This window comes from Halalkalibacter urbisdiaboli (assembly GCF_002156385.1).
GTDB classification, from domain to species: Bacteria; Bacillota; Bacilli; order Bacillales; family Bacillaceae_D; genus Halalkalibacter_A; species Halalkalibacter_A urbisdiaboli.
Genome location: NZ_MVJM01000001.1, coordinates 983,509 through 1,039,792, shown reverse-complemented (window position 1 = coordinate 1,039,792; position 56,284 = coordinate 983,509). Strand labels below are relative to the sequence as shown.

Below are 56,284 nucleotides of genomic sequence, written 5' to 3'. Positions count from 1 at the left end.
TTTTTCAAAAAGTGTGCGTAATCAATGTTTTTTCCTTTTGGATTTTTACTGGGCAGGCTGCAATGTTTAAAAAAAGACGCGATATTTTGAAAAAAGTTGTCGAAGAAAAACCCCTTTGGATAAATATCAATAGGGGTTTTTATGTCTGGATGTCTAAATTGAAAGAGAACCTCTAAAATTAAAAAGGGAAGAAGGTCCAGGTTCTGTATATGGAAAAAAAGCAATTATTAGATAATTTACGTTATGGTTTTGTTATGAACAACCATAAGATTGTGAATTGTTACACTTAAAGTAACAAAAAGGAAATTAATGTTAAACTAAAGAAGCAGGATAATTCAATAAGAAGGAATGTAGTTTATTAAAGTAATAGTATGAAAAACTGCAAAGTGAGGGGTTATATGGAAAGGGCTACTCCAAGAAGAATACATATTATAGGCTCGATTGGAAGCGGAAAAACAACCTTAGCGAAGACACTTTCTAATCAGTTAAACATCCCCTATTATGAATTAGATAATGTGGTTTGGAAAAGGTTTGATACTGGAGATATAAGACGGACTGAACAAGAAAGAGATGAATATTTAAGTTCTATTATCACCTCTGAATACTGGATTATTGAAGGGGTTCATCATAAATGGGTATCTCCGTGTTTTCAAAATGCTGATTTAATTTTATTTTTAGATACTAATTTTTCTACAAGAAGGATTAGGATAATAAAAAGATATTTTAAGCAAAAAATTGGCATTGAAAAAGCAAACTATAGACCGACATTAAAAATTTTAAAAGATTTATATAAATATAATACTGTATTTGAATATAAAAGTAAGCCAGAAATATTTGATATGTTAACCGCTTATGATAAGAAGTTAATAATATTAAAAAGCAATGATGAAATTACAAACTACATTAACTAAATCAGTTAATAGAAGCTCGTTTCTTATTGTGTTAACTGGGAGCGATTGCTCAATAAAGGGTAATCGCTTCTTCCTGTTGAGGTAACGGGCAGTTTACTTTTAGAAGGGGTCTTATAGACTTATAATTGATGGTGATTCTAAGAACATGGATAAAATATTTGATGGGTGGTATTTCATGAAGGATATATCTATAGTTATAATCATTTTATTTATATTGACAGGCTGTAACAAAGGCTATGAATCGCTGGAAGAAGCAGTCCAAAGTCAATGGAAAACCCCAATAGAAATTCTCAACCATGACCAAGATAATCAATTAGTTTATTATTTAGACCAGAATCAACATATTTTAGGAGTTTACGAATATGAAAATGACGAGTACAGTTATGACAATCAACAAAGTGTTGGAATGACTTTTGAATCAGACCGTGGATTACCTTTTCTGGTTTCAGCTAACCATTTTGAAGGTGTTGGAAATATAATTCATGGTGCAATTAGAACAGATGAACATGAGGTAGAAAAGTTTGTTATCCAATATAAAAATGGAAAAACTCTAGAAATTAAGGCGAATAACAATACATTTATAGCTGAATTCCCATCTTACTTAACAATAAGCGTTGAAGAATTTTTTACGGAAATTGATAATGCAATTGGATACGATGAAAAAGGGGAAATTGTAGAAAGTTGGCAATAAGTATTTTTAGTAAATAGAAGTAACCTTTGTGAAGAAAGGTACTTAAGCTAACGGGAGCAAGAGTGGAACAAGGAGTTGTCGATGAGGTAGTTCTTATTGTGTTAAAGGGGCAGTTTAGTTTAATAATGAAATAGTTGAATCGAAAATGGAATTTAAACGTATAGTTATTATCTTTATTTGTAGGGATATTATGGATAATTCTTATAAGATTGCTATTATCGGTGGGGACGTCATATTGCTTCTAAAGCGTTAGAGAATGGGTATCAAGTTCGTATGCTTGTTAGAAATCCAAAAAAGTTAACTTTCAGTGATGAAAGGGTTGAGAAAGTAGAAGGGGATGTACAAAATTTGGAGGACATTCAAAAACTACTAAAGGATTGTCACATAGTTGTTAATACTTTTGGTCAGCCACTCAAAGAGAAACCTATTTATAATTTCTCTTTGGGGGATTTCCATTAACAAGTATAACTACTCCAATCCCTTCATATGAAATCAAAAGTTTTTTTCTATTTATTTTTGGAAGTGCTATTATCTATTACTTTTTAGTGAATATCTATTCCATAGGACAGATAGGGAGAAAGATTGTTTTTACAATTCTTATTCTTTTAGGGTGTTTTAGTATATATATGGCTTTTTATCTTGCAACAAATTCAATACCACACTAATAACTAAATGAATTATAAATCTTGTTCAAGTAACGGAGCGATTTAATTTAACCAAGGAAGTGATGTAATGCAAGGTTATAATGTGTTAATGGTTTATAACAAAGATATGAACAAGTTATTGATGTGTGAGAGGTTAAAGAACCCGTATAAGAGATTAAGTAATTTAGTAGGTGGGAAAATTGAAAGTGGAGAAATAGGTATTGAAGCTGCTTATAGAGAACTTCTTGAAGAAACCAACATTTCAAAAGAAGATATAATTCTTCATCATTTAATGGATTTTAAATACTATCTTCAAGATTGTTACGTTGAAGTTTATGTTGGTAGATTAAAGCGAGAAGTATCGGTTTCTGGTGATGAAAATATTCTGTATTGGTCTGATTTAGATAACAACTTTTTTGATATGTCCTTATATGCTGGAGAAGGAAATATTGGTCATATGATAGAGCAGGTGAACTATGTTAAAGATAGGTTATTTTCTGATGAAAATTCCTTTGTATAGTACCAATGTCAACAACGGATTAAAATTCCCCATTTTCAGCGGTTGAAAAATCCCCAATATCATCACTTTGCTACTATCGGCTGAATTCCAGCCTTCTGTTTTTCCTTTAATCGATAGGATTCTCCTTTCATGTTAAATGTAGTGGAGTGATGAAGCAGCCGATCTAAAACAGCGGTTGCTAAAACATCATCTCCAAAGATTTTCCCCCATTCTATATATGATTTATTAGAGGTTATAATAATTGACCCCTCTTCATATCTCTTTGAGATGATTTGAAACAGGAGGTTTGCACTTAACTCATCAAACGGGAAGTATCCCATTTCATCCAAAACGAGTACATTAAACTTAGATAACTTATTTACTAAGCGACTTGTTGTGTTGCGTTCATCAGCTTTCTTACACATTGTGATGAAATCATCACAACGTGTATAGTGGGCTGTATAACCTTTATTTAATGCTTCAAGTGCAATCCCAATCGCAAGATGGGTTTTACCTACACCGGGAGGTCCCAAAAGTAAGATATTATCCCCATTATCAATAAATCTACATGTCATTATTTCTTTAATTCTTCTTTCACTAACACTTGTCTGAAATGCGAAATCAAAATCTTCAATTCTCTTTAAATATGGTAATTTTGCTTTATTAATACGTCTTTCCAAATCTTTGTTTTCAAGTAATTCAATTTCTTGTTTTAAAAGAGTGTCTAGGAACTCAGAGTATGGTACATTATGTTTAGAGGCATCTTCGAGAATTGCTTCAATTTGTTGAGCAGTTATCGTAAAGCCAACAGCGTGTAAACGTTCAGTTAAGAGCTCGTTATTCATTTTGTTTCACCTGCTTTTGACTGTTCTTCATACACTTGAAGGGAACGTTGTTCCACTTTAGGTCCAAGGAGAGAATCGTGATGGGTCGCCAAACCTTTTGTTGTCACGTTTTTCTCCTTTTTTTCTTTCTCTCGGTAATGATCCATTTGAGTTAATGATTGTGCCTTCCCAGTAATAAGGGGATGAGAGGCTATACATTCTAAATCATCGTAAATCTCTATATGATGGTCTAATGTTTGTTTTACCTTTACGTTAACACCTTTAAATCTAATTGGAACAGAATATTGTTTCCCTTCGTACTCTATTAAACCTTGAGGACTTACAGTTGATTGGGTCCACTTATTAATAGGGAACATAGGGCGCTCATTCCAGTTAAGTAAATGATCCTGCTCATAATTAAACCTTTCGATTGGCGCTTCTTTAGTTGTTTGATTTGGTTTTTTATTCGCTACATTGTCTAACCATATTTGTAAGCTTTCATTCATTTTTATTAGAGAGGGCTCTAACTTCCGCTGCATAAAGTTCTTCTTTAAGTAACCAACAGCACTTTCCACTTTGCCTTTTGTTTGAGGTCGAGCTGGTTTACAAGCCTTAGGAACAATCCCATAGTAGGCAAGGAACTCTTCAAATTTACGATTAAAACGAATTTCTGTTGGTGAGTGTTTTATTACAACGGTTTTCATATTGTCATATAAGATCTGTTTAGGGACTCCATTAAAATAGGCAAAAGCATTCATGTGACATTTCATTAACTGTTCTAAATTCATAGTAGTAGTAATCTCCATATACTTCATACGTGAAAAGCCTAATACTATTACAAATACATAAAGTTTCTGTAACTTACCATCAACGAAATGTTCCCCTAATTCACCCCAATCCATTTGAGCTTGTAAACCGGGAGGTGTTTCGTACCTGACACTTCCTTGCTTATTTGGCTTTTGTCGATATACCCTCACAAAATCTCGAAGTATTGTCATTTGGCCTTTGTAACCCATTGCTTGAATTTCCTCTAAGAGAACAACACAATTTGTAGTACCTTCTTTCAACCTGGAAAGTATATAATCCTCGTAGTCTTCTAATTTCCTCTTCTTGTCTACCTTCTTCTGCTTACGAGTCTTGTATTGCGGCAGTTCAGACTGATTAATGTATTTTCTTACAGTCTTTCGGTCAAATCCAGTTTCTTCAGCGATAGCGCTGATTGTCCACCCTTTCTGATAAAGTTCTTTAATCATAAAAAATTCCCCTATCTCTATCATGTCTAATGTCTCTCCACTCCAAGAATTTGTGTATCGAGACCATTATCCGCCAAATTTGGGGAATTTTTAACCGTTTATATTGGGGATTTTATCACCGTTGTTAACACCAATTCTTTTTCTGAATTATTCTTCAACAACCGGGTGCTTCCATTGCCCCCTTATTCAGATAAAGAAGCAGAAGAGTTGAATAAGAAAAGTAATATATTAACAGTTAATTTATTATGAGTTATAATAATTTTAATCTTTCAAATGGGGTGAACGGAATGTCTAACCGTATTGTTCGAAGTAATTAGTTTTCGGGCTGGAAAAAACGCGTACCAGCTATAAAGGGAGAAGTCTGCCCTTTTTCCGAAAACAAAAACTTGGGACAGTGTCGGTAGTCATTATACAACTACACCCCTAAGACACTTGCTGTGTGCTGGGGTTTTTTACATTTGAAAGGTGGATAATAATTATGAATGAATTAGATTATAAAAGCTTTTATGACAAAGTTGGGAAAACAAACGGATGGGATTTTAGTAAATTAAAGGTTACATTAGAAGGAGCATTATGGGATTTCAATGAAGAAATAAAGAAAAAGTCAAAAACTTCAGACATACTTCTTGATATTGGAACAGGTGGTGGAGAAAACGTATTAACTATTGCTTCTTCGTTCCTTTTCTTAGTGGGTATAGACTTATCTAAAGGAATGATTGAAACAGCTCAAACTAATTTAAAAAAATCTTGTATGTCAAATGTTCGATTTTCTCAAATGTCATCTGACAAATTGGAATTTCCTGCTGAATTTTTTGATATCGTAACTTGTCGTCACGCACCATTTAGTTCAATTGAGATTGCTAAGGTATTGAAAAAGGGCGGGTACTTCTTAACTCAACAAGTTGGTGAAGAAGATAAACTAAATATAAAAAGAGCATTTAACCGAGGCCAATTGATTGAAAAGAATGGGGGATTATTAGCACGTTATGTCCGAGAGCTAAAAGAATCTGGTTTTTCCGAAATTCAACATTACGAATATGATGCTACCGACTATTATCAAAGACCCGAAGACCTCATATTCTTACTAAAACATACACCTACCATTCCGAATTTTGGTGAGGGAAATCACGATTTTGAAATATTGAATGATTTTATTGAAAACAATCAAACCGAAAAAGGAATTCGAACAAATTCCAAAAGGTTTCTCATAATAGCAAAAAAGTAAGAATAGGCAGCCTTAAGGCTGTCTTTTTTATTTTAAATAGAAGCATTTGGATATACAAAATTAATTAATCGAATAAATAAGCTTGGGGTTTGATGCAAGTATAGTAAGGTGGTGAAAAAATGCATTTAAAGTAACGGGTGCAATATTAGAACAAGGAATTGTCGATACGGCATCTCCTTCTGTGTTAAAGGCAGATTTTGAACGCTAGAGTTATATTAAAAACAGTGGCGAATGCTTAACAAGAGTATTCGCTTCTTTCTTATGGCAAGCATCTAATATTGGACAGGTATACGTTGATTGTTATGGAATAAAGTGTTGATTTACCCACTATGTTGTATTACGATGTACAGTAAGTAGTAATACGATATAGAAAAGGAGGTTGCATCTAATGAGAAAAACAGAATTGTTAAAAGGGAGTACGAGTATTATTCTGTTATCGTTACTTTCAGAAAAAGAAATGTACGGCTATGAAATTACCGAGAAGGTCCACGAGGTTAGTGAAGGGTATTTGCGTTATAAGGAAGGAACGTTATATCCAGCGTTAAAGCGACTGGAGTTAGCTGGTTTAGTAGAGAGCTATTGGCAAAAATCAAGTGATGGACCACGCCGGAAATATTACCGAATTACCACTGCAGGAAAAAAGTCGCTATCTGATCAAAAGCAGGAGTGGGGTCTGTTCCAAAAAGTCATGCATCAGATTGTAGGTGATGTGAATGTCAAAACAAGTATCGATTAAAGAGTTTGATAGCTATATTAAGAAAATCACAAAAGAATTACGCCTAGACGAAATAGAAAAGAAAGAACTAGAGGAAGAATGGAAGCAACATCTCTATGATCATTATGATTCACTTCGCAGGGACAATGTAGATGAAAAAGAAGCAGTTCAAGCTGTCATTGACCAATTTGGTCCAGTTGAATTGTTGCAGGAAGAAGTCAATCAGACTTACCCAAGCTCCATGAAAAATCATTTATTTAAAGATGTACTCATCGGAATGATTTGCATCATTTCAAGTGTTATCGGACCAGGGCTACTAATTGGAGCATACTTTCAACCGTACTTTATAGTTGTACCAATCCAAGCCTTAGTAGTCGCTTATTTTATCCATCGATTTATTGTAAAAAAACAAACCTATTGGCTGTTTTCCATTATCGGATTCATCCCTATTTATGTCATATTCTTGCAGTTTCTAGCTCAAATGTATGGCGCACCATTAACATTAGAGCTTTACCTCAGTGAAATCTTCAGCTTAGAATGGCATCGTTTAGCAGGACTTAATGGACTCTATGAATTCCCTACACTACATATGTTTTGGTACATCATTTTGTTAGCTCAATTGGTCAGCGGTAACAATTATGTATCTGTTTTGAAGCGAATGTGTAATGCTACGTTTCATTACTGGGCGATGCTTTTAATTGCTTTAGTTATTGCTAGATTGCAATCGAGTGCTGAGTGGTCTGTTATATCTATGAATGTTATTCTTTTGTATGCCTTTTTACAGCAAGTTATCTCCAATCAACAATTCATTCAATGGAAAGAAAGGATCAAACGATTGGTTGCAAAGTCAAGGGAGGGGGAAATTTGAATCAAATTAAAAAGAGTGCCTTTCCGTTTATTGTTATCGTGATCGTTGCTTTGTTTTTTATCGATTTTGGCAATAGAGAGATAGCTTATGAGATCGTTAGTTATGACCGTTTACCGGAAGAGTATAAGGAAGATTTTCATCTCATGGGTCCAGGCGGGACGGGAATGTTTTCGCACAAAGGTCATACATACGCCTTTATTTTAACCGAGCCAGATGAACAAGTCGCTGTTGAATTTGTTGGTAAAGATGTACCAATGGGAGGCTATGATGTGAAATATAGTCTGCAGCCAAAAGAGGCTGATGGAGAAGCTATAATAATAGATGGAACACATGGCACATTTACCCCTTGTATTCTTAAATTAGAAAAGGAAGTGTCTCCTCCGTTTGGATTTACCAATACGAATGCAATGAAAAAGTAAATAAACAAATTGTATTTTAGACAATAACAAAAGCTTTTCAAAATCTTGTTCTTAAACAAATGGATGCGTTTCTGGAATAAAAACAGAAACGCTTCTTTCTTTTCAATCCAAATAAAAGGAAATTAATGTTAACATGAAAATAAAGAATTAGGTGTTCTTCAACTAACGAAGCAGTAGAGTTGAAAAGTGTTTTGTTATTGATGATAAAATTATAAAGAGGAGAGATGTTGGAATGGCAATTGCAGTAGCAATTATAATTTTATTAGTAGCATTGGCAATAGCTTATCAACTAAGTGAAAGTAAGTCGAAAAAAAGAAAATATATTGTTTGGGGAATTACAACAATGTTAGCAATAGCTCCTTTATTCTCATGGTTAATCAGTATTACCTATGCAAGTGTCGAGGGTAGTGGATGGGCAGGAGTTGCACTAATATCGATAATGTTCCCAATTATATTCTTGGTTGGTCTTGTAATTCTTCTTGTAGGGATTTTTAGAAAAAAAGATCCAAAAACCATTGAAAAGTAATTCATTTTTTATTAAATTAACGGATGTGTTCCTGCAATAAAACAGGAACGCATTTTTCTTTGTGTTACAAAAAAGAGAATTAATATTAAAATGAAAACAGCGGTTATTTAAGTAAAGGTGCAGTGGCTAACGGGGAAGAGAGTGAAATAAAAAAGTTTATAAATCTTGTAGGAAGATTTTGTAATAATATAGTATAGTTATCTTTAAGAATGAAAGGAGGCGTTGTTTTATGAAAATGACGATAGCTATAAACGGGGTGCAATTAAACTAAGGGAGGCGTATCAAGCCCCTATAAACTACGTGATCCCTACTTAATACAGGAGGGTCATATTTTGGGGAATTTTCAACAGACGAATTTAATAACAAAGACACTTGATAAAGTGGATTTTCAACTACAAGAAGAGCATAATTTCAATTGGTTAAAGCACTTGGGTAATGTTTTTTGTGTGTTTGATCAACAAGATTCAGGAAATATAAGTTTCGGTGTCGAAAAAGATGAACAAAAGTATTTTGTGAAATATGCTGGTGCAAAACCTATTGACTTTACTGGAAACCCAAAGGATGCTATTGAACGATTGAAATACGCTTTACTAGTTTATCAATCGCTAGAACATCCACACTTAATAAAGTTATTAGATTACTTTTCCACTGAAAATGGGTATGCTTTAGTATTTAAATGGTTCGAAGGTGAATGTTTACATTCTCATTGGTCGTTTGGTGGTGTAGCAAAATATACAGACCCTAAGTCACCTTTTTATCGTTTTAAGAATTTAGCAGTGGAAAAACGTTTAAAAGCCTTAGATGCAATTTTTTCTTTCCATACTTATGCAGAATCTCAAAAATATGTTGCAGTAGATTTTTATGATGGAAGTATCTTATACGATTTCACAAATGATGAAACCAAAATATGCGATATTGATTTTTATCGAAAGGCACCTTCTATAAATGATATAGGTGAAGATTTCTGGGGGGCAAATCGTTCAAAATCTCCAGAAGAATATGAACTTGGGTCTCCAATCGATTCTATTACGAATGTCTTTAACCTTGGAGCTATTGCATTTGGACTACTGGGTGGTGAAATGGATCGTTCTTTCTCAAAATGGGATGCTAATCAAGGTCTTTATGAAGTTGCAATAAGAGCTGTGGAAGAAGACCGTAATAAAAGGTATTCAACGGTAAAAGAATTCTATCAGGCTTGGAAATTTGTTGTAAATCGATAAATTACTAAAAGTAAAGGGCGATTCTCTAAAATGAGGTCGTCCTTACGTTTTGTTTTGAAAAGAGATTGTGAAGAAATATACTTAAAGTAACGGGCAGCTCAACAGTTGTAACATTCTGGAAATTGTGATATAAATATTAAAACAGTTAATAATTGGTATGTATAACTAGCGTAACGTGGACAACCACGAGGGGGTACATACTTATAGAGCCGTACTCCTGGGCAAAGCATATGAATTTATTTTCATATGCTTTTTATTTTTAGGAGGGATGTTTGCAATGGCTAGTATTAAAATGCAAGTGGAATCTTTACAAAGGGGTTGAAATTAAATTGACTATTTTATATTTTGTTAGGCACGCACACTCTACATATACACCCGATGAATTAAATAGACCTTTATCGGAAAGAGGTTTTACTGATGCAACCAACGTTACTAAATTATTTAAAACAGAGGAAATTGATATTGTTGTTTCAAGTCCGTATAAACGAGCTGTTCAAACTGTCGAAGGCATAGCAGAACACATAAAGATAGAAGTTGAAATTATAGATGGTTTTAAAGAACGTATTTTAACCACAGTTCCTGCCGAAGATTTTACTCATGCTATAACAAAAGTATGGGAGGATTTCAACTTTTCATGGGAAGGTGGAGAGTCTAACATTGTCGCTCAAAAAAGAGGTGTAGAAACCACTTATAATTTATTAGAGAAGTATAAAGATAAAAATGTCGTTATCGGTACACATGGAAATATAATGGTTTTAATCATGAATTTTTTTGACAAACAATATGATTTTTCTTTTTGGCAAAATCTCGATATGCCAGATATATATAAATTAACTTTTGATGACAAAGTGCTAAGAAACGTAGAAAGGTTATGGGAAAGACTTTAATATCGTTCTTCAACTAAAGGTGAGCTATTCTTCAACAAGGTATGCTGTTTTTTTATTGAAGTAACGAAGCCGAATATTTAAATAACGAAATATTTTAATTTGATCTAAGGGGGTATTTTGTGACAAAGAAACTCAAACTAATAATAGTTTTATTTATCATAACTATTATAAAACTATACTACGTTGAACTTGAATCTTTGAGTAGTTACGAAGGAATAACAACAGAACAAGGGATAGATGAGATAATTGTATAGTACCAATTCTTTTTTCTGAATTATTCTTCAATAAACGGGTGTTTCCTGGAAGAAAGAATTGCGTCCTTGTTCCACTAAAGTTGCAGGTTAATTTAACAATTTAGCAAAATGTTAAACTGGTATAGAGGTGATTATTCTGAAAAAAACACTCTTAATAATCGGGGGCATTTTAGTCTTTTTGTTGTTGGGGAGCTTTATTTATTTAAAGACCAATCCACCATTATCAGCAAACGGTATAAGTTTTTATTTAGATGATGAAACGAAAAGAGTAGTCGAAATAGTAAACTCTGGATTTGCAAATATTAAACTTAAAAATGTATTGGTTAATGGGAATAAAGCTGAAAATGTTGAATTAGGTGCAAGCAGAACAAATCATATGGTAGCAGGTGGAGGTCTTGATGAAGACCCATATATTACTTTTCACAAAATTAACAAATTGGAAATTCAACCTGAGTTACCACTCGACGAACAAAAAGGATTATACGAAATAGATGACAGACAAATTATAAAACACTATGGATTACGTGTTTTTGGGAACGAAGTACCTGAAAAAATAAATATTAAATACACGTATTTATGTATCCCATATTCGTTAGAAGTAGATGTTACAGAGTAAACGTTAATAAGCTAACGGGGTGCATTGATCCAAGAAGGGGTTAACGCTTTTTTGTGGAAGTTATTCGACTACGAAGCAGTTTAGTTTAATAAGTAGGAAATAAAGGGGTGGTTAAAATTAACAATTTAAATGTTGGTTTAACGTTCTTATTGTTAAGTTCAATTATCTATGGTTCTACATTGATTTCAGCATCGGTTTATTCTCAAGTGTTAGCAGGTCCTGATGGTCAAGGATGGGATACAAGGTACGGAGTTTATGGAACTGCTTTAAGAGAGGTAGGAACACTTCCAATAATACTATCTATCCTATTAGGTATAATTGGTTTATTGATTGTAGTTGTATCCATAAGAAAGAACTAGGAATATAAGCATTTACTTGTTCAATTAACGGGTGCATTCCTTCAACAAGGGATGCTGTTTTTCTTATTCAAGTAAAGAAGTAGATTTATGTAATAATTCGATTATTTGTACGTCAGATAATATAAGAATTGGTTAGGAGTTGATATGGTATGGGAATTAGAATGTTTCTAATATTAGTTGGATTTTTAATAATTTCTGGTTGTGGTCAAGAAAGCCTTAATGAACAGCATAAACAATATTTATCAAATAAAGGGTGGGAAGTTAAAGAACTTATCGAAGTTAAAACCTATATATTAGACATTCCAAATGAAATGCTAAGTGGCTATGAAGCGAGTGGTATTACATTTTTTGGAGACTATTTAGGAAAAGAAGTTACAAGTTATATTTATGAGTTAAAGGAAAAAGATGTTGAAGGAAAACGTTTGAAATCAGTAGTATTCGAAGCAGAAGAAGAAATTATTGGAGGTTATGGCTTACTTCCTAGTTGGTCACCAGGTAAATTTAATTTGGACGATAAAGAACGTTTAATAAATGAAAAAATGATTAAACAGTAAAAACTTAACATTATTAAATATGAAAATGAAGATTTCTATTTGGAAATTTGGTTCTTGAAAAAGGGATGCCTTTTTCTTATTGAACAAACGACGATGTGATAAGGGGGATATTTTGAAGAGAATTACTTTTATAATAATGGAATGGATAAAAAGGTTACACCGATACAAGGGTTAGTAATGATAGGGGCGGTTGCAGTTATGATGGTAGTATTCATAATAGCTTCACAATCATATTTTTAGTTATTTAGAAGTGACAGAAGCTGCTAATGGTTGTTTTAATATAGGGGGTGTCCCTATTATCGAAAAGTCAGGTCTACGAATGACTAACTTTCACTGTAATTTGGAATAACTTATTCAATTAACCGGATGCGTTCCTACAATAGCAGCAGATACAGGTTAGTTTAAAAAGGAATATATATATCGTTATAGAAATTATTTTATACTACAAACTCAAAATAGGCGGTTAAATTTATGGGATTTACTAGACTATTTGATAATAATGATTTTATTTCGTGTGTTAATTTATACATAAAGGTCTTTAATCAAGAACCTTGGAATGATAATTGGTCTTATAAAAAAGCAGTAGGTTATTTAGGTGATATGGTTAATACACCTGGTTTTGAAGGATTTGTTGTTACAGAGGATACAAATATAGTAGGATTTATCTTCGGTTATCGAAAACAATGGTGGCAAGGCGATATTTTTTTCTTGCAATGTGTGTTGATAATGAAGTTCAGGGACGTGGTTTTGGAACAAAGTTGATGGAATATGTCAAAGATTACCTAGTTTCAAATAATTATTATACTATTAGTTTATTAACGGAACGCACTTTTCCAGCTGCAACTTTTTATTTAAATCAAGGATTCCAAGAATCTCTTGATACAAGACTTTATAATTATGTGTTGAAGAATAAATAAAAACTACTTTTACTAACTGGTACTTACTCCAAAGTAGAAAGGGACAAATTTTTTTTAATGTAATGTTTTGTCTGTTCAACTAAGTAGTGCATGAGTTTAACAGGGGAAAATGACAAAGAACATTATTGTCTTCGAGTATTGATGCTTTTATTGGAATCTTTTCTATAGTTTTAGCAAGATGAAAACATCATTCTTTAATCTGAAAAATAAACTGGTAATCTCAAAGAAGCAATAGAGAATGTAATAATAACTTATTTAACATCCTCTATTGTTGAATTAAAGCAATTCTTTGTCGTTTCTAAAAATTTATTTAACGCATTTGATATTGGTACATCATCACGACGAATAAAAACAGTAGATACATATTTATATTTCTCTGGAACAGGATGACATATTACAGTTCCTTCTTTTTCTAACTGCTTTCCAATTCGTTTTGAAACAAGTGCTACGCCTAATCCTGCTTTTACGCACCCTATCATACCTTCGATTGTTCCGAAATCAATTTTTTTAACTGGTAATATCCCTTCGTCTCGTAACCAACTTTCTAATTTTGCTCGATAAGTACAGCCTGAACGAAAAACTAAAATAGTGCGTGTTTGGAGGTCCTTAATCGACTCTAGGGTTGGTTGTGAAGAGTCCATGATTAAAACTAGTTCTTCTTGAATAAGCGACTCCTGAATAATCCTAGGATGTTCAATAGCATTTGTTACGAATGCACCATCTAAATTATACTTTAATACTTCATCTACGAGTTCCTCAGTCGAACCTGATGTTAAAGATAAGTTTACTTCGGGATAATGATTATGATAAGCAGCAAGAACCTGTGGTAACCGTATAGCAGTAGTAATATCAGTTGCTCCAATAGATAAAGGACCTGTTGGCTGATTAGGGTTTTGTACAGCTTCCTTAGCTTCTCTATGTAACTTCATGATTTTATCTGCATATCCTAATAAAATCTCCCCATTCGCCGTTAGAGAAACCCCTCTGTTATTCCGATGAAATAAAGTGGTTTGAAGTTCGGATTCTAATTTATTAATTCTATTTGTCACATTAGATTGAACATAATTTAAGTGTTGCGCTGCTTTACTGACGCTTTGATAACTTGCTACCATTTGAAATATTTCCAATTCTTTAATATCCATACTTTGCTCCCCCTAGAATCTAGGTATCACATAAAATGATATCCGATATCATATGCATTCATTTTACATGATATCAATTTAGAAATAAAATAAAATTTGAAAGATAAACAAAATAATGGAAGTTGTGGAGGATATGCATTTAACTTATCCAAACGGACATAAACCTCAGAAGGAAAATCTCGGAGTAGCTAATATTCCAGATTATCTTGGGGGAGAACGCAAAACCGATTATTTTTTAAACAATGTTGGTTTACATATAAATACAGTTAAACGAACTCTGGAAGCTGCTGGATTTGATTCTGATTTAATTAAAGAAGTGGAAAGTAAAATGAATATGATATACGAACAAAATACAAGAAACCAATAAGGCTGTAACGAGCAGACGGAAATATGTTCTGCTCGTTTACGTATTTTAAAAAAATTATAGAAAGGTAGAGATCAAGATGCAAATTATTTTCGATGTTTTAATCCCCGTTTTTGCTATAATCCTGTGTGGTATTTTGGCCGGAATTTATAAAGTAGTTGACGTTTCAGGTTCAAAAAGCTTAAATAACTTTGTATATTATATTGCACTTCCCGCTTTGCTTTTTTTATCATTAGCAGAAGCACCAGTCAGTTATTTAACTAATTGGGGTTTTTTGTTCACAAATTTATTTGGTATATTAACAAGCTTTTTAGTTGCAAGTATTCTATCATTACTTGTCTTTAAAAGGAAATTTCCGAATGTGGCCACTTATGGAATGGCCGCTTCTTACGGGACAACTGGTTATATGGGAGTACCGTTGTTAATTGCGGCTTTTGGGCAAACTGCAGCACTGCCAGCAGCGTTAGCTACGCTGATTCATAACATTCCAGTAATTATTATAGTCACAATTTCTTTTGAGCTTTATAGAGCATTAAAGCAAACTAGCTATAGGGAAGTGGCAAGGGCTGTCGGATCTGGAGATGCAATAATACCAGGAACAGTAAGTCAAGAGAAACCTAATATTGGTACTATCCTATTAAATGTAATAAAATCTGTTTTTCTTAGTCCGTTAACTATTTCTGTACTTGCTGGAATTATTGTTGCTGTATCGAATATACAACTTCCGAAATCGGCTCTTGTATTTTCTCAATTATTATCTGATGCAGCTGGTCCAACAGCATTATTCGCCTTGGGGCTTGGCCTAGTAGGTCAAGGGAAATTATTCACTAAGCTGGCAATTAATAAAGCTGAAGTTACAATTATTATAATATCGAAAATAATCGTACAGCCATTAGTTACATTATTTTTAGCACTTTATGTTTTCCAATTAGAGGGAATATGGTTAACTGCGACTATTATTATGTCGGCTTTGCCTGTAGGAGCAGGAGCATATGTTTTTGCACAGAAGTATGAATCCTTTAAAGAAGAAACGTCAGTGTCCATAGTTATATCTATGTTAATTTCTATTGTTACAATCTCATTATTATTAGTTTTATCAGAAAGAGGATACTTCCTCTAAAACTTTAATTCTAGCCTTGAATCGAATATCATTAAAATAATCTACTTCATTCGAGAATCCTGTATCTTCCTTTCATAATGAATATGCCTTTAAACGAGAAGTTGGAATATAGAGTGGAATGAGGGTTGAAAAACTCTCTTCTATAGCTTTTGTTAAGAGGAAAAATAGCAACCCACAAACCTATTCAGTTAGTGATTTTTTATTTTAAAATTTGATGCCATTTCTGACAAAAAGAGAAATGACGTTCGTTCCACCGTCATCCATGTCACATTATTATTTGTTGATAACATCAAAATTTATTTTTTTTAGAGGGTTAAAATAGATAATGTAATCGTCCTTAATTTGGACGATTATTTTATTTGTAAAAAAATTTTAATAAATTTAAGCCAAATTAGACTTTGGTTTGTCTAATAGATGTAAGACAAAAAAGAAAGGGTGAATTCCAATCATTAGATTAGTAAAAAAAGCTCAAAAAGGAAGTGACAAAGCCTTTTTAAAGCTTTTCCAGCAATATGAAGAAGATATTTATCGAATGGCTTATGTATATGTTAAAAACAAGGACGATGCTTTAGATGTTGTTCAAGAAGTAGCCTATCAATCATTTAAGAAGATAAATACATTGAAAAAACCAGAGTATTTCAAAACGTGGTTAATGAAAATCACAATGAACTGTGCAACGAATGTAGTAAGGAAAAATAAAAAAGTTGTTCATTTAAAACCAGAATATGAGGAATTTATAAGAACAGAGAATGAAGATATTCCTCTTTCTATATCATTACAAGACTTAATAGAAGCATTGGAAGAGGATGAAAAAAGCATAGTTTTACTAAGGTTTTACCATAATTATACATTTAAAGAAATATCGGAACTATTGGAAATACCACTTGGAACGGCAAAATCAGTTCTTTATCGTGCATTAGATAAACTTCGTAAACAATTTAAGGAGGGTGATATTTGTGAACAATAAAATAAATCAAGAATTACAAAAAATAGAAATTCCAAAAGAATTACATGAAAGGTCTAAATTAGGTGTGAAAAACGCTAAGGCAGAGCAACAAAAAAGAAGATTAAAAAATCCATTAGTAGCGGCAGTAATGATTTTAGGATTATCTACTACTTCAGTTGCTTTTGCCTTTCCGTCAATTGCATCACAAATTCCATTTATGGATAATGTCATTAGTTTTTTTTATGATGAGGAGAGAGACTACAAAAATTTTGAAACCTACTCTACTGATATTGGTCTTGCACAGACGAGTAATGGTACGACTGTTATGATAGACAATGCGGTATATGACGGAACGAATATTACTATTTTATTTGCAATCGAAACAGAAAAAGAAGTTGAACAAGAAGTTGAAATCCGTGCAATGAATTGGTTTGATGTTGTTGGTGCAAATGGTATGGGAGGTAGTGAAAAAATTACAAAGATTAGTGACAATCGCTACGTAGGATTGGCATCTTTCACTCCCCATTTCGAAGATGAAGAATATCCAGAAACAATTGAAGTTACTTGGAATCCTGAAGCCTTTAAAAGTTTATCAAATGATTTAGAGGTAGAGGGTGATTGGTCATTTGCTTTTTCACTCAATCGTTTAGAAGGTGATATAGAGTTGTTAAATAAAACTGTACAGAATGAGAATGTGAGCTTCACGCTTCAATCTATTGAGTTCACTGATGTATCCACTGTTATTAGCTATGAACAAGTGGTATCTGATGAACTCCTAAAAGAGTGGGAAAGTGTGTCACCTGTTTTCAATGTAACAGATGACCTCGGTAATGTGTATATGAATGAAACTGGTGGTAGCGGAAAGACAACGAATGACTACAAAACATTTAAAGGAACAAGTGACTTCGGTTCAATTCAAGAAGGAGCTAATAAGCTCATCATTCAGCCTATCCAAATTGCAAGTCTCAATTTTGGAAAAGGTCATACCAAAATTGAGCTTGAGCCTATTGTTATCGACTTAAAAAAATAATAATGAATTAGTTTAAAGTATGTGAGTTATAAGTAACGGGTGGCTTGAACGAATAACTGGAGTTGTCGTTGCCGCAGCTCCTTTAGCTTATTACGCAATCGAGGCAGGTTAGTTGAAGAAGGATTAATTCGTACAGATATAGAACTAAAAGAAGTAATTTAGGCTGTAAAGGGTGTAGAGAGTGCAAAACAATTATCAAAAAATAATTTCGTATGTTGAAGATATTAAAGAACGGAACTACAGCAGTGCTTCTTCATTAGTAATACTAAAGGATAACAATATTGTATTAGAACACTATAGTGGTTATCATTCTAATTCAATAGGTTCAGCCCCAATTACTCAAATCTCGCAATTCAATATTGCATCAGCTCGAAAAAGTTACTTAGGTTTAGCGGTAGCTTATGCCTTATATGAAGGTAAAATTAAAAATATTGATGACTTTGCAATAGATTATTTTGAAGAGTTCGATAAGGAACTGCTAGGCCGAACAACGATAAGGCATTTGGTTACGCATTCTCACGGGTTACACCAGAGAGAGGACGGAACAATTTACCGAGAATTTAATCCGGGTGAAAGTTGGGCTTACAGAGGGATAAACGTCTTAATGATGTCTCAGCTTTTAAACAAAATTTATGGGAAAAGCTTTCCTGAATTACTTAAAGAACGGGTATTTTTACAACTTGGATTTAAGGAAACTTTTTGGCAGAAATATCCTAACGAGAAATTAGTTCAAGTAATTGAAAATCCTGAGGTTATTGCAGGGTTTATACTTGGTAAATCAACTGATGGAACTGAACCAAACCTACATACCTCAACTCGTGAGTTTGCGTTTTGGGGTAATCTTCATTTAAATAATGGATTTACAAATGGGAGACAAATTGTTCCCAAAGAAGTTATACAATTAGCTACTACACTCCAAAGTCCCAATTACAAAGATAATGATTTACCGAAAAATGGATTGTTTTGGTATGTTCAAGATAAACCATCGTTAAGAAGCGAAATTGGGGAAAGAGTTCCTAAAGGTTCATATCAAATCTTGGGTATAACAGGACCAACTTTATTAGTCATTCCAAAGTATAATCTTGTAGTAGCAAAAATGTACAATAAAATGTATAACTACGGAGGTAACAATTACCTTCATTACCTAAGAGAATTCGGTAACATAGTAGCTGATATTTTCAAGGATTAATTTATTGTTCTTCAACTCTCATGTAAGAACGAATTTAATTTACATTATCTGTGGTGAAGTGGCTCTTCATGGATGGCTAACGGTTGCGTTCCTATAACAGGGACGCTTTTTCTTTGTCTTTATCACATAAATAAGGAAATCAATATTAAAATTAAAACGCGTTATTCAAGTAACGGGCAGCATTGTTCAAAAATAAATTTTATTTTCCAAATACATACAATAGAACATATATTCGTGTTATAATTTCATTAAAGTAATTAGGGGGAGAATCATGAAATTAAAAAATATCAACATTGAAGAACGAATGGAACATTATAATGTAAACGGTTTAAGCATTACATTGATTGAAAACGGTCAAATCAGTGGAACAGAATATTACGGCTTACTAGAAGTAAATAGCGATAGAAAAGTAAATGAGAATTCTAGTTTTAGTGCGTGTTCCATTAGTAAATTCTTAACAGGAATGATCGTTATAAAGCTATTAGAGGAAGGGTTTCTTTATTTGGATGAAAATGTAAATGAAAAACTTGTAACGTGGAAAGTACCTGAAAATAAATACACAAAAAATAAAAAAGTTACGTTAAGAAACTTGCTTAGTCATCAATCTGGAATTAAGGACCCTGAAGGTAGTTTTTTTGAACTAAATTCAGATATAGGTATTCCTTCAATGGTTGAATTGTTAGAGGGAAAAACTCCTTATTGTAAGGTTCCTATTGAAGTACAGTGCGAGCCAGAGAGTGAATTTCATTATTCAGATGCAGGCTTTTGTATTATTCAACAACTTATCGAAGATGTGATGAAAAAACCGTATGATCAAGTGGCAAATGAGTTGATATTTAAGCCATTAGAGATGAAAAATAGCCATTTAAATACAACGATATTAGAGAGGGATAAAAAAGAATTCTCTTGTGGTCATAACAAAAATGGTGAATTGGTAGATGGAAAATATCCTATATACCCTTATCCAACAGCTTCTGGATTATGGACGACTTCTTTAGATTTAGCTGCATTAGTTCTTGAGCTAATGAATGCTCTAAAAGGAGAAAGTAAAATTGGTATTTCAACAAATTTAGTTAAAGAAATGATAACTTCTCAAAGAGGAAAAAGTTGGACTGGATTGGGTGTATTTCTAGAAGGATCTGAAAAAGAATTAGAAATCACATCTATGGGTTGGGGAGTAGGTTTCCAATGTATGATGGTAGCGTATCCACACTTTGAAAAAGGTGCTGTTATCATGACGAATGCAGAATTAGGTGTTCATCAATTGGAAGGAATTATTGGAGATATATATAAATCTCTAAGTTCTTAATAAGCGTTACGTTAGGGGGAAAAGATGCAGATAGCTTTAGCGAATCCAACTCATATATCTGAAGTTGTGACTTTCTTCAACGAAAATTTAGACCGCAATAACAGTGCAGTTTATTCTGAAGAGTTTTTATGTCCTCTTGGGATTAAAGCAGCCATAAAAAGAAAGCAAATGATAGTAGCAACAGTAGAAGGTCAAGTAGTAGGGGCATTTCGCTTTTACCGAAAAAAAACACAAAACAAAATTTCTTTATATCAATTTGCGATAAGTGAGGTTTATCGTGGTAAAGGCTTATTAAAAAAGATGTTAAAAACAGTAAATGATTTACCTATCGTTGCATTATGTCCGACAGATTCGAAATTCAATGACTATTTTCACAAGACAGAATGGGAATTGCAAGGTCAAAATGAAGAGTTTAAAACGTGGGTATTTAATTCTAGTCGTTATCCATAAATAAGAGTTCTATTAACTTTACACGAACCTAGCCTTGATAATTGGGGAATTAGAGGTGGGGAACAAGCATCTAGTGTGGGGATTAACTTTAACTTAGATGTATGATGCATTTGTTCTTCAACTAACGGTTTGCTTTTCTTGAATAAGGAAATTGGACCCATTGTTCCAGTAACGAAGCAGTTAGTGGAATAAGAAATATTACTTTTTCGATCTTAGATGAAGGGTTTTTATCAAAAAAGAGAGTAGGACTTATATTTACTTGTGGAGGAGATTTGTATGGAATTTACCGATTTTGGAATTGCTACTCATTGGGGGATTGAGATTAAGGAACTAAACATCATTTCAGAAAGAGTAATACTCCTAACTACAAATGATGATAAGAAATTTATTCTAAAGAAAAAGGGAAATACAGAACAAATAAAAAATGAAATAGAACTTTTAAAACACATACAGTCTAACAATTTAAAGGTTCATTTTCCCTTGGTTAATAATTATGGAGAATTTATTTTTAACTACAAAAATGATAACTATTGTATTTACAATTACATTGTTGGACAGACATTCAGTGCAACAGAATGTGTACAAAATCCAATTGTTCCCCATTTGTTTGGGGAAACCATTGCTTCGTTACACAAGATGATGAATAATGAAAAAATAGCATCTAATTTTTCCCGGAAAGACCTTTATAATACAGTATACGGTTGGGCAGTAAATAAAGTCTTAAATGTATATGCCAACCAACAGTTGAAAGACATCTTTAAAAACTTGGAAGAAGAATTAAAGGCAATAATTGAAGGTTTGCCAAAACAGCTAATACATCGAGATGCTCACATATCAAACATTATATATAAAGATTGTCAATTGGCAGGAGTAATTGATTTTGAAATTGTTGAAGTCAATGTAAGGATATTTGATCCTTGTTATTGCTCCACAAGTATTTTGAGTGAAATATTTTCCGATGAAACTTTAAGAGATAATTGGTTTGATTTTGTAGGAATCTTATTTGCGGAATATAACAAAATAAATGACTTAAAAGAAGTTGAAGCTAAGTCTATATGGCATATAATGCTTTCTATTCAAACCATATTTATGGCGTACTTCGCTAGTAATCCGAAAATATTTGAAATAAATAAAGCAATGTTTATGTGGATTTATGAAAACAAAACCAAAATTGAAAACAAGTTAACATTAAAATAAAGTTGTTCAATTAAAAATACATGCTTTATTTTTTTATTTAGGAGTGTTCAAACATAATGTTACAAACGAAGTTGCTGTAAAAAGTTCAATCTATATTCAAGTATCGGGGGGCGTTCCTACAACGGGGACGCTTTTTCTTTGTCTTTATCAGACGAATAAGGAAATTAATGTTAAAATTTAAACGGTGTTATTCAAGTAAGAAGCAGATTAGTTTAAGAAGGTATAGTTAAATTATTCATACTATATCATGAATAATTTAATTCTGTGACTAAACTCCAAACTGTTTCAAATGGTGGTCAAGATGCTTGTAGATTCCTTTTCCCCATTGTTCAGAAGTAAGTTTTCCGAAAAAAGGATGTGGATGACTTGTACAAGTCTCTGGTCCACTCTTATGGAATTTATTAATTTTTTGTTTAAGTTTTTCTCTTTCTATTTCAAATTCCTTTTTATCTGCAATTACAATGTCTGGAATAGTAGACATATTGTATGGTAAAGGCTTGTCATTATAAAAAATGGGTTTTGCAAATCTACCTACTAATAACCCTAACCAACCTCTTGGGGGTAAAGAATATCCCATAGCGATATCTTGGAAAGATGAACAATGAGCTAACATTTGGGAGACATCCATTTTTCCCCATTTCGGTTGTGAATTAACGCTTAAGTTGTCGATACGTTTTAATATTTCATCTTTATGCAAGAGCTCAAAAATATTATTCATTAGAATAACTCCTTTAGTTTTGTTGATTTATACCAATAAAGGTACTATATTATTTAATTTACAATTCAACATCAGTGTTATTTTATCCTCTTAAATTAACGAGTGCGATTGTTCAAATTAGAACAGTCACTTCTTGTGCTAACGTGGAAGAAGAGTTGAAGAAGGATCTCTCCAATTTATTGGTAATTTATGTTAGGGTTAGAGTAGATGTTTTTCTTAAGGGTATTTCGAAAGGGTTGTGGGGAATTGAGAAAAATAATTCTGATTTCAGTTCTAATTTTTGCTGTTATATCAATTGGACTTTTTTCTTTTATTAAATCAAATCCAGCATTAATGAGGGGAACAATTGGTTCATCTGGGGATAAACAAGCAGTTGTTATTAGTATAGGAAATGAAGGATTTAGTGATGTAGAGATTAACGATGTGTTAATAAATAATAATGAAGAACCATTAGATAAAAAAATTCAGGTAAGTAATCCATTAAAAGGTTTTATTGTAGCTGTTGATTTTGATGGTGAGGCGAGAGAGTATGGTATCACGAACATTGAAGATGTGATAATAGAGCCAAATACCGCTCCATTATCACAGTTAGAAAAAGTAAATAACGGTACTGCAACTGAAGATGATAAAAGCTATAGCTTGAGTATTATCAACGATAAAGAAATAAATGAGGTTATTATTAATTATAGGTATTTAGGACTTTCTTTTGAAAAAAATATTCCTATTCAACACTAAACTTTATTGTGGTAACGGGAGCATTAGAACTAGAACGGGACAGAGCAATTTAATTGTGAAATAGATGACTTTACATCATTTAGTGTTGACATACCAAACAGGGAATTTGGATTTTTGGAAAAATAAGAACGGATAAGGGGGATTAAATGAAGAGAAGAAATTGGCTAATTTATGGAGCTATTACAATTTTAGTTGCTACGGGTTGGTTTATATATCAAAGGGTTACTGATGATACCTATGAAGCAATGTCAATTATTCCCGAAAAACAGAAGGACATTCCTTTATTTGAAGGATTGAGACCGACTGTACACCAATATGTAATGGAAGGCAATCATTGGAATGACATACATGGATTTTATTCAAATGAACTTCCAAAGTATGGTTGGGAAGTCGAATATGAGCAAAGTTCTTCCGATGAAAATATTAATGCAGGATTTATGTCCCGATGGCGAAAGAAGGGATTAGAATGGGAATTATCTATCTACGGAAGTTATTTTGAAATGAACAATCAAACAAAAGTTATTTTTGATAAAATTCCTATTTACCATTCAACAACTTGGATTGATGATATTCCAACAAGCATCTGTATTCATCAAAGTTCATCTGATGGAGATTGTAATGAAATTAATGACATAGATAAAATTAAAGGTATTGTCCATTTTATCAACGATGCTATTGATTGGGATGAAGAAGTATTCCCCCGTGAAAAAACAAGCATAATTGACATGGGAGATATAGAAATAAAAGTTCTGTATGAAAGCGACAAAGAAATTTACTTTCAATCAGAAAAAGGTATCAAATTAATGAAACCTGAACCAGATTTCTTTGAAATTACAAACCTTTAATAATTATTGTCTTATTAAAGTAACGAGTGCTTTTCTAGGAGAGCGAAATAACTATTATTTTACGAACGCAGTAGGAAGAATTAAAACATTAAAACAATTATAGGTAGGTTTTAAAGGGAATTTTAATCTCAATGAGTAAAGACGGAAAGGATTTATGGAAAGGGAGATTCGATTGAAAGCTATTTTATTTGATTTATATGAAACACTTATTACAGAACGAGAAAATGGGGTAAACATTATGGATTTTGGGACCCCTGAATGCCAATCCCCTGCTTCTATTTTAGGAATCAGTGAAGAGCTTTTTGAAGACGAATGGGTTAAAAGAAGGCCTGGACGAATGACTGGAGTTTTTTCTGATTATTTTACGGTTTTAAAGGATATTTGTACAATATCAAATCTTGATGCAGATGATAATACTCTTAGGGAGCTTAATGAAAAAAGAATAGCTGCTAAACGATTACCTTACCAAAATATAAGTATTGATATTGTTAACACACTTAAAGAATTGAAACGAAACGGGGTGAAGATTGGATTAGTAAGCAATTGTTCAGCAGAAGAGACGGAAAGTTTGTTTCTAAGTCCGTTATTTAAATTAATTGATGAAATGATACTTTCATATCAAGAGGGAGTTTCAAAACCTAGTAGAGAAATCTATATGATTGCGTGTCAACGTCTTGATGTAAAACCCTCTGAAGCAATTTTTATTGGTGATGGTGGTGCGAATGAATTAGTAGGTGCCAAAAATTCTGGAATTGAAGCTTTTCGTGCAAAATGGTTTTATAACAGAAAAATCAACAATGATGAATTCCCATCTATTGAGAAACCAATGGATTTATTAAATATTGTGAAGAGTAGAAAGTAAACTGCGACAGTGTACTGAACGAACGTCTGCGATTGCTAAACAAGGTATTCGCTTTTATTATCGAAGTAAAGAACAGGATAGGATAGTGAATTGCTGTTTTATGAGCAAAATATCAACATATTTAAAAGTTGAATACATATTGTTTTAATTAACATTAAATGTAATAATAAGGTAAATAAGTTTACTAAGTAATGATAAACACTAAAGGCAATGATGAGAAGAGTAAATCAATTTTATTCTTTTACAGAGAGCTTCGGTAGCTGAAAAGAAGCATTGAATACTTGATTGAACATGGTCTCTGAGCTGCATAGCCGAACTTATAATAATGAGTAAGGTTGTGACGAGATTTGGCACTCGTTATAAATGTCAGAGTATAAGAACATTTATTTGTTCCGTACTTATTGAGGCTAATCATGTGAGTGATTAGTGAATTAAGGTGGTAACACGAGTATAACCTCGTCCTTAGACAAATGTTTTTGTCTTAGGGCGAGGTTTTTTTATTTAGATTAAAAGGAGGAAGAAAAATGAATGTACTAATTGGAGGGGCTTGGCCATATGCAAATGGATCATTGCATTTAGGTCACATAGCAAGTCTATTATCAGGAGATATTTTAGCTCGATATTATAGAACGAAAGGAGATAACGTACTTTATGTTTCTGGAAGTGATTGTAATGGAACCCCAATTACAATTAGAGCAAAGCAAGAAGGGGTAACACCTAAAGAAATAGCTGATAACTATCACAAAGAATTTAGTGAATGCTTTGAGAAGCTTGGTTTCACCTATGATTGCTATACGCGTACAGACTCAGAGTTACAAGGGGGGATTTAAAATGTTTACAGATGATATCGTACTTGATGGGAAAAGGGTAAGGCTAGTACCAATGTCAAATGAACATTCGGAGGAACTATTTAAGGCATCCAATCACAGTGAAATTTGGACGTACAGTCCGGGGAACATAAATAAACCTGAGGACATGCTTAACACGATTAATGATCTGTTGGAATTAAAAAAGCAGGGACTATGGTATCCATTCGTCATCCTTGATAAGAACACGAATAAGATTGTTGGAAGTACCAGTTACTTAGAGATCTCCCCGCAACATAGAAAACTAGAAATAGGTGGCACTTGGTTGGACCCCAAGGTTTGGAGAACTAGGGTCAACACAGAGTGTAAATATCTATTATTGAGGTATGGCTTTGAAGTATTGGAACTGGTTCGAATCCAGCTCAGGACTGATTCAAGAAATGAAAGATCCAATCGCGCAATTCAAAGAATAGGAGCGAAGTTTGAAGGAACTTTACGACAAGAATTGATTAATCATGATGGATATATTCGAGATTCTAATATATATAGTATTTTGGACAAGGAGTGGGAGGCTGTAAAGAGGAACTTGGTGAGTTTTTTAAGTCGATGATATCCAATAAAACCATTAAAACTAAGAGTACATTGTGCTAGAGTGATTTTCTATTTTAAAAATTTTTCTCAAGGAAAAGAATGTTAAATATAATGGAGAATAAGCGATATCGAACGATAATGGTAAGTTAATTAATATACGAGGAGATTGTAAAGTGGAAACCAAACGTTGTAGTATCAACATAACAAAACGAGCTGACTATAATGATTTAGTTAACTTATACCGTGATACTAGGGTATGGGATTACTTGGGTGGGCAAAGAAGTTCCCAGCAAATCGACAATAGAATGATAGAATGGATAAATCCTCAAGAAAATTGCATGTATTGGACAGTGAGAGAAAGAATTTCAGGCGCATTTTTAGGATGTATTTTATTAACACCTCACTATGATGGAGAATATACTCAAATTTCATATATGTTTCTATCAAGTTTCTGGGGTAAAGGTTTTGCGTTTGAGACGATAAGTCAAGTTTTGCGAAATTTCTTTGAGGATAATGTCAATAACAAGCTCATTGCTGAAGCGCAATCGAAAAATACTGCTTCATGTAACTTATTAAAGCGACTTGGATTTTATGAAGTAAAGAAAGTCATTCGCTTTAATGCTGAACAAGTCATTTTTGCTATAGACTACCCAATAATTTCGAGGTTATCATGAAGACGCTCTTATAAAAAAACGAACGGATTGCTTTAGTTTGTGACTGTTAAAGATTCTTTCATATAGGGGGTATTTTATGTCTAAGTGGAACAAAAATGAAGCTTTTGTGAGGAGGCAATTAAGTGAAGCTAAGATTATTTTTACTTTGTGCAGTCTTAATGACAGCCTGTACAGGGCAAAAATATGAAAAAGAAGATACAATAGCGGTTCTTAATGGGGAAGAGATTAAGGTAGAAGATGTTCTTTGGCAATTTTCTTTAGAAAAAGAAACAGAAAATATTATTAATATGTACTTAAAACAAGAGGTTGTCATTCAGGAATCTAAAGATAAAGGGATAACTGTTTCTGAAGATGAGGTTGTCGAAAAAATACAAGCCTTGTTTCCTAGTTCTGAACCAATTGATAGGTTCGAATTTATAGATGACAAAACGTTTTATGAACAACAAGCATCCTTATTAGGAGTGTCCTCAGTAAAATATTTTGAAGTTTGGGAAGATATCACCTATACAAAGCAAGCTTACGTAGAGAAGTATATTGATAAAAAAATTGGGGAACCAACCGAGGAAGATTTAGAGTCATGGGGTCAAATGATTGATGAACATATTAATGAATTATTCGATACTTACAAAAGAGAGGGAAAGTTGGAAATACATTAAAAGCTGGAAACCTGAGAGTCTATATGTGAATAATTACACTTAAACAAACGGATGCGTTCCTACAGCAGGGACGCTTTTTCTTTGTTTTTGACACATATAGAAGGAAATTAATGTTAAAATTAAATGTGTTATTCAAGTAACCGGCAGTTAGTGGGAGAAGAAACAGGGTGTTTTTATCATAGTTTAGTAAATGGGTAGGGGGAAAATATGAGACGAAAAAAAATTTTTTCAATCAGTATAATATTTGTATTTTTGATATTTTTCACAGGTTGCAGTCAGAAACCTGATATTGATATAGATAAAACACTAGAGGAATGGAGAGAACCTTTTGTTGCAGCTTCATTTGATGGTGAGAGTAATATCAACCTTAGAGTAATGGTTGACGAAGAATTAACAGAAGAAGAGGCTGTTTTGTTATTTAATGAAACCTTAGACAGTTTCAAAGAACATTCAAATCAATCAGACGTTTGGGAGCATTATAACGGTTATATTGATATTGTAAGCTATGACGATGGAGTGTTATATGAAGCAACAAAGCTTATTGGTGAAAATTTGGATATCATATCCCAAAAATAAATATTAAACTTAAGACTTCAAGAACAAGAGTTGTCGTTTAAGGCACCATATGAAAAGCCATTAAGTGTATATAGCTATTTAGCAGATCCGATAGTTTATCGCGCTAGGTTATTACAAGAAGGAATACATTTTTTATCTTGATCACTTACCAAAGTAATATTAGGGGGAAGTTAGATGAAAGAAAGTTTACAAAGGTTTGGTTATATTCTGTTTCTTTCAGGTACTGTATTATTAGGTTTAATGCATGTAGCGATTGCTTTATTCATTCCTAATTTGAGAGGTTGGAGTGACCCGCCTGGTAAACTAGCAACAGTGCTAACTGAAATAATTGGTTGGGGTCCTTATGTATTAAGTATTATATTTATTTCAATTGGTGCATTAATTCTTCTTTTTGATTTATGGATAATAATTCAAAAAGAAAAAGGATGATATTTTACAAACTAAGATTTTATTCAATAAACCACAGCGACTTTTAATTGTGCTAACGGGAAGCAATCCTTAAATAGGAAGAGGCTTCCTTTTTCTTATTGAAGTAAAGAGCAGTTATGTTGAAGAAGGAAAAGATATGATTTTGGTAAAAATAATAATGAAATTCTTCATACAAGCTTTACTCCAAGTAGGAAGTAGAGCTTTTTTATATTAAAGATGCCTGATAAAAAAACTTAAAATTTTTTGTATACATAATCACCTTTAGTTCGTTTTAGTAGTTGTGAAAGGAGATGAAGAAATGAGTAAGCCCTCAAATGGAGAAATAACTAGATTAAGTAACGATATATATCAAAAGCTTTGCTCGATGGGGGCTAATCCAGAAGATGCAAAAGAAATTGTTCAAGAATCTCTATATCGTGGATTTCTGAATATCGATGGTATTCATTCTAAGGCATTTAAGTCATGGCTTTACAAGGTTGCCATCAATCAATATTACGATTTGTGTAGAAAAGATAACCACCGTTCAATAATCGAGTTTGAGGATTATCTATTGGAATCGGAAGAAAATCATGTGGAAGATACCGTGATTAAACAAGAAACAAAAGAAGAGTATGAACAGGTATTACACAAATTAAAACCACTTGAACGAAAATTAATAAAAATGAAATATGAAGATGAATTTTCGTATAAAGAAATTTCTGAGTACCTTAGTTTGAAAGAAAGTAATGTTAAAACTTATTTATATCGTGCTAGGAAGAAGCTTACAAAACTTTTTAGGAGGGATAATAATGAAAAATGAACCATTCCAGTCTAATGATATTGAAGGAATAGTTAAAAAAGCAAAAAGAAAAAGTGTTATTCGAAATATAGTCATCTCCACTATTTCACTGCTTCTTGTAGGGGCACTATTTATAATTATTAATGGTCAGATTGTAAATAAGGCTCATTATAAAGCAGCTGAGTCAAATAGGTTATTATTTAAAATTTCGCAACCCAATATTCAAATTGGAGGAGGAAAGTTTGATTATGGGATTCTATCAGGAACTTACACCTACAATAAATATAAATTAATTGAAGATAGAGTAATCCCTTGGGGGCAAGATTTACGAACGTTTAATGCAATAGGACATAATAATAAATCGTCAGCATTAGAGGTATACGATGAAGTTAGAGTAGGTGAACCCGAAGAAGAGTATCGACATTATAACACTACAAACGGACAGAGAACGATGCACTTTTATCATCCATGGTTTGAATACAGGTTTATTCATAACGATTTAGACTTGATACAAAATGCTCCTAATGATGCAGTAATGGAAGTAGCCATCTCGTTCGATCAACCTTATTCAGTTAGTGAAATACAAGAATTTTTTAATCTAAATAATAAAATAACTTGGTATAGGGTTAATAATTATAATCAACGTGCGAAAAAGCAGTTGAAAGGACTTCATGAATCGGGTGATTCTGCATCATATGTGTATGGTTTTAATGCTACTAGACATAAAGTGGAAGGAGACGCAGTGGACATTGTAGCTCAGAATGAAAAGGATTTTCGCGCTACATTAGAAGAACTAAAAAGTACAGGAAATTATGACTTTATAATAGACCAACTTCTAGAAAGTACGAAACAAAACGAGAACGAAGGGATAATCCTTGGCGTTGTGGTAACTGGAACCAAGGAAGAGTTATTAAAACTAGAAGAAGATAAACACATTAGAGCAATTTCATTAGGGGCCGTTGCAACAGAATATTAGTATTATTGGGTGGCTTTACTTTTAATAGAAGTAAAGTCTTTTTCTTATTCAAGTAACTGGACAGGTTAGTTGAACAAGATACTGTTGTTGTATTGTTCAGGAATGATGTATTCTTTTGAGGTATTTAAAATAGACAGAATACTTTAATAAGTATACAAATCATCTTTATTTATTTAGAAATCTTTGGTAATGTGTAATTAGAGATGTAAAGAAAGGGGAATCTAGATTACGCATGTGGAATACCTTGAAATGATTAGTTAATTGGATAGAGGCAGTTGCGGTCCTTGATTTTTAAGGATGCGTTTATTGTCTATCTTAAATCATTCAAGGGATTCATGGTGTGGACAATTAAATTCCCATTACCAAGCAGATACCTTTGTATATCTGCTTTTAATTATGGGTAAAAATACATCTCTATTGGCACAATCATAGCGTCCCTATTTTTGGGGGAATTTAAATGACAAGTCAGTACTCAAACGAAGAAATGCTATCAGGTGGGAATGTCTCAAACGTATACCGTTCGGGAGATACTGTGCGACGAGACTTAAAGGAAGATAGTCCTAAAATTCATAAATTATTAAAGCATTTGGAGAACAAAGGTTTCAGTTACGCACCAAAGTTTTTAGGTATTGATGAAAAAGGAAGAGAGATTTTATCATTTATTGAAGGAGACGCAGGTAATTATCCTTTAAAAGAATACATGTGGTCTCATGATGCCTTAAAAGAAATAGCGAAAATGCTTCGTCTTTACCATGATGCTGTGAGTGACTTTCCGTTATCAGATGATTGGAAACCGATGGATAATACTCCAAACAAAATAGAGGTTGTATGCCACAATGATTTTGCCATATACAATATTATTTTTAATCACAAAAAACCAGTAGGGATTATTGATTTTGATCTTGCAGGGCCCGGTCCAAGACTTTGGGACATAGCTTATACTCTTTACACTTGCGTTCCTTTAAGTAGACTTTGGCATACTGAAACAGGTGAGGCCGTTTATTACGATCCATTAAAGGATGCCGACCGAATAAAACAAAGGGTTAAATTGTTTTTTGAATCCTATGGTATTGAAGGAATGGAAAAAGGTTTTTTAGAGATGGTATTGCTACGAGTAGAAGGATTATGTAAATACATGATAAAAAAAGCTAGTGAAGGTGATATTGCTTTTCAAAAGATGATAGATGAAGGGCATCTTGAACATTATCAAAAGGAACTTCAATTCATTCGTGAACATGGAAAAGAGTGGATTTAAGGATAGGTTTTGTTGAACTACCATGAAAATTTAAACTCACTGCATTTTGATTAAAGGCAACACTAAATAAGACCCATCTTTATCGTTTTTTAAATGGGTTAGTTTTCTACGAAGTTACTTGAAAGGCTTAAGAAGCTTCGGGAGCAGTTACTGTCACTGTATAACCAAGGTTTTCCAACTGACGGGTGGAGTGCTGGACAATGGATACTTGTTTCTGTTTATCAAAGTAGTCTTCGCCAAGGTCTACATACATTTCTTTTCGGGTTAAGAGGTAATAGGCGATTCAACGATGGCTGCTCGCTTTCTGCCTTTTCGTGCTAAAGTCCTTCGATAAAGGGAACCAAGATAGGTTTTGGAACCGCGAATAGAGTGAGCACATTCAGTTAAAGCGGATTTTAATTATTTATTGCCCTTTTCTTGGCTTTCGAGGCTTTTCGCTTTCCTGCACTTTCATTGTGACCAGGAACTAGGTAGCCCATGAAAATAAGTGAGCGGCAGTAGGAAACTGTACGGCTACATTTGTTCCTATTTCCGATAAGATTTGTTCAGCAGTACGAACCACAATTCCGGGAATCGAGTCTAATCGTTCGATATCTGCCTGATAATCTGATACTCGGTTCTCTACTTCTTGGTCAAGTTTATCAATCTGCTCTGTTAAGAAATCGATGTGTAGCAGAATCGTTTTTACCATCATGCGTTGGTGAGATTGAACGTAGCCATTTAAGCGCTAACTTCAGCTCGTTCTTTTTCCGTTTCATCGTTCGTCTAGCAAAGCCAGCTAACTTCTCTGGATCCTCTTCACCATCAGCAATAGCTCGAAGCATATCTCTAGCAGAAACGCCCATAACATCAAAGATAAACAGTGTTTTTAATCCGCTTCGAATACTTAAACGTGCGTTCCTAAAACAGGGACGCTTTTTATTGTCTTCACCACACGCAGAAGGAAATAAATGTTAAAATTAAAATAGCATTATTAAAGTAACGGATCAGGTTAGTTGAAGAAGCCACTAGAATAAATTAACTAATATTAAATCTTTAAGGGGATGGTTATGAAACTTATTTATCTACTACTTATCATATTTATCATTTTAGGAGGGTGTTCTTCACCAACACTTATTGATGCAATAGGGAAGAAGACTAGCATTGTTGAGGTTTTATTTGAGGACGATAACGATAACGTTGTTCTTTTCTTAAGTGAAGATTACACAGGTAAACCAATGTTAGTTTTAAATACTTATACAATGGAAAATTCGAGGTATAAATATAACCCTGGTACTGGAGGAGATGCACAAAGTATAGATTTATCAGGTAAATATGAAATTGTCAGAGTTACTTCGGTTGGTAATAGTTCTTTTGGTGCATTATGGGGAGGCGTTTTTAATTACCCCAATGCTGCCACTGTTAGTTATTCATTAGAAGATAAAAACGGAAATGTTCTATATACTTCAAATGTTGAAATAACAGAAACAAATATTGTATATGAAAAATTATCACAAGAAATTTATGATAAGACTGCCACTCTTCATTATAAAATTTTAGACGATAAAAATAACGTGATAGTTGAGTGGTGAATTTTACTGCAGCTCCTTTGGATTAACTAAATAAAAAGTTCAAAGTATATACATAAAGCACCCTTTCTTTATTGCGAATTGAATCCCTTTTTATTGAAAGGTTCAGAGTTTAAGACTATGGAGTGGTTTCGGTAGCTCCTTTATTTTGAAGTAAAGGGCAGGATAATGGAAGAAACCTTTTAACATTCAAGTTAGTGCTTTTTAAAGTTAGGCTTACAAGAGGACAATTACTGAAATAAGAAAGGGGAGAACAAAAATGAAAAAATACTTGGTTTTTATAGTTAGTTTTGGACTACTATATATCGTTATAGAAATTTTATCAGGTATAATTTTGACATCTATGTTTACTCCTGATTTTTCAATTACGGCAAGTGGTTTAAGTAAAGAAGTGGCTTTTGGCACACATTCATCTTTTCCTATTTTGATTGGACTTTTGGTAGCAACTTTAGCCTTTTTCATTTCGAATAAAGTTAATAAAGTATCAAATGGTAAATAAATTAGGTGCTATCTCTAAGAGGTTAGCACCTTTTTAATGTTATTATTTCACTGTGCATTCCTCGAATAAAAACAAGGATATATCTTCTTTCCTTTAAACAAAGAAAAGGTAAAAAATGATAAAATAGAACAAACATTGTAATTCTAAACGAACAGTCTTTTTAGAGTTATTTTAATTCTGAATTGAAATGGGGTGAATTGGTTTGGATCTTTTGGAAATTCTATTTGTGTTAATGGGTTTTGTGGTAGTAGTGCTTATTATTCAAAGTTTAATTGACCGTTCATTAAAGCGTTTTATAGAAATAGAATACGAACCGGAAATTAAAAAACTTGAAAGTAGACTTCAAAAATTAGAAAAAACAAATCAGGAGTGAGCAAATAGTGAATTTCTAAACTGAAGTTAAAGGGTGTGTTCCTAAAATAGCAGCAAGATCGCTTTTTAAAGTCAGTAGCATTAAGCAAGAAAAGATAGAATGTCATTGTTGCAGCGGAGGCGGTTATGAAAAAAATAGTCATTATATCTTTACTCGCAATTATTACAACTTCTTGGATTATCTTCTCTGACTTTGAATTTGGGAAATACGATAGCTTTGAAGAGGTAGTCGAAAAAGGTATTCCGTATAAAGTAAAAGATGTTCTTCATACTGAAAACATAGATGGTATAACAGTCGTCATGTATACGACTGAACCTAATCAAGATGCTTTTCCTTCTATGAATACCGAGGCACTTACAGTTGCGTTCTTGGAAGGTAATGACAATGAGGGTTGGGAAAATATTGGTCCGAACGGGTGGTCTCATTACGATAATAACAATATGACTGTTAATTATGAGAATGTTCGTAAGTATGATAACAAAGGAAATCTGCTTAAATACATACCTGTAACGTTTGGGGAAATTAAGAATGCATCAATACGGAGAGTGGAAACAAAAGAAAAGAATAGCGAAAACTTTAATGAGGTCGCTATTATCGAACATAATCACAAGCGATATTACTTTGATATCGGATTCCACAAAATTGTAAGGGGTTTATCTGAAGAAGGGGAAGTAATAGACCGACAAGGTGGATAATTTAAAAATGTTGTTCAACCAAGGGGGCGTTCCTACAACAGGGACGCTTTTCTTTGTCTTTTACACACATAGAAGGAAATTAATGTTAAAATTAAAGGTGTTATTCAAGTAAAGAGGCAGGTTTTTGGAACAAGAAGTTCAGTAAATAGTAGTTACGATGGAATTGTATAAAGGGGGGAGACATGATCAATTACATTTATCATATGGTTCCAAAAAAAATGATAGGTGAGGAACTCTTTCCATTAAATCAGTTGAAAACAAGGCAAGAAGAATTGTATATTGCATATGCGAAGAAATATAATGACCACCCAGCTCGTGCCAAGTTACTGGAAAGAAGAATACCTAAGCTAAATTGCTTGTGGAATGATGTTATTCACTTTTTACCACTACACCCATCATTGGTTTACGACGCGTTAAACAAAATTGGTGTTAATGTAAACAGTGATAGGAAATTTTATAAGATTCCGATTACAAATTTACAACATAATAAAAATGCAATTTATATATACAATAAAGACAACTATCAGGGACCCGATGTAGAGATGAAAAATGATACTATACACTTGCTTGATATAAATAAATATGAAGAATTATCCACTGTTCCATCAGATGCTATTGCTTATTATGAGGAGCAACATAGTAAAGGAAACAGATTCGGAATGTTTCAATTTATTCCTCATATTTTTAGTTTAGGTAAAGTAAATGTTTCAAATGCTGAGATCATCAGATGGGGTGACAAAATTAACTAACAGGTGCTTTGCTTTAATAAGCGAGCAAGTTTTTTCATATTCAATAACGGGGCAGAATACTGTAAGTAGCGTTTTGTAATCGAAGGATAGAGTAACTGGAAGAAGAGTTTAAAAAGGATTGTTTAACAACAAACAAAAATAATTAACAACGTTGTTATATCAACGATTTTAAGGAGGTTTTATACTGCAATGAATAATCTAAAGTTTGATTTTCCAGTAATCAGAAAAACCTATAAAGAAGTAGAGGAAAGAAACCTAAAATTGTATATATTTGAGCCGAAAGTAAATCAAAAAGATAGACCTGCTATTCTATTTTTTAATGGAGGTAGCTTTAAAAAGGAACCAAAAACTCCAGTTCAATTCCAACATCAAGCAGATTACTTTTCTTCTAAGGGAATGGTTGCAATATGTGTTGATTATCGAAACGGGTCAGATGAAGGTTTCTTACCAACTCAAGCGATTTATGATGTTAAATCTGCTGTTAGATACGTAAGGAGAAATTCCTCTGATTTTGGAGTAGATCCGAACAAAATTGTAGTATGTGGTTCGTCAGCAGGGGGTTACATTACTGTTTCCTCAATTATGTTCGAAAATTTAAACGATGATAACGAATATGATAATCAAAACACAGACCATATTCCAAATTTTTTAATTATTTTTGCTGCTGGAATGGATGGTGTTGACATAATGAAAAGACGGTATCCTCAGTTACTCGACAATGCAACTGAACTTTCACCTATACATAATATTAAAAAATGCTTACCGACTACATTGTGGCTTTGTGGTACAGGCGACGACCTTTATGAACAAAATATAGATTTTATTAAACTCATGAAACAAGAAGGAAATAATATAACCCTAAAAACATTTGAAGGTATGGAGCATGGCTTTTTTAATTATGGTAGACATCAGAATGAGTATTTTCATATAACGAAACTTGAAATTGAAAAATATTTAAAATCGATGAAAGTTATTTAGTAGATAAAAGAAGAACGTGCCTAGTAATGGCAGGTTAACGCAACAAAATCAGAAAACGAAGGGGTCTACAAATGGATAAAAGCACATTATTTAAACAACTGTTAAATATGGAAGTAAATTATGTAAGCCTGTTTTCGGATGTCATTGAAAACGAAGATACGATAAAATTTGTAGATTCTGCTCTACCAGATATGTTCACTCATAATTTTACATTTTATAAGTCAAATCAAGGATTGCTTGATTTTATTACGAAAGAAATTGAGAAAAAGGAAACGAAAGAAAAAGGTTTTTATAGAGTGGAGACATCTTACCCAGTTAGTAGTAAACTTCTCGAGAGCTTGCCCGTAAAACCCCAAGTATGTACATATGACATAATGTATATTGAAGCTAAGAAATTCGCAGAACTTAAAGGAAATACTACTTGTAGGATAGTAAGAGCGGACAATAATAAAGTATTAGAAGATGGAATAATCGTTGATATAACTGCGAATCAAAAAGAAATGGGGCTAGATTTCGCACAGAGAAGAATTAATAGAAAAGCTGAAATTTATAATAATGATAATAAAGCCTTACAACTATTTGTTTGTTATTTGGATAAGGTTCCTATTGGTAATATTGAGTATATGCAGTTGAATCAAATAGTAAAATTAGAGGACTTCGATATTATAGAGGAACACCAGAGAAAAGGCTTTGGAACATCAGTGTTAAGATACTTAATTGAAAACGCTTATAACAATAACGTAGAGATTGTATATCTAATTACAAACAATGCGGATTCCGCTAAAGAAATGTATGAAAAAAATGGTTTTACTAAGATTGGTGAAAAAACGGAATTTCTATTTTTTCTGTAATAATCTAGTAATAAGTTTGTGGAAGAGTGATGATGCAGGTTAATTTACGAAGGATAAAATTGTAAAATAGCGCTGGACATTGTTTGGTATGCAAAATGCAAGTATAGCAATGGGTATTTCTGAGATTTTAAGTGTAGTTAAAGGTAAGAAATAAAATTTATGTGAAACATTGTACTTAAAGTAACGGGAGCTTGAACGAAGAAAGAGTGGGAGCTGTCGTAAAGGCAGCTCTTTGGCTTATTGCACTAACAGAGGCAGTTTACTAAAAAATCTAGGTAATAAATAATTTATTGTAAGTTTAGAGGGGGAGATTATGAGTTTACCAAGATGTAATAAGTGTGGTGTACAAATGAAATGGGGAAAAATCTTTAAATCTTTGTGGTTAGGATACAAACCTGTTATTTGTGAAAAATGTAATACAGAACACAAAATAGCTTTCTCTTCAAGAGGTGTGGTATCTTTCTGGATTGTTACCCCTATGGTATTTTTCGGTCCTTTTTTATCTAATTATTTCAACTTAAATATTTTTATAACTATATTAATTATGATTTCAATTTCTATATTCTTTTCATTCTTTTCACCTTTTATGGTTAAATATAACGAAAATTCTAAATGAATATATTATATTCAATAAAATTTTGTATTGTAGCTTGCTTAATTAGCTAAAGGAGATAAAGGAAAAGGAGTGTAAATTGAAGAGGCTTGTGAAAGTTCTAGTAGTACAAGATGAAGAAATCATTGTCATTAAACAGTTTAGAGAACAAATAAATAAAACAACAATTGAATTACCAGGTGGAAATATCGAAAATGGAGAAACTCCAGAAGACACTGTACAAAGAGAATTAAGAGAAGAAACAGGAATAATAAGTAATGAATATATAAATTTAGGAAGCTACGTTAAGCGTTGGTAGTGTTGAAGTCAATTTATTTTTTACAAACCAAGTAAAAAAAATTGAAAAACAAAACTTGGACAAAGATGAAATTATCAATGTACAATCTTATCCTATCCACCTTATATTAGAAAATATATATACAGGTAAATGGGATCATATCAGGTTAGGGATGGCTTTTTTTAAATTTCTAGAGCAAGGGGACTAATACGGTAAATTCCTTATTCTGCTATCTGGTTGCATTTCTGCTATAAAAGCAGGAATGCTTATTTATTTGCAGACTTTAAAAAGTAAAATAATGTTAAAATCAAATTATTGATTAAAGATTATTCGACTAAATGGCAGTTTAAATTCAAGAAGGATATGTGAAGTTTTTTATAGGAATTTATATAGATAGTGATTAAGAATTTTTAATTGAGAAGAGAAGGGTTGAGATTAGTTGAGTAGAGAAGAGAGCAAATATGATTTGATTGGAAAAACTTATAACCTTACAAGAAGACCAGATAAGAGAATAGTAAACACTATAAAGGAAAAGTTGAATCTTAATCCTCCTGCAACAGTTGTAGACATAGGAGCAGGTACAGGAAATTATAGTTATGAACTTGCTGAGAGTGGTTTCAATGTTGTGGCAGTAGAACCGTCAAAAGTAATGAGAAACCAAACAAACCTCCATTCAAATATGAAGTGGGTAAATGGAGTTGCAGAAGATATTCCCCTTGATGATGCTATTGCTGATGCGGTCATATGTATTCTTGCAACTCACCACTTTCAGGATTTAGAAAAAGCCTTTTATGAGATGAGACGAATATTAAAAGAAAATGGGAAGTTAATCATGTTTGTTGCCGACCCACGTTTTTGTGGTAACGATTGTTGGTTAGCTGACTACTTCTCGCCGATATTTAAAAAAGCCTATAAAGTTTATAAACCATTAAACGAAGTATCAGGCACGTTGAGTAATGTATTTAAGAACAAGGTTCAGATAATACCTTTTCTTATCCCTCATGATATTGAAGATAAATTCTTTGTTTCAGCATGGAGAAAACCCGAATTATATTTACAAGCGACTTTCCGAGCTGGAGTTTCACCATTGGCAAATGCACCAACAGAACTTCTTATCCCTATCTTAGAAAAACTAGAATATGATCTGGGGAATGGACAATGGAAAAAGAAGTATGGTCACTTTTTAGAACAAGATTTCTATGAAGGTGGTTATCGTTTTTTGTTTATAGAAAAATAAAATTTCTATTATGCCATTAATTACTGTTGATTGGTGGCATTTTTTGTTTAACTAACTTGGTGTGATGCTTGAATAATAAGAACATCGCTTTCCTTGTTAGACGACCGTGGCAGGATAGTTTAATAAAAAATTGTTTACAGCGCATTTAATATGAAACAAAAGGAGTTGTCTTTATGAATTTACTAAGTACAAATGAATTGTCTGAATGGCAAGTAAATGAAATATTCAGTTTAGCCACAAAGTTAAAACATCAAGATAATATTAATGTTTTAAATGGAAAACACTTCGTATTATTTTTCCCAGAATCAAGTATAAGGACAAGAATAACTTTTGAAAAAGGAATTAAAGATTTGGGTGGAGAATTAATACTATTTCCTCCAGAGAGTTTAGATAAAAGAGAAGAATTAGAGGATGTTATACAATATATCTCAAATTGGGCAGATGGAGTGATTGTTAGACATTCAGATTTTTCTAAGGTACGTGAATTATCAAGGTATTCGACAATCCCAATTATAAATGCGATGACTTCGGAAAATCATCCTTGTGAAATTTTATCTGATTTGTTTTCGATAAGTGAAGAAAAAGAGAATTATAGAGATTTAGTTTATACGTTTGTTGGGCCAAAGAGTAATATTTCAAGGTCTTGGAAAAGTATTTCAGAAATAATGGACCTGAAATTTAATCAAGTTTGTATGACAGGTTTTGAGTTAGGGACAGACTCGCGAAACTATAAATTTCATACTGAACTTGAACCTGTTTTATCAATAAGTGATATAGTTTTAACTGACTCTTTTCCAAATGATTTAAGAACAGAAAAGTACATAAAACAATATCAAATTACTTTAGAAAGAATGAAAAAAGCTAATAAAAATGCAATGTTAAATCCGTGTCCACCATTTTTTAGAAACGAAGAAGTAAGTAGTGATGCTATCTCTTCAAATTATTTTGTTGGATATGATTTTAAGAAGAATTTATTATATGTTCAACAAGCAATAATCTTATATTGCTTAGGAATTACGCTTGACTAAAGTTGAAGGTAAATTGGCTCTTATTAAACAAACGGGTGCGCGCTTCTACAATAAGTGTATCGTGGCAGCTTAATGAAAGAAGGAGATTCAAGGACAAACAATGAAGTACAAACACATAGAATAATTAAAGTGAAATCAAAGCTGAAAAGGAGACGAACTATGCAAAGGTTATCTTTCAGATTATTTTTATTGGTAGCTGTTTTAGTTGCAGGGTTTAGCTTTAGTGGGATTTTTCAGCAAGTTGTACAAAGTAGTGAAAGTGAATATAAAAATAAGGTGATGGAAGAAGAAATATATCACAATCAACCTTCCCAAAATGAAAAGAAACAGCAGCAAAAGGAACTAGAAATATTTCTTGAAAAAAAGGTAAAACCAAACGAACTTTTACCTTTGCCCAATCCTAAAGATGAATTAAAAATGAAAGGTATGCCATTACCAGATAGTGAAAGGGTAGAAGCAAATAATATTTAATTCAACTACAGGGTAGCATTAGATTAACAACATAATAATTGTTAATTGGATAAATTTGGACATTTATAGTACAAAAAAGGATAGGAGAGCAAATTTAATCACTGCTCTCCTATCCTTTTATAATGGTTTTTATTTTGAACTCACTATAAAAGGTTTTAATTATTTTCTTGATTTTTATTAAATTTAACTCGTAGTCTAATGTTTTCAAACATTCATATATTACTTTAACCTCTTTCTTTTTATCGGAATCGGGAAGAAAGTAATTTTTTTCTTAGCAGTGAAATTTGATTTTTTATTTGGAGAAGAGCGAAAACTTCGTGGAGAACTATAAACAAAAGCCTGCACTGTAAAAAAAAGAAAATTAATAAAACGAGCTTTCCACTTCCCTCGTCTAATTAATGAAAGGGGAATTTTTTATGGAATTTGTGTTGGAGGAAAGAATGAAATCAGAATTGAATAAAGAAGCATTCCTCATAGATGTTATGAACAAATACGGAGATGATGTATTACGGTTGATTTATTCTTATGTTAAACAGCAAGATGTTGCGGAAGATTTAGCTCAGGACGTGTTTTTGAAAGTCTTTCAGAAAATTGAACAATATGAGCATCGTTCTTCATTTAAAACGTGGTTGTTTAGAATTGCGATCAATTCTAGTAAAGACTATATAAAAAGCTGGCATGTTCGCCATGTGGAAGCAAATGATTATATAAATGCTGCAAGTGATGAACATAGTGAAACACCAGAGGACAGGGTCCTTGTAAAATCAGATGAAGAGGAGCTTGTGAATTATATATTGAGTCTTCCATTAAAATACCGCGAAGTGATTTATCTCTTCTATTATGAAGAATGCAGCACCCAAATGATTAGCCAGCTGTTAAAAGTAAATGAAAACACAGTTAAAACGCGATTATTTCAGGCTCGAAAAAAACTAAAATTAAAAATGAGGAAATAGGGGGCTAGAAAATGGAAGACGAATTGAAGAACATCAAACAAACAATGAACCGTACCGTATTTAAAAATGTTACATTTTCATCGACTCTTCAATCAAAGGTACTTTCCCAACTTCAACGTGCTACTTATGACTCTAATGATGTGATGCTTTTTATTCTATCTTCACTGGTACATGAAGCGAAAACCGGATATGATGTGTTACTTAACATTGAACAGATGGGGGAAGAGGTTTTTACATCAAATGAAGGTGAATTATATCAAGTACTACATAAGCTGGAGTTCGACCAGCTTATAAGAGGAGAATGGATAAACGAAGAAAAATACTACTCCTTAACCAATAAAGGGAAAAACTATTTAAAAAATTTTAGAGTAAGAGACAAGGTGGAGGACCGTTACAATGAACTGGAGGGATGGACATGAGTTCAAATGGTTTTCGTCATTTCCTATCAATAGTAAAGGCGCAGATACGATCTAAAGAAGGTCGAAGCCTCGTAGAAAAAGAGTTGCTTTCTCATTTACATAAAAGCAAAGCTGCTGACATTCGCGCTGGAAAGACAGAACAAGAGGCTGAACGTGCTGCTGTAGAACGAATGGGAAGTGCAGTCAAACTTGGTCAGCAAATGAACAGGCTTCATCGTCCAAAAATTGATTGGTGGTTAATCCTTTTAGTGACGTGTTTGCTTTTATTTAGCTTTGCTCCTGTATGGTTCATAGATATTCAATCGATTCGCGTTCAAATGCAAATAGCTTCTGTGCTTTTGTCCTTAATCGTTATGTTTGCCTTCATGTTTATTGACTTCAGGAGATGGGTGAAATTATGGAAATGGTTTATAGCTAGTGCTGTTATTTACATAGTAGCTTATTTCGTTTTACATGGCCCTTTTAAAGTTATGTTGAATGGAAAAGAGTATTTTCATGTATTTGGAATCACCGTACCTCATCAAATTTTACTGTTGATCCTGTTCATTGGATTAATTGGTTTTTTTACCTATCAACAACTTTCACAATTGAAATTAATCAGTTTAAGTTTAGTATTGTTGTGGGTTCCTATTTTTACATTTCAATGGAATTTACAATGGGTTCTGATTATCCAATATGTATCCCTGTTTTTTATCATGATGTATCTATCAAATATCAAGAAGAAAACGAAAAAATGGATCGCAGCATTAAATGGAGGAGCCTGTATTCTATTTATAATGTTCTCTCTTTTTTCGATTAAGCCTTATCAAGTAGAGCGACTTAAGGGATTTCTATTTCCTGAAAATCACGCTTCCTCTTATGGTTACATGTATATGAAGATGAAAGAAATAATAGGTGCATCAAGTTGGTTTGGCGAACCATCGATCCCTTACCTAGATTTTATCCCTGAGGCTCATACTACATTTGTACTAGTGATGCTTTCTTATAATGGTGGATGGTTATTAACGATATTTATTGTATTCATTTATTTACTAATCATAGGTCGTTTATGTGTTTCTTTCTTCAAAGTAAACGATATACGGGCTCGCCTTCTTATGTCAGGTGGGTTACTATTACTCTTTTTACCTTTTGTCTTAAATATTCTTTTGTTTCTAGGCTTTATCCCGATTATAGATGTGAACTTTCCGTTGATTAGTTATGGAGGAAGCGAGAAAATCTATTATAGTGTACTAATTGGTTTGATGTTGAGTGTTTATAGGAGAAAGGCCTTTTATCAAGTAGGGAATCTAAAATCTCGTTGAAATGTTTTAATGGTTTTACTTTATATGAAATAATAGTAAATATCCAGGTTGTTTATTATGGTTATTGGTATAATCAGTATTAATTACTTTGCTGAACGGAATGAAAGACAAGCATTCGTTTTAATAGTAGGTGCGATTATCATATTGATTCAACAAATATTGTTGTGGATTATTAAAAGAAGGAATAGAAAATCTGATTAAGCTCCCATGTAAGAATGAATTTAATTTACATTATCTGTGGTGAAGCTGCTCTTTATGGATGGCTAACGGGTGCGTTACCTCAGGCTAATGTAATTGTTTATAAAGTGGTAAGTTAGCGTATTGATAACTATGAAAGAAGTAAGGAGAGTTGGAATGGTACGTTCAGTCAAAACAATGCTCTTAGGAGTGGCAATTATGTTAGTGGGGCTATACATTCAAGGGGAGGAAGGAATTAACTTTTATGGTTACGAAGTATTTTTTGGAATTATTGGTTTTATCATTACAGTAATAGCTTTCTTAAATAAAGGAAATTCTACCGATGAAATATTAACTATCTCTAATGAAGAAATTGAAAGAGAATTATTAGAAGAGGACATCAAGAAATAAATGTACATTGTTTCTTCTTCGGTTAACGGGTGCGTTCCTACAACAGGGACGCATTTTTATGTCAGTGAAAAGTAAATAAATGTTAAACTAAAGGAGATAGTCGTTATGAATCTGAAAAATGAGATTTTGTTTCAACATCGTTCTGATACAAAAGAATGGGGATTGCCAGGAGGGGCAATGGAAATGGGTGAAAGTTTAGAACAAACTGCTGAACGTGAACTTTATGAAGAAACAGGATTAAAGGCAAAAACTTGGCTTCCCTTTTACATAACTTGTTGTTGTTAACCCCAATGTTGATATTAAAGGGATTACAGTTGGTGGGCGTATGCAAAACTCGTACAAGTTAGTCCAAAAAATAAAGTTTGGTTTGCCTATACAAATAAACCAGCACACGGAATTGATATAAAAGATGATAAAAATAATATAATTTCTTTTTAACACACGGGTGCAATCCATGAAAAAGCTGGGATTGCACTTATTGAAGTAAAGTGGCAGGATTGTTTAATAATTATTGGGGGAATTTCTATGAGGAAAATTACACTCATTTTTGTCTTATTGATAGCTTTAGTTGGTTGCAATCAAGAAAAAACAAAGGTTAATACTCCTTCAAACACACAAGAAAATGTAAAACTCGAATAGGAAGATACAAATCCAGAGTACCAAAATGTTTTTATCTATGAGATTAAGGAAACGAGTCTTTTTATTGCTCCACCTGCTACTGATCCAGAAGCATCATATCCCGTATATGAGATATTCATTGATGAAACGACTAAGATAGAGGGGCTTAAAGATAAATTTGATGAATTAACAAAAGGCGACGACGTTAAAGTTTGGGTTAAACAAAAAGGCGAAGATAAAGAGGTTGCAGAAAAGATTGTTGTAAATCATTAATGGTATTTACTAACAGTGGCATGTGTTAAACCACAGGAGTTGTCATTCGGCAGCTCCTTGCTTAATGCGCTAAAGGCGAAGGATAATTAAACAAGCACTGGATATTTCCTTGGATGATATGGTATATAGTGCTTTAATGTTTTTGCACAAGGTCTATGAGGTGACAGAAATTTTTATCTATGATCATTTTGAATAGAGGTGCGTGATGTGAAAAATTTATATAAACCAATCATAATCGGCATAATAATGATTCTTACTATTTCTTTAACAATATCGTTATATCATTCTTATAAAGTTGTCAAAGAAAGAGACCGCATGATTAAAGAAATAATTACAACATTTGCGCTTGATATTGAAGATTTAAATAGTAGCCTAAGTGATTTACTTCAATATGAAGACTTACTAACAGATGAAAAAATTGATAGAAGTACACTAAATCAAATCTATAGGGAACTTGAATCGATTGACGTGTTAAGTAGTTTTTTAACGAATAATCCTAATCTTTCTAAAGAAGAACGAATTGTTATAGAATCAATAAAAAGAACTTCAAGGAACTTAAGGTCTTTTTTGGCTCAAGCTAGTATTGAGGGTACTCCCTTTGAACTTAACTCTTGTGATGGAATTACAATAAAATCAAAAGAAGAAATTCTAGAGGAGTTAAAGGGATATGTTGGTGTTTTTAATAGAGTAGATAGAGCTAAAGGTAATAAAGCTTCTAACGGTTCGAGCGATTTTCTTGAATGGTACCAATACATAATTGAAAATTGGGATACCGACAATTTTTCAACTTGTCATGTTAGGGTAGTTGAGGAAAATTAGATTACGGGTGTTCTTATGGAAAGTTTTATTCTTTATTATTCAGGATAAAACTGTGAATAATTATACTCAAGCTAACGGGAGCTTGAACGAAGAAAGAGTGGGAGCTGTCGTAAAGGCAGCTCTTTGTCTTATTGCACGAACGTGGCAGTTTACTAAAAAATATAGGGTAATAAATAATTATGTAAATTTCAATTTGAGGGGGAGATTATGAGTTTACCAAGATGTAATAAGTGTGGTGTACAAATGAAATGGGGAAAAATCTTTAAATCTTTGTGGTTAGGATACAAACCTGTTATTTGTGAAAAATGTAATACAGAACACAAAATAGCTTTTTCTTCAAGAGGTGTGGTATCTTTCTGGATTGTTACCCCTATGGTATTTTTAGGTCCTTTTTTATCTAATTATTTCAACTTAAATATTTTTATAACTATATTAATTATGATTTCAATTTCTATATTCTTTTCATTCTTTTCACCTTTTATGGTTAAATATAACGAAAATTCTAAATGAATATATTATATTCAATAAAATTCTGTATTGTAGCTTGCTTAATTAGCTAAAGGAGAGCGTTGATTTAATAATTCTAATTTAGATGGAGTTTTATAAACTCAACGTGAGGAGAAATGAAGAATGAAAAATACGGGTTTTTAAAGTTTACTTTATGAAAACAAAAACTAAAAAGGAATTTGAGTCTATTTGTCGTATTAAAAATAATAAATTGAAGGGAATGGGTTATGGTTAGTACATTATCTTTTGAAAATTTCCAAAAAGCTCGAAGTTATCTAATGAATTACGGAAGAGATTTGGAACAGGAATTGTTCCGTTTTCATTTTGAAAATGGGAATCCTCGAAACGTAATTTTCTTATTAAAACAGTATCAAGGAGAAAATGATGGTTTTAGAAATATGGGAGAAGGACATAGTGATATTCCAAATGAGATGGATACCAGTATGGCTTTTCAGTATCTTAGTGAAGTTGGTGCTACATCAAAAGATGAGATTGTGCAAAAAGGCATTCAATACATAGTAGACTCATATGATCATGAACTAAAATGTTGGCATGCAAGACCTAACCAAAGAAGCAATGGCTGGTTAGATAATCCATGTGCTGAATTAGTAGGTTATTTATATGAGTATCGGCAATTAGTACCAAAAGGTTTTCTAAGGAATGTTACCGAACATGCAATGGCTTCTATGACTACCATTCGAACTTCAGAAGAACCACGACAATTTTATTTTTTATCTGCTCTCTGTTTACTTCGTTTGTCAGAAAGAATTGACGAACCATATAAGTCACAAATTTTGAAACAATTAAATGAGGACATTCTTCAAATTATTGAAACGGACTCAGACAAATGGGCAACTACATATTGTGCTAAACCATTTTTGTTAGCGCATTCACCAGATAGTCCAATGTACTTATCCATTAAAGAGTATGTTATCCGAAGTTTAGAAAACGAAATATATACACAATCGGAGGATGGACATTTTATTTTGAATTGGCATGTTGATGATGAAGAAGATTGTAGAGTATGGAAAAGTATTTGGACTATGGACGCTTTGAGGGTATTACATCATCACGATATGATTGACAAAAATTAATGTGAATAGGAGTTGGATTTACATGAAATCTAAAATAAGCCTTATAACAATAGTTACAGATGATGTTTTAAAAATGAAAAATTTCTATCGAGAAGTTATAGGATTTAATATAGAAGGTGATTCTGAACAAAATGTAGAGTTTGAAAGTGAAGGAGTTAGGTTTTCAATTTGTTCCCGACAAATAATGTCTGATATAACTGGAGGACATCCTTCTTTTAAAGAAGGTAAAATGGGACAATCTTTTGAATTAGCATTTCCTTGCGATACACCAGAAGAAGTAGAGAACTCCTATAAGGAAATTATACAAAAAGGAGCAGTTCCCATTAAAGAACCTACACAAATGCCTTGGGGTCAAACTACTGCTTTTTTTGCAGATCCTGATGGAAATATTCACGAAATATTTTGTTGAAAAAACTAATTATAGCAGGACTTTTCTTTCTTTTTAAAGATGTTTACAGGATTGTGAAAAATGGCACTTAAAGTTAAGGGTGCTTTAACGAAATAAGGAGTCGACAGCTCCTATAGCTTATTGCACGAACGTGGCAGAATACTTGTAGAAGGAATTTTTAACTTCTTTATAGAATATAGTATATCGTTAGCAGAGTTTAGTTTAGTTGAGAAGAGAAAGGTGAGATGAGAATGGGACAAATTAAAATTTATGGGGTTAAGGATAGGTTAAATCCAATTAAGGAAACACTATCGAATGTTATTCATTCGTGTATGGTGGAAGCACTTGGATTTCCTTCGGACAAAAAATTTCATCGCTTTTTCCCTATGGAGAAAGAAGATTTTTATTTTGCAGGTGGGAGAACTGAAGCATATACCGTAATTGAGGTTAGTATGTTTGAAGGTAGAACGGTTAAAGCTAAAAAACAATTATTAAAGCTACTATTCGAGCGTATAAATGGTGAATTGAGTATATCCCCTCAAGATATTGAGATTACAATTTTTGAAACACCAAAACATAACTGGGGAATAAGAGGATTACCTGGGGATGAGTTAGCACTGAATTATAAAGTTAATGTATGAGTAAAAGGCGGTCAATTAGTGACCGCCTTTTTAGCTTATTCAAGTAACGGGTGCCTGAACGAAAGAATGCGAGCTGTCGTAACGGCAGATCCTATCGCTTTTTGTACTAAGGTTAGTGGAAGAAGGATTTAAAGGTATTAACTTGAATTAGAAATGTACATAGATAAAGTAGGTGGGAACAATGAATAGAATTTATATTATATCTGGACCAGCAGGAGTTGGTAAATCTACAACTTCAAAAAGACTTGCTGAATTATTTGAACATAGTGCTTATATTGAAGGTGATTTAATAAATCATATGGTTATTGGTGGATACCTTCCGCCTTGGGAAAGTGAAGAATCCCTATCACTTGTTTGGGAAAATATAGCGGATTTAAGTATTAATTTTGTTCAAGCCAATAAGAATGTGATCATTGATTATGTTGCTTTTCCAGAAGAAGTTGAAAAGCTATCACAGAAGATTTATGCCGAAGTAAATGATATAGAAGTTATCTATGTTGTTTTGTGGGCGGATAGAGATGAACTACTGAAAAGAGACGCTTTAAGGATTAAAGAACATCAGATGGGTGAAAGGTGTTTAGAATTAGTGAAGGAATTTGAAAGTAAAGAATTAGAAAAACGCTTTATATTTAATACAACTAATTTAAAACCATCCGATTTAGATGAAATTCTTCTAAATATAAGAGAAAATCCTGCATTTATATATTAGTTTTTCTACAACAAAAGGGTAGTAAGGCATGAAAAGTGAGGGCTGTTGTTATGACACTTGTTGCGCTAACTGGCAGGTTAGTTGAATAATGTTGTGCTACTTTGTACTAAAAACACTTATTATAAAGGGGGAAACTATGAGAAAGTGGATGTTGTTTATGCGTTTATCTATGATGAAAAAATTTTAATGGTTAATAAGATGGTCACTACCAGGTGGTGCGGTAATTCAAATTGATGTTGACATTTTGTTCCAATGGCATATAATTTAAGTAATTAAGTAAATACTTAAATGAAAGGAGTAAAAATTTTTTGTCAATTAACGAGCTGTTTAAAGCATTATCCGATGAGAATAGAAGAAGGATTTTAGACCTCCTACGGAATGGAGAATTGACAGCAGGGGAAATTGCTAATCATTTTGATATCAGTAAACCAGGGATTTCACAACATTTATCTGTGTTAAAAAATGCTGATTTAGTGTATGCATTTAAAAAGGGGCAGTATGTTTATTATTCTCTAAATTCTACGGTCTTTCAGGATGTTATGAAGTGGATCATTCAATTTAATTCTAAGGGGGAGAACTAGTGGTCCGAAAACTGATTATTAGTTGCTTAACTATTTTTACTCTCGGTGTAAGTATCTTTTTATATGTCACAAAGATTAAAATGGTTGAACCAAAGTATGGAACAAGTGAAGTTATCCTACTTACTATTCCTTTAACAATGATTTTATTAAACACTCAGCTCTTCGTTCTACAGAAATTTATTAAACGGCAGGGCTCCTACTCTAGGTTTAGAAAAGGGATTGATGACATTTTTTTGTCCCTTACTGTAATTCTTTTTATACTGCATTGTGGGTTACTTCTTGTAACTCCCATGTAAGAACGAATTTATCTTACATCATCTTTGGTGAAGTTCGCTTCATGTATGGCTATCGGGACGGAGTTTGACTTATTACGTTTAATTCCTATTCTTGTAGGGACTGTCCTTATTTCCACGGCAAATACACTCCCAAGATTCCAACTAGATATTTTAGAAAGCTCTTCACCCCTCATGAACTCAACTAATCAAGTATGGAATATAATATTACGCCCATTTTCTTATCCACTTTTTGTAGGAGGCTTGCTTATGTTGTTTTGCGGGCTTCTTCAAGGAAGTCTTATGTTGATTAGTTTCTTTACCATCCTTATCAGTACACTTTTTATATCCATATTACGTGCATATAAAGCATATCAGCTTCATTTAAATGAACAGTAAATTTTCTATAAAGGAGGGGCACTGTGAAAGAAGAAAGAACTTGTCCTGAGTGTGGGTCCAAAAGAAATAAAACCGGGGAATTTAAGGTTATGGTTCTGTTTTTAAGAAAAACTCTATTTTGAAAAGTTCTCCTGTAGACGCTTGTTTTTGTTTTGATTGTGGTACAATTTTATTTCTTAAGGTAAGAAACCTTGAAAAATTAACTTAATTAGATTGTTCTTCAATTAACCAGGTGCATTGATCCAGATGAAGGGTTAATGCCCTTTTTTACTGTTACTTTTGAATATAGTGGATTAGAAAATAAAATCATTAGGGGGAAAGTATGGCTGAATATATAAAGGGAATAAGAGAACTCATTGGTAGTAGACCTTTTATTTTAGTAGGTTCAACCATAGTCGTTGTGAATCTAAAAAATGAGATTTTGTTTCAACATCGTTCTGATACAAAAGAATGGGGATTGCCAGGAGGGGCAATGGAAATGGGTGAAAGTTTAGAACAAACTGCTGAACGTGAACTTTATGAAGAAACAGGATTAAAGGCAAAAACTTTAACATTTGTTGATATTCTATCAGGTAAAGATTTTTATTTTAAATATCCTAATGGCGATCAAGTCTATAACGTTATATGTGTTTACTTAGCTGACGATGTAAGTGGTGAGTTAACAATAAATGATGGTGAAAGCTTGAACTTGAGATATTTCTCTTTAAATAAGTTACCTCAACCGCTTGATGAGAGAGCGAAGTTCATTATTGAAAAACATTTTATTTAATTAGTATTCTTCAACTATTGAGTGCATTCCTTCAACAAGGGATGCTGTTTTTCTTATTGAAGTAAAGGGCAGGATTGTTAAAGAACAACCTTTAATAAATAATAAACAAATAAGAACAAATGTTTCTTGGAATTTAATGTATAATTGAAGTTGAATACTCTATTAATTTTTGAAGGGTGGTATTCAATTGAATAAAACATTAAGTCAATTTGAAAAAATGATTGATAGTATTGTGGATTTAAAAGAAATATCTGAAGAAAGACTATGCGAACCTATTAAAGAAGGAAAATGGTCAATCATACAAATTGTGGGGCATCTATACTATTGGGATAAATTCAATCTTGAAAAGATGATACCATATATGGCTGATGGTGTTGATTTACCAAAGTTCCCAGACCATGACCAACATAATGAAGAGGCTATGTCTTTTATTAAAGAGTATTCAGCTGAGTCTCTCATTGAGAGTTTTATAATCACTCGAAAAGAACTTAATGAAAGAATTTCAAGAGTTGGGAAAGATGTTAGGTTTACTATTGGTGGTGGAAAAAGAAAATTCTCTGGAGAAAGTTTTATAAAAATATTCATTAAGCACGATTCACATCATTTAAAACAAATCAATGAGAAATTACAGAAATAATAATAACATTATTTGGTATGTATAACTGGCGTAACGTGGATTACCACGAGGGAATACATACTTATATAGCCGTACGCCTGGGCAAAGCATTTGGAAAAATCCAAATGCTTTTTATTATTTTAAGGGGTGAGGATAATATGTCGATTAAGAAACAATGGACTGTTGGGATTTTACTGTTTGACGAGATTGAAGTGCTCGATTTTGCAGGACCTTTTGAAGTTTTTTCCGTTACTACATATGAAGACTTTACAACTAGAGCATTCATTGTAAGTACTATTTCAGAAACTGGAGAAATGATATATGCTAGAAACGGATTGAAAGTTCAACCAGAATACAGCTTTGATAACGCACCTTCTTTTGATATTATTGTGGTTCCAGGTGGACCTGGAGCAAGAGAAACACAAATACACAATAGACGAGTTATAGAATGGATAGCTAATCAAATGACTAATGTTAATATAATGACTTCGGTTTGCACGGGTGCATTTTTACTAGCCAAAGCTGGATTGCTTGACGGCAAAACGGCGACTACACATTGGTTTACCTATGATAGATTTGAAAACGAGTTTCCAAAGGTGACACTTCAAAGAAATGTAAAATTCGTTGATCAAGGTAATATTGTGACTTCAGCGGGGGTTTCGGCGGGAATAAATATGTCTTTTCATATTGTAAATCGTCTTCTTGGAAAAGAAGTAACATCAAATACAGCCCGTGGAATGGAATACGAAATAAAAATTGACTAAATTTAGCAAGTCACTATCTTAATATTGACTTGTTCTACTAACTGGAGCGTTCTTTCAACAAAGGATGCTGTTTTTTTTATTGAACAAGCTGGCAGGTTAATCAAAGAAAAAGGTTTATAGAACGTTTAATATTGTGGAGGAATACAAAGATGAATTGTATTTTTTGTAAGATTGTTAATAGAGAAGCTCCAGCAGAAATCATATTTGAAGATGAAGATGTTATTGCCTTTTACGGATTGCATTTTAGTGCTCCAGTTCATGCGTTAGTAATACCTAAAAAACATATTGAAAACATCATGGACATAAAAGAAGATGATGAAAAAATCATATATAAAATTCACCAAGGATTAAAAGAAGTTGCAGAAATTTTGGGTGTAAGTAATGATGGTTTTAGAGTAATTACTAATACTGGAAAACATGGTCAACAAGAGGTTTACCATATGCATTATCATATAATTGGAGGTCGACAATTAAAATGGGAAATGTAAATAACTCACTGTACAAACCTTATCGAACTAACGGGTGATCCTTGAATAAGGATGCTCTGGCTTATTGAAGTAAAGGAGCAGGATAGTACAATAAGTACAAGTAGCACAAAAGATGAAACTCTGTAATAGAAAATTCCGGCTGTACTGTAAAATCCATTATACTCAACTTTTTTACAAGGCTACAAATGGAAATAGACTAAAAATTGCTCATTTGAAACCAAGTTTGTTTAAAAGCAACCTCTCTAGGTATGATGTCCGTCAGAGGTTATTTTTTATTTTTTTAGGACAAATAAGAGGAGGATTCTACTTTTAAATTCAGATGATGTTCATATTCACTTTCCATTCTTCTCTAGTATAAGGATGAAATAACCATATATTAGTCATATAGTCCCATTCTTTTCGTTATTCTAATATGCTACTATACTCATATGCTTATATATGTAAAGGCAAACCTATGGAAACATAGGGACGCAAAGCTACGAATCTAAGGTTCTATGTGTAGAGCTATGATAGTCGGGTTGCCATTCGTATTTAGATATATTTACATGGTGATTCTTGACTATCTCTATTCTTAGAGATAGTCTTTTTTAATTATTTTTAATTATTAGGGGGAAGAAAAATGGAAAACTTGGTTTCAAAGAAGGAATTAACGTCTCAAGAACTTCAATTATTGGCATCCGAAATGGATAAGCGAAAAAAATCTACCACTACAACCTGGCTGCTTTGGTTCTTTTTAGGTACAGCGGGTGGCCATCGTTATTACTTGGGTAAAATTGGAACAGGCATTGCGATGACTCTAACAATAGGTGGACTCGGAATTTGGGCGTTAATTGATATTTTTCTAATTAACAAGATGCTTCAGAAGAAGAATACAGAGGTAGAAAGACAGATCATTAGTGAAGTTAGAGCAATAAGAGCTACTGGAAGCCAAGAAGTAGCAGCTAGTGTGGAGGGGTAAACAGATGAACCACCGTTTAATTCATGATAATGAAAAGGGATACTATATTCTTTGTCTCGTGATTAGTGTACTAACATATATTGGACTTATTCTTTCAATTATTGGGATTTTTTACGTTTTAATTGGACTAGTTTTTAGTGTTTTTCTCCATGGCTTGTCCATTGGGCATATTAGAAGCAATGGGGTCAAGCTGACAGAGAAGCAATTTCCGTTGATCTATAATCGAACAAAAATGGTCGCGGACAAAATGAATGTCAAAGAGATTCCCGCTATTTATATCATTCAGTCAGATGGAATTCTTAATGCATTTGCTACTCGCTTCTTCGGGAGAAATTTTATTGTCCTTTATTCTGATATTGTTGAGCTTGCCGAAGAAGGATATGATGCTGAATTAGACTTTGTGATTGCTCATGAATTGGCTCATATTCAAAGAAAGCACCTGACAAAGAATTTGCTGATTTTACCAGCAAGATGGATTCCGTTTTTAGGAGATGCTTATTCAAGAGCCTGTGAGTTTACTTGTGATCGGATGGCGACGTCGTATATTAATAACCCAACTGCTGCAATCAATGCGTTAACGGTTTTAGCAGTCGGTAAAAAACTATTTACTCAAGTAAATATTGAGGAATTTATCAATGCTGCTCGGGAGGAAACTGGCCTTTTCCTATGGTTAAGCCAAGTTCTATCCACACACCCTCCTCTTCCAAAACGGATTACTGAGGTACAGCAAATAAGAAATTACCCTGAAATGTACGGGTTAGTAAGGGCCGCTACCTCTTAATAGTTTTTCTTAAACAAACGGGCTGCGAATGTTCAATAAGAGCGGTCGCTTACCACTTAGAGTAATAAAGTTATAATGAATATGATTAGAATAGGAGCAGTTCTTCAATAAGAAGAAGGCTCTTTTTTTGTTGGAGAATTAGGTGCTTCCATTACATTTCGGACAATAACTAGAAAATAGTAACTCGTTTTAGAAAAAGTACATTGTCAAAACAGGAGGATAATGGTAAAATGACCGTAGTCAATAAGTGACCATGGTCATATTATGAGATGAGGAAACGTCTATGTTACGAGAAAAAAGAAAAAAGGAACTAAAAAAACAAATATTCCTAAAATCAATCGAATTGTTTAAAGAGTATGGATATGACAATGTGACCGTTGAGAAGATTGCATCCTCATGTGGGATTGCCAAAGGGACATTCTTCAACTATTTTCCTAAGAAGGAACACGTTTTACTGTATTTAGGCAATTCACAAAATGATTTTCTACAAGAGAACATACAAAAATATCAGAATGAAAAAATCAAACAAAAGCTTTTGCTCAACTTCAAAGCACTTTTATCCGTTTACCTAGAAAATTCAGACCTTTTAAAACTTACATTATCTGAGACGATTCGCTCTGCATTAAAGGATGAATCAAAAAACATTATCTTATTTAAACACACTTTATCCGAAATGATTGAAGAAGCAATAACAAATAAAACGTTAAGTACTCGACATGACTCAATAACGATTGCTTCTGTTCTAGTTGGAATTTATTTTAATACTTTAATTAGTTGGTCTATAAGTGAAGATGGTAGTAACGATATCGTCACTATTTTTGAAAATCAATTTGAAGTTATTTGGGAAGGCATAGAGCAGGATTCAAATTAAGAATCATATAACAGGAGGTATTAAGGTGCAACTATTTTTCATTTACTCATCCGTTATCATATTAGGTTTAATAAGCATTTTACATTTTTATTGGGTCATTGGCGGA

72 protein-coding genes, 2 pseudogenes, 3 riboswitches and 1 other annotated feature (1 of these 78 cut by a window edge) are annotated in these 56,284 nt (G+C 32.8%); of the genes and pseudogenes, 68 read left to right on the top strand and 6 right to left on the bottom strand.

Annotated features, from left to right (window positions below; genetic code table 11):
- The first annotated feature begins 398 nt into the window (after positions 1–398).
- The 4 genes from B1R93_RS05240 (at position 399) to B1R93_RS05225 (ending at position 2,766) form a co-directional block, all read left to right on the top strand.
- Entirely contained in the window at positions 399–911 is a 513-nt protein-coding gene (locus B1R93_RS05240) for an AAA family ATPase (RefSeq protein ID WP_088102895.1), read from the top strand.
- 175 nt (positions 912–1,086) lie between these two features.
- Complete coding sequence (locus B1R93_RS05235; protein ID WP_088102894.1) at positions 1,087–1,602, top strand: hypothetical protein; 516 nt, start codon at positions 1,087–1,089, stop codon at positions 1,600–1,602.
- Between the two features lie 234 nt (positions 1,603–1,836).
- Positions 1,837–2,061: an NAD(P)H-binding protein gene (locus B1R93_RS05230; protein ID WP_425348934.1), complete on the top strand. Its 225-nt coding sequence runs from the start codon at positions 1,837–1,839 to the stop codon at positions 2,059–2,061.
- Between the two features lie 273 nt (positions 2,062–2,334).
- On the top strand, positions 2,335–2,766 hold the full coding sequence (locus B1R93_RS05225; RefSeq protein ID WP_088102893.1) for an NUDIX hydrolase: 432 nt from the start codon (positions 2,335–2,337) through the stop codon (positions 2,764–2,766).
- Between the two features lie 62 nt (positions 2,767–2,828).
- On the opposite strand, the gene istB is transcribed toward B1R93_RS05225, so the two are convergent.
- Together istB and istA are read right to left on the bottom strand one after the other, a co-directional pair.
- The gene (gene istB / locus B1R93_RS05220; protein WP_088102892.1) at positions 2,829–3,590 is read right to left on the bottom strand and encodes an IS21-like element helper ATPase IstB; all 762 of its coding nucleotides are present in this window, start codon (positions 3,588–3,590) and stop codon (positions 2,829–2,831) included.
- Complete coding sequence (gene istA, locus B1R93_RS05215) at positions 3,587–4,846, bottom strand: IS21 family transposase (protein WP_088102891.1); 1,260 nt, start codon at positions 4,844–4,846, stop codon at positions 3,587–3,589. Before istA ends, istB begins: the two co-directional genes overlap by 4 nt.
- 454 nt (positions 4,847–5,300) lie before the next feature.
- Between istA and B1R93_RS05210 the strand changes: the two genes are divergently transcribed.
- From B1R93_RS05210 to B1R93_RS23890, 12 genes are all read left to right on the top strand, one after another.
- A complete protein-coding gene (locus B1R93_RS05210; protein ID WP_088102890.1) occupies positions 5,301–6,047 on the top strand; it encodes a class I SAM-dependent methyltransferase in 747 nt (248 codons plus the stop codon).
- Positions 6,048–6,435: 388 nt separating this feature from the next.
- Complete coding sequence (locus B1R93_RS05205) at positions 6,436–6,783, top strand: PadR family transcriptional regulator (RefSeq protein ID WP_088102889.1); 348 nt, start codon at positions 6,436–6,438, stop codon at positions 6,781–6,783.
- Positions 6,761–7,630: a permease prefix domain 1-containing protein gene (locus B1R93_RS05200; RefSeq protein WP_088102888.1), complete on the top strand. Its 870-nt coding sequence runs from the start codon at positions 6,761–6,763 to the stop codon at positions 7,628–7,630. The genes B1R93_RS05205 and B1R93_RS05200 overlap by 23 nt, the downstream gene beginning before the upstream one ends.
- Positions 7,627–8,049, top strand: coding sequence for a hypothetical protein (locus tag B1R93_RS05195; RefSeq protein ID WP_088102887.1), 423 nt, complete (start codon positions 7,627–7,629; stop codon positions 8,047–8,049). The genes B1R93_RS05200 and B1R93_RS05195 overlap by 4 nt, the downstream gene beginning before the upstream one ends.
- A gap of 232 nt (positions 8,050–8,281) precedes the next feature.
- Positions 8,282–8,575 carry a hypothetical protein gene (locus B1R93_RS05190; protein WP_088102886.1) on the top strand — a complete coding sequence of 98 codons (294 nt, stop codon included), beginning with the start codon at positions 8,282–8,284 and terminating at the stop codon, positions 8,573–8,575.
- Between the two features lie 332 nt (positions 8,576–8,907).
- Entirely contained in the window at positions 8,908–9,795 is an 888-nt protein-coding gene (locus tag B1R93_RS05185; RefSeq protein ID WP_088102885.1) for a protein kinase family protein, read from the top strand.
- A gap of 151 nt (positions 9,796–9,946) precedes the next feature.
- Positions 9,947–10,025, top strand: a riboswitch (ZMP/ZTP riboswitch).
- 99 nt (positions 10,026–10,124) lie between these two features.
- The gene (locus B1R93_RS05180; RefSeq protein ID WP_088103412.1) at positions 10,125–10,682 is read left to right on the top strand and encodes a histidine phosphatase family protein; all 558 of its coding nucleotides are present in this window, start codon (positions 10,125–10,127) and stop codon (positions 10,680–10,682) included.
- 381 nt (positions 10,683–11,063) lie between these two features.
- Entirely contained in the window at positions 11,064–11,552 is a 489-nt protein-coding gene (locus B1R93_RS05175) for a hypothetical protein (RefSeq protein WP_133058602.1), read from the top strand.
- Between the two features lie 107 nt (positions 11,553–11,659).
- Entirely contained in the window at positions 11,660–11,911 is a 252-nt protein-coding gene (locus B1R93_RS05170) for a phosphatase (RefSeq protein WP_245308194.1), read from the top strand.
- A gap of 149 nt (positions 11,912–12,060) precedes the next feature.
- Complete coding sequence (locus B1R93_RS05165; protein ID WP_088102883.1) at positions 12,061–12,465, top strand: DUF4830 domain-containing protein; 405 nt, start codon at positions 12,061–12,063, stop codon at positions 12,463–12,465.
- A gap of 471 nt (positions 12,466–12,936) precedes the next feature.
- Positions 12,937–13,227 carry a hypothetical protein gene (locus tag B1R93_RS22915; protein WP_165763684.1) on the top strand — a complete coding sequence of 97 codons (291 nt, stop codon included), beginning with the start codon at positions 12,937–12,939 and terminating at the stop codon, positions 13,225–13,227.
- Positions 13,149–13,382 carry a GNAT family N-acetyltransferase gene (locus tag B1R93_RS23890; protein WP_088102882.1) on the top strand — a complete coding sequence of 78 codons (234 nt, stop codon included), beginning with the start codon at positions 13,149–13,151 and terminating at the stop codon, positions 13,380–13,382. The genes B1R93_RS22915 and B1R93_RS23890 overlap by 79 nt, the downstream gene beginning before the upstream one ends.
- 251 nt (positions 13,383–13,633) lie before the next feature.
- On the opposite strand, the gene B1R93_RS05155 is transcribed toward B1R93_RS23890, so the two are convergent.
- Positions 13,634–14,524: a LysR family transcriptional regulator gene (locus B1R93_RS05155; protein ID WP_088102881.1), complete on the bottom strand. Its 891-nt coding sequence runs from the start codon at positions 14,522–14,524 to the stop codon at positions 13,634–13,636.
- Between the two features lie 115 nt (positions 14,525–14,639).
- Here B1R93_RS05155 and B1R93_RS05150 point away from each other — a divergent pair, with 115 nt between their 5' ends.
- From B1R93_RS05150 to B1R93_RS05115, 8 genes are all read left to right on the top strand, one after another.
- Positions 14,640–14,891: a hypothetical protein gene (locus tag B1R93_RS05150; RefSeq protein WP_088102880.1), complete on the top strand. Its 252-nt coding sequence runs from the start codon at positions 14,640–14,642 to the stop codon at positions 14,889–14,891.
- A 76-nt stretch (positions 14,892–14,967) separates the two neighbouring features.
- Positions 14,968–16,008: an AEC family transporter gene (locus B1R93_RS05145; RefSeq protein ID WP_088102879.1), complete on the top strand. Its 1,041-nt coding sequence runs from the start codon at positions 14,968–14,970 to the stop codon at positions 16,006–16,008.
- 439 nt (positions 16,009–16,447) lie between these two features.
- Positions 16,448–16,975, top strand: a complete 528-nt coding sequence (locus B1R93_RS05140; protein WP_088102878.1) for a sigma-70 family RNA polymerase sigma factor — start codon at positions 16,448–16,450, stop codon at positions 16,973–16,975.
- Positions 16,965–17,984, top strand: coding sequence for a DUF4179 domain-containing protein (locus B1R93_RS05135; RefSeq protein WP_088102877.1), 1,020 nt, complete (start codon positions 16,965–16,967; stop codon positions 17,982–17,984). Before B1R93_RS05140 ends, B1R93_RS05135 begins: the two co-directional genes overlap by 11 nt.
- Positions 17,985–18,165: 181 nt before the next feature.
- Complete coding sequence (locus B1R93_RS05130; protein WP_088102876.1) at positions 18,166–19,173, top strand: serine hydrolase domain-containing protein; 1,008 nt, start codon at positions 18,166–18,168, stop codon at positions 19,171–19,173.
- Positions 19,174–19,444: 271 nt separating this feature from the next.
- On the top strand, positions 19,445–20,482 hold the full coding sequence (locus B1R93_RS05125) for a serine hydrolase domain-containing protein (protein WP_088102875.1): 1,038 nt from the start codon (positions 19,445–19,447) through the stop codon (positions 20,480–20,482).
- A gap of 24 nt (positions 20,483–20,506) precedes the next feature.
- Positions 20,507–20,932, top strand: a complete 426-nt coding sequence (locus B1R93_RS05120; protein ID WP_088102874.1) for a GNAT family N-acetyltransferase — start codon at positions 20,507–20,509, stop codon at positions 20,930–20,932.
- Positions 20,933–21,208: 276 nt separating this feature from the next.
- Entirely contained in the window at positions 21,209–22,129 is a 921-nt protein-coding gene (locus tag B1R93_RS05115; protein WP_088102873.1) for a phosphotransferase enzyme family protein, read from the top strand.
- A gap of 268 nt (positions 22,130–22,397) precedes the next feature.
- On the opposite strand, the gene B1R93_RS05110 is transcribed toward B1R93_RS05115, so the two are convergent.
- A complete protein-coding gene (locus B1R93_RS05110; protein WP_088102872.1) occupies positions 22,398–22,847 on the bottom strand; it encodes a DUF1569 domain-containing protein in 450 nt (149 codons plus the stop codon).
- A gap of 246 nt (positions 22,848–23,093) precedes the next feature.
- Here B1R93_RS05110 and B1R93_RS05105 point away from each other — a divergent pair, with 246 nt between their 5' ends.
- The 12 genes and pseudogenes from B1R93_RS05105 to B1R93_RS05050 all read left to right on the top strand — a co-directional run bounded on the left by B1R93_RS05105 (position 23,094) and on the right by B1R93_RS05050 (position 32,030).
- Positions 23,094–23,582, top strand: coding sequence for a hypothetical protein (locus B1R93_RS05105; RefSeq protein WP_133058601.1), 489 nt, complete (start codon positions 23,094–23,096; stop codon positions 23,580–23,582).
- A 146-nt stretch (positions 23,583–23,728) separates the two neighbouring features.
- Positions 23,729–24,427: a hypothetical protein gene (locus B1R93_RS05100; protein ID WP_088102870.1), complete on the top strand. Its 699-nt coding sequence runs from the start codon at positions 23,729–23,731 to the stop codon at positions 24,425–24,427.
- A gap of 172 nt (positions 24,428–24,599) precedes the next feature.
- Positions 24,600–25,289, top strand: a complete 690-nt coding sequence (locus tag B1R93_RS05095; RefSeq protein ID WP_165763734.1) for an HAD family hydrolase — start codon at positions 24,600–24,602, stop codon at positions 25,287–25,289.
- A 201-nt stretch (positions 25,290–25,490) separates the two neighbouring features.
- Positions 25,491–25,756, top strand: a binding site (T-box leader).
- A 57-nt stretch (positions 25,757–25,813) separates the two neighbouring features.
- Positions 25,814–26,101: pseudogene (locus B1R93_RS05090) on the top strand (class I tRNA ligase family protein); the annotation flags it as partial.
- 19 nt (positions 26,102–26,120) lie between these two features.
- Positions 26,121–26,705: a GNAT family N-acetyltransferase gene (locus B1R93_RS05085; protein ID WP_088102867.1), complete on the top strand. Its 585-nt coding sequence runs from the start codon at positions 26,121–26,123 to the stop codon at positions 26,703–26,705.
- Positions 26,706–26,859: 154 nt separating this feature from the next.
- A complete protein-coding gene (locus tag B1R93_RS05080) occupies positions 26,860–27,360 on the top strand; it encodes a GNAT family N-acetyltransferase (RefSeq protein ID WP_165763733.1) in 501 nt (166 codons plus the stop codon).
- Between the two features lie 122 nt (positions 27,361–27,482).
- Positions 27,483–28,016 carry a SurA N-terminal domain-containing protein gene (locus B1R93_RS05075; protein ID WP_088102865.1) on the top strand — a complete coding sequence of 178 codons (534 nt, stop codon included), beginning with the start codon at positions 27,483–27,485 and terminating at the stop codon, positions 28,014–28,016.
- Between the two features lie 207 nt (positions 28,017–28,223).
- Entirely contained in the window at positions 28,224–28,592 is a 369-nt protein-coding gene (locus B1R93_RS05070) for an IolE/MocC family protein (protein WP_088102864.1), read from the top strand.
- A 174-nt stretch (positions 28,593–28,766) separates the two neighbouring features.
- A complete protein-coding gene (locus B1R93_RS05065; RefSeq protein ID WP_088102863.1) occupies positions 28,767–29,021 on the top strand; it encodes a hypothetical protein in 255 nt (84 codons plus the stop codon).
- Positions 29,022–29,319: 298 nt separating this feature from the next.
- Entirely contained in the window at positions 29,320–29,820 is a 501-nt protein-coding gene (locus B1R93_RS05060; protein ID WP_088102862.1) for an RNA polymerase sigma factor, read from the top strand.
- Positions 29,810–30,775 carry an anti sigma factor C-terminal domain-containing protein gene (locus B1R93_RS05055; RefSeq protein WP_165763732.1) on the top strand — a complete coding sequence of 322 codons (966 nt, stop codon included), beginning with the start codon at positions 29,810–29,812 and terminating at the stop codon, positions 30,773–30,775. The genes B1R93_RS05060 and B1R93_RS05055 overlap by 11 nt, the downstream gene beginning before the upstream one ends.
- Before the next feature lie 457 nt (positions 30,776–31,232).
- On the top strand, positions 31,233–32,030 hold the full coding sequence (locus B1R93_RS05050; protein ID WP_088102860.1) for an aminoglycoside phosphotransferase family protein: 798 nt from the start codon (positions 31,233–31,235) through the stop codon (positions 32,028–32,030).
- 466 nt (positions 32,031–32,496) lie between these two features.
- On the opposite strand, the gene B1R93_RS23320 is transcribed toward B1R93_RS05050, so the two are convergent.
- A complete protein-coding gene (locus B1R93_RS23320) occupies positions 32,497–32,721 on the bottom strand; it encodes a transposase (RefSeq protein WP_245308193.1) in 225 nt (74 codons plus the stop codon).
- Positions 32,672–32,854: a hypothetical protein gene (locus tag B1R93_RS23315; RefSeq protein ID WP_245308192.1), complete on the bottom strand. Its 183-nt coding sequence runs from the start codon at positions 32,852–32,854 to the stop codon at positions 32,672–32,674. The genes B1R93_RS23320 and B1R93_RS23315 overlap by 50 nt, the downstream gene beginning before the upstream one ends.
- Before the next feature lie 225 nt (positions 32,855–33,079).
- Here B1R93_RS23315 and B1R93_RS05040 point away from each other — a divergent pair, with 225 nt between their 5' ends.
- The 32 genes and pseudogenes from B1R93_RS05040 to B1R93_RS04875 form a co-directional block, all read left to right on the top strand.
- On the top strand, positions 33,080–33,601 hold the full coding sequence (locus B1R93_RS05040) for a hypothetical protein (RefSeq protein ID WP_088102859.1): 522 nt from the start codon (positions 33,080–33,082) through the stop codon (positions 33,599–33,601).
- A 256-nt stretch (positions 33,602–33,857) separates the two neighbouring features.
- Positions 33,858–34,097 (top strand): hypothetical protein, encoded by a 240-nt coding sequence (locus tag B1R93_RS05035; protein WP_088102858.1) that lies wholly within the window; start codon positions 33,858–33,860, stop codon positions 34,095–34,097.
- A 202-nt stretch (positions 34,098–34,299) separates the two neighbouring features.
- Entirely contained in the window at positions 34,300–34,470 is a 171-nt protein-coding gene (locus B1R93_RS22910; protein ID WP_165763731.1) for a hypothetical protein, read from the top strand.
- A gap of 125 nt (positions 34,471–34,595) precedes the next feature.
- The gene (locus tag B1R93_RS05030) at positions 34,596–35,165 is read left to right on the top strand and encodes a hypothetical protein (RefSeq protein ID WP_088102857.1); all 570 of its coding nucleotides are present in this window, start codon (positions 34,596–34,598) and stop codon (positions 35,163–35,165) included.
- Between the two features lie 185 nt (positions 35,166–35,350).
- Positions 35,351–35,914, top strand: coding sequence for a group-specific protein (locus B1R93_RS05025; protein WP_088103410.1), 564 nt, complete (start codon positions 35,351–35,353; stop codon positions 35,912–35,914).
- Positions 35,915–36,103: 189 nt separating this feature from the next.
- A complete protein-coding gene (locus tag B1R93_RS05020) occupies positions 36,104–36,892 on the top strand; it encodes an alpha/beta hydrolase (protein ID WP_088102856.1) in 789 nt (262 codons plus the stop codon).
- Between the two features lie 71 nt (positions 36,893–36,963).
- Positions 36,964–37,743 (top strand): GNAT family N-acetyltransferase, encoded by a 780-nt coding sequence (locus B1R93_RS05015; protein ID WP_088102855.1) that lies wholly within the window; start codon positions 36,964–36,966, stop codon positions 37,741–37,743.
- A 313-nt stretch (positions 37,744–38,056) separates the two neighbouring features.
- The gene (locus B1R93_RS05010; RefSeq protein ID WP_088102854.1) at positions 38,057–38,359 is read left to right on the top strand and encodes a TIGR04104 family putative zinc finger protein; all 303 of its coding nucleotides are present in this window, start codon (positions 38,057–38,059) and stop codon (positions 38,357–38,359) included.
- Between the two features lie 76 nt (positions 38,360–38,435).
- Entirely contained in the window at positions 38,436–38,654 is a 219-nt protein-coding gene (locus B1R93_RS05005; RefSeq protein ID WP_165763730.1) for an NUDIX hydrolase, read from the top strand.
- 418 nt (positions 38,655–39,072) lie between these two features.
- Positions 39,073–39,870 carry a class I SAM-dependent methyltransferase gene (locus tag B1R93_RS05000; protein WP_088102852.1) on the top strand — a complete coding sequence of 266 codons (798 nt, stop codon included), beginning with the start codon at positions 39,073–39,075 and terminating at the stop codon, positions 39,868–39,870.
- Positions 39,871–40,043: 173 nt separating this feature from the next.
- Positions 40,044–40,898 carry an ornithine carbamoyltransferase gene (locus tag B1R93_RS04995; protein WP_088102851.1) on the top strand — a complete coding sequence of 285 codons (855 nt, stop codon included), beginning with the start codon at positions 40,044–40,046 and terminating at the stop codon, positions 40,896–40,898.
- 159 nt (positions 40,899–41,057) lie between these two features.
- Complete coding sequence (locus tag B1R93_RS04990; RefSeq protein ID WP_088102850.1) at positions 41,058–41,369, top strand: hypothetical protein; 312 nt, start codon at positions 41,058–41,060, stop codon at positions 41,367–41,369.
- A 416-nt stretch (positions 41,370–41,785) separates the two neighbouring features.
- Complete coding sequence (locus B1R93_RS04985) at positions 41,786–42,322, top strand: sigma-70 family RNA polymerase sigma factor (protein ID WP_088102849.1); 537 nt, start codon at positions 41,786–41,788, stop codon at positions 42,320–42,322.
- Positions 42,323–42,333: 11 nt separating this feature from the next.
- A complete protein-coding gene (locus tag B1R93_RS04980) occupies positions 42,334–42,741 on the top strand; it encodes a PadR family transcriptional regulator (RefSeq protein ID WP_088102848.1) in 408 nt (135 codons plus the stop codon).
- Positions 42,738–44,042 (top strand): FtsW/RodA/SpoVE family cell cycle protein, encoded by a 1,305-nt coding sequence (locus B1R93_RS04975; RefSeq protein ID WP_165763728.1) that lies wholly within the window; start codon positions 42,738–42,740, stop codon positions 44,040–44,042. Before B1R93_RS04980 ends, B1R93_RS04975 begins: the two co-directional genes overlap by 4 nt.
- A 354-nt stretch (positions 44,043–44,396) precedes the next feature.
- Positions 44,397–44,630 carry a hypothetical protein gene (locus B1R93_RS04970; RefSeq protein WP_088102846.1) on the top strand — a complete coding sequence of 78 codons (234 nt, stop codon included), beginning with the start codon at positions 44,397–44,399 and terminating at the stop codon, positions 44,628–44,630.
- Positions 44,631–44,738: 108 nt separating this feature from the next.
- A pseudogene (locus tag B1R93_RS04965) lies at positions 44,739–44,879 on the top strand (NUDIX domain-containing protein); the annotation flags it as partial.
- Positions 44,880–45,728: 849 nt separating this feature from the next.
- Positions 45,729–46,340, top strand: a complete 612-nt coding sequence (locus B1R93_RS04960) for a hypothetical protein (protein WP_088102844.1) — start codon at positions 45,729–45,731, stop codon at positions 46,338–46,340.
- Between the two features lie 207 nt (positions 46,341–46,547).
- The gene (locus tag B1R93_RS04950) at positions 46,548–46,850 is read left to right on the top strand and encodes a TIGR04104 family putative zinc finger protein (protein ID WP_088102842.1); all 303 of its coding nucleotides are present in this window, start codon (positions 46,548–46,550) and stop codon (positions 46,848–46,850) included.
- Between the two features lie 224 nt (positions 46,851–47,074).
- Positions 47,075–47,941 carry a hypothetical protein gene (locus tag B1R93_RS04945; protein ID WP_088102841.1) on the top strand — a complete coding sequence of 289 codons (867 nt, stop codon included), beginning with the start codon at positions 47,075–47,077 and terminating at the stop codon, positions 47,939–47,941.
- A 22-nt stretch (positions 47,942–47,963) separates the two neighbouring features.
- Positions 47,964–48,350, top strand: coding sequence for a VOC family protein (locus tag B1R93_RS04940; RefSeq protein WP_088102840.1), 387 nt, complete (start codon positions 47,964–47,966; stop codon positions 48,348–48,350).
- Positions 48,351–48,580: 230 nt separating this feature from the next.
- Positions 48,581–48,970, top strand: a complete 390-nt coding sequence (locus B1R93_RS04935) for a tautomerase family protein (RefSeq protein WP_088102839.1) — start codon at positions 48,581–48,583, stop codon at positions 48,968–48,970.
- A 181-nt stretch (positions 48,971–49,151) separates the two neighbouring features.
- Entirely contained in the window at positions 49,152–49,679 is a 528-nt protein-coding gene (locus B1R93_RS04930; RefSeq protein ID WP_088102838.1) for an AAA family ATPase, read from the top strand.
- Between the two features lie 308 nt (positions 49,680–49,987).
- Positions 49,988–50,260: an autorepressor SdpR family transcription factor gene (locus tag B1R93_RS04925; RefSeq protein ID WP_053437387.1), complete on the top strand. Its 273-nt coding sequence runs from the start codon at positions 49,988–49,990 to the stop codon at positions 50,258–50,260.
- Positions 50,261–51,253: 993 nt separating this feature from the next.
- A complete protein-coding gene (locus B1R93_RS04910; protein WP_088102836.1) occupies positions 51,254–51,700 on the top strand; it encodes an NUDIX hydrolase in 447 nt (148 codons plus the stop codon).
- A 187-nt stretch (positions 51,701–51,887) separates the two neighbouring features.
- Entirely contained in the window at positions 51,888–52,337 is a 450-nt protein-coding gene (locus B1R93_RS04905; protein WP_088102835.1) for a DinB family protein, read from the top strand.
- Positions 52,338–52,348: 11 nt separating this feature from the next.
- A riboswitch (ZMP/ZTP riboswitch) is annotated at positions 52,349–52,427 on the top strand.
- Positions 52,428–52,474: 47 nt separating this feature from the next.
- Positions 52,475–53,080, top strand: a complete 606-nt coding sequence (locus tag B1R93_RS04900) for a DJ-1/PfpI family protein (protein WP_088102834.1) — start codon at positions 52,475–52,477, stop codon at positions 53,078–53,080.
- A gap of 149 nt (positions 53,081–53,229) precedes the next feature.
- On the top strand, positions 53,230–53,568 hold the full coding sequence (locus B1R93_RS04895; RefSeq protein ID WP_088102833.1) for an HIT domain-containing protein: 339 nt from the start codon (positions 53,230–53,232) through the stop codon (positions 53,566–53,568).
- 435 nt (positions 53,569–54,003) lie between these two features.
- Positions 54,004–54,094, top strand: a riboswitch (cyclic di-GMP riboswitch).
- 93 nt (positions 54,095–54,187) lie between these two features.
- A complete protein-coding gene (locus tag B1R93_RS04890; protein ID WP_088102832.1) occupies positions 54,188–54,526 on the top strand; it encodes a TM2 domain-containing protein in 339 nt (112 codons plus the stop codon).
- A gap of 4 nt (positions 54,527–54,530) precedes the next feature.
- A complete protein-coding gene (locus B1R93_RS04885; RefSeq protein ID WP_088102831.1) occupies positions 54,531–55,307 on the top strand; it encodes a M48 family metallopeptidase in 777 nt (258 codons plus the stop codon).
- 283 nt (positions 55,308–55,590) lie between these two features.
- Entirely contained in the window at positions 55,591–56,178 is a 588-nt protein-coding gene (locus tag B1R93_RS04880; protein ID WP_088102830.1) for a TetR/AcrR family transcriptional regulator, read from the top strand.
- A 25-nt stretch (positions 56,179–56,203) separates the two neighbouring features.
- Positions 56,204–56,284: the start of a DUF3995 domain-containing protein gene (locus tag B1R93_RS04875; protein WP_088102829.1), read on the top strand. The gene runs 342 nt beyond the window's last position; the window shows 81 of its 423 coding nt (coding positions 1–81); the start codon lies at positions 56,204–56,206; the stop codon falls past the right edge of the window.

What these genes read in the sequence shown, in the direction of transcription:
- B1R93_RS05060 (WP_088102862.1), top strand. Translation starts at nt 29,320, where the DNA reads ATGAGTAAGCCCTCAAATGGAGAAATAACTAGATTAAGTAACGATATA.
- B1R93_RS05040 (WP_088102859.1), top strand. Translation starts at nt 33,080, where the DNA reads ATGAAACTTATTTATCTACTACTTATCATATTTATCATTTTAGGAGGG.
- B1R93_RS05035 (WP_088102858.1), top strand. Translation starts at nt 33,858, where the DNA reads ATGAAAAAATACTTGGTTTTTATAGTTAGTTTTGGACTACTATATATC.
- B1R93_RS05190 (WP_088102886.1), top strand. Translation starts at nt 8,282, where the DNA reads ATGGCAATTGCAGTAGCAATTATAATTTTATTAGTAGCATTGGCAATA.
- B1R93_RS04935 (WP_088102839.1), top strand. Translation starts at nt 48,581, where the DNA reads ATGGGACAAATTAAAATTTATGGGGTTAAGGATAGGTTAAATCCAATT.
- B1R93_RS04995 (WP_088102851.1), top strand. Translation starts at nt 40,044, where the DNA reads ATGAATTTACTAAGTACAAATGAATTGTCTGAATGGCAAGTAAATGAA.
- B1R93_RS23320 (WP_245308193.1), bottom strand. Translation starts at nt 32,721, where the DNA reads ATGGTAAAAACGATTCTGCTACACATCGATTTCTTAACAGAGCAGATT.
- B1R93_RS04895 (WP_088102833.1), top strand. Translation starts at nt 53,230, where the DNA reads ATGAATTGTATTTTTTGTAAGATTGTTAATAGAGAAGCTCCAGCAGAA.
- B1R93_RS05010 (WP_088102854.1), top strand. Translation starts at nt 38,057, where the DNA reads ATGAGTTTACCAAGATGTAATAAGTGTGGTGTACAAATGAAATGGGGA.
- istA (WP_088102891.1), bottom strand. Translation starts at nt 4,846, where the DNA reads ATGATAGAGATAGGGGAATTTTTTATGATTAAAGAACTTTATCAGAAA.
- B1R93_RS05200 (WP_088102888.1), top strand. Translation starts at nt 6,761, where the DNA reads ATGTCAAAACAAGTATCGATTAAAGAGTTTGATAGCTATATTAAGAAA.
- B1R93_RS05235 (WP_088102894.1), top strand. Translation starts at nt 1,087, where the DNA reads ATGAAGGATATATCTATAGTTATAATCATTTTATTTATATTGACAGGC.
- B1R93_RS05070 (WP_088102864.1), top strand. Translation starts at nt 28,224, where the DNA reads ATGAGACGAAAAAAAATTTTTTCAATCAGTATAATATTTGTATTTTTG.
- B1R93_RS05210 (WP_088102890.1), top strand. Translation starts at nt 5,301, where the DNA reads ATGAATGAATTAGATTATAAAAGCTTTTATGACAAAGTTGGGAAAACA.
- B1R93_RS04940 (WP_088102840.1), top strand. Translation starts at nt 47,964, where the DNA reads ATGAAATCTAAAATAAGCCTTATAACAATAGTTACAGATGATGTTTTA.
- B1R93_RS05225 (WP_088102893.1), top strand. Translation starts at nt 2,335, where the DNA reads ATGCAAGGTTATAATGTGTTAATGGTTTATAACAAAGATATGAACAAG.
- B1R93_RS05065 (WP_088102863.1), top strand. Translation starts at nt 28,767, where the DNA reads ATGAAAGAAAGTTTACAAAGGTTTGGTTATATTCTGTTTCTTTCAGGT.
- B1R93_RS05165 (WP_088102883.1), top strand. Translation starts at nt 12,061, where the DNA reads ATGGGAATTAGAATGTTTCTAATATTAGTTGGATTTTTAATAATTTCT.
- B1R93_RS05110 (WP_088102872.1), bottom strand. Translation starts at nt 22,847, where the DNA reads ATGAATAATATTTTTGAGCTCTTGCATAAAGATGAAATATTAAAACGT.
- B1R93_RS04910 (WP_088102836.1), top strand. Translation starts at nt 51,254, where the DNA reads ATGGCTGAATATATAAAGGGAATAAGAGAACTCATTGGTAGTAGACCT.
- B1R93_RS05125 (WP_088102875.1), top strand. Translation starts at nt 19,445, where the DNA reads ATGAAATTAAAAAATATCAACATTGAAGAACGAATGGAACATTATAAT.
- B1R93_RS04890 (WP_088102832.1), top strand. Translation starts at nt 54,188, where the DNA reads ATGGAAAACTTGGTTTCAAAGAAGGAATTAACGTCTCAAGAACTTCAA.
- B1R93_RS04980 (WP_088102848.1), top strand. Translation starts at nt 42,334, where the DNA reads ATGGAAGACGAATTGAAGAACATCAAACAAACAATGAACCGTACCGTA.
- B1R93_RS05030 (WP_088102857.1), top strand. Translation starts at nt 34,596, where the DNA reads ATGAAAAAAATAGTCATTATATCTTTACTCGCAATTATTACAACTTCT.
- B1R93_RS05120 (WP_088102874.1), top strand. Translation starts at nt 20,507, where the DNA reads ATGCAGATAGCTTTAGCGAATCCAACTCATATATCTGAAGTTGTGACT.
- B1R93_RS05100 (WP_088102870.1), top strand. Translation starts at nt 23,729, where the DNA reads ATGAAGAGAAGAAATTGGCTAATTTATGGAGCTATTACAATTTTAGTT.
- B1R93_RS05085 (WP_088102867.1), top strand. Translation starts at nt 26,121, where the DNA reads ATGTTTACAGATGATATCGTACTTGATGGGAAAAGGGTAAGGCTAGTA.
- B1R93_RS05145 (WP_088102879.1), top strand. Translation starts at nt 14,968, where the DNA reads ATGCAAATTATTTTCGATGTTTTAATCCCCGTTTTTGCTATAATCCTG.
- B1R93_RS05115 (WP_088102873.1), top strand. Translation starts at nt 21,209, where the DNA reads ATGGAATTTACCGATTTTGGAATTGCTACTCATTGGGGGATTGAGATT.
- B1R93_RS23890 (WP_088102882.1), top strand. Translation starts at nt 13,149, where the DNA reads ATGGTGGCAAGGCGATATTTTTTTCTTGCAATGTGTGTTGATAATGAA.
- B1R93_RS04880 (WP_088102830.1), top strand. Translation starts at nt 55,591, where the DNA reads ATGTTACGAGAAAAAAGAAAAAAGGAACTAAAAAAACAAATATTCCTA.
- B1R93_RS05150 (WP_088102880.1), top strand. Translation starts at nt 14,640, where the DNA reads ATGGAAGTTGTGGAGGATATGCATTTAACTTATCCAAACGGACATAAA.
- B1R93_RS23315 (WP_245308192.1), bottom strand. Translation starts at nt 32,854, where the DNA reads ATGCTTCGAGCTATTGCTGATGGTGAAGAGGATCCAGAGAAGTTAGCT.
- B1R93_RS05155 (WP_088102881.1), bottom strand. Translation starts at nt 14,524, where the DNA reads ATGGATATTAAAGAATTGGAAATATTTCAAATGGTAGCAAGTTATCAA.
- B1R93_RS04970 (WP_088102846.1), top strand. Translation starts at nt 44,397, where the DNA reads ATGGTACGTTCAGTCAAAACAATGCTCTTAGGAGTGGCAATTATGTTA.
- istB (WP_088102892.1), bottom strand. Translation starts at nt 3,590, where the DNA reads ATGAATAACGAGCTCTTAACTGAACGTTTACACGCTGTTGGCTTTACG.
- B1R93_RS04975 (WP_165763728.1), top strand. Translation starts at nt 42,738, where the DNA reads ATGAGTTCAAATGGTTTTCGTCATTTCCTATCAATAGTAAAGGCGCAG.
- B1R93_RS04985 (WP_088102849.1), top strand. Translation starts at nt 41,786, where the DNA reads ATGGAATTTGTGTTGGAGGAAAGAATGAAATCAGAATTGAATAAAGAA.
- B1R93_RS04930 (WP_088102838.1), top strand. Translation starts at nt 49,152, where the DNA reads ATGAATAGAATTTATATTATATCTGGACCAGCAGGAGTTGGTAAATCT.
- B1R93_RS05205 (WP_088102889.1), top strand. Translation starts at nt 6,436, where the DNA reads ATGAGAAAAACAGAATTGTTAAAAGGGAGTACGAGTATTATTCTGTTA.
- B1R93_RS05020 (WP_088102856.1), top strand. Translation starts at nt 36,104, where the DNA reads ATGAATAATCTAAAGTTTGATTTTCCAGTAATCAGAAAAACCTATAAA.
- B1R93_RS05240 (WP_088102895.1), top strand. Translation starts at nt 399, where the DNA reads ATGGAAAGGGCTACTCCAAGAAGAATACATATTATAGGCTCGATTGGA.
- B1R93_RS04885 (WP_088102831.1), top strand. Translation starts at nt 54,531, where the DNA reads ATGAACCACCGTTTAATTCATGATAATGAAAAGGGATACTATATTCTT.
- B1R93_RS04950 (WP_088102842.1), top strand. Translation starts at nt 46,548, where the DNA reads ATGAGTTTACCAAGATGTAATAAGTGTGGTGTACAAATGAAATGGGGA.
- B1R93_RS05055 (WP_165763732.1), top strand. Translation starts at nt 29,810, where the DNA reads ATGAAAAATGAACCATTCCAGTCTAATGATATTGAAGGAATAGTTAAA.
- B1R93_RS05015 (WP_088102855.1), top strand. Translation starts at nt 36,964, where the DNA reads ATGGATAAAAGCACATTATTTAAACAACTGTTAAATATGGAAGTAAAT.
- B1R93_RS22915 (WP_165763684.1), top strand. Translation starts at nt 12,937, where the DNA reads ATGGGATTTACTAGACTATTTGATAATAATGATTTTATTTCGTGTGTT.
- B1R93_RS05050 (WP_088102860.1), top strand. Translation starts at nt 31,233, where the DNA reads ATGACAAGTCAGTACTCAAACGAAGAAATGCTATCAGGTGGGAATGTC.
- B1R93_RS04945 (WP_088102841.1), top strand. Translation starts at nt 47,075, where the DNA reads ATGGTTAGTACATTATCTTTTGAAAATTTCCAAAAAGCTCGAAGTTAT.
- B1R93_RS04990 (WP_088102850.1), top strand. Translation starts at nt 41,058, where the DNA reads ATGCAAAGGTTATCTTTCAGATTATTTTTATTGGTAGCTGTTTTAGTT.
- B1R93_RS04900 (WP_088102834.1), top strand. Translation starts at nt 52,475, where the DNA reads ATGTCGATTAAGAAACAATGGACTGTTGGGATTTTACTGTTTGACGAG.